Origin of the sequence: Chitinophaga sp. YR627, from assembly GCF_900114995.1 — a bacterium.
Taxonomy (GTDB): domain Bacteria; phylum Bacteroidota; class Bacteroidia; order Chitinophagales; family Chitinophagaceae; genus Chitinophaga.
This window is the reverse complement of record NZ_FOUX01000004.1, coordinates 57672-115342: the sequence shown is the minus strand read 5'-3', so window position 1 is coordinate 115342 and position 57671 is coordinate 57672. Positions and strand designations below refer to the sequence as shown.

General features: G+C 46.3%; 47 protein-coding genes (2 of these 47 cut by a window edge). 27 read left to right on the top strand and 20 right to left on the bottom strand.

Annotated features, from left to right (window positions below; all coding sequences use genetic code 11):
• The 3 genes from lnt to dprA form a co-directional block, all read right to left on the bottom strand.
• A protein-coding gene (gene lnt / locus BMZ72_RS21050) for an apolipoprotein N-acyltransferase (protein WP_089811694.1) crosses the window boundary here: on the bottom strand, nt 1–832 show its 5' portion. The gene continues 785 nt to the left of window position 1, outside the view; 832 of the gene's 1617 nt are visible here — the first part of the coding sequence; it begins with the start codon at nt 830–832; its stop codon lies beyond the left edge, outside the window.
• A 295-nt stretch (nt 833–1127) separates the two neighbouring features.
• Nucleotides 1128–2603, bottom strand: a complete 1476-nt coding sequence (guaB, locus tag BMZ72_RS21045; RefSeq protein WP_089811693.1) for an IMP dehydrogenase — start codon at nt 2601–2603, stop codon at nt 1128–1130.
• Nucleotides 2604–4029: 1426 nt separating this feature from the next.
• Nucleotides 4030–5142 carry a DNA-processing protein DprA gene (dprA, locus tag BMZ72_RS21040; protein WP_255373256.1) on the bottom strand — a complete coding sequence of 371 codons (1113 nt, stop codon included), beginning with the start codon at nt 5140–5142 and terminating at the stop codon, nt 4030–4032.
• Nucleotides 5143–5197: 55 nt separating this feature from the next.
• Between dprA and BMZ72_RS21035 the strand changes: the two genes are divergently transcribed.
• Nucleotides 5198–6016, top strand: a complete 819-nt coding sequence (locus tag BMZ72_RS21035) for a 5'-nucleotidase, lipoprotein e(P4) family (RefSeq protein ID WP_089811692.1) — start codon at nt 5198–5200, stop codon at nt 6014–6016.
• 213 nt (nt 6017–6229) lie between these two features.
• Here BMZ72_RS21035 and BMZ72_RS21030 read toward each other — a convergent pair whose 3' ends face one another.
• Nucleotides 6230–8125 (bottom strand): OmpA family protein, encoded by a 1896-nt coding sequence (locus BMZ72_RS21030; protein WP_089811691.1) that lies wholly within the window; start codon nt 8123–8125, stop codon nt 6230–6232.
• A gap of 78 nt (nt 8126–8203) precedes the next feature.
• Nucleotides 8204–8833, bottom strand: coding sequence for a 7-carboxy-7-deazaguanine synthase QueE (locus tag BMZ72_RS21025; RefSeq protein ID WP_089811690.1), 630 nt, complete (start codon nt 8831–8833; stop codon nt 8204–8206).
• Here BMZ72_RS21025 and BMZ72_RS37025 point away from each other — a divergent pair.
• A complete protein-coding gene (locus BMZ72_RS37025) occupies nt 8832–8966 on the top strand; it encodes a hypothetical protein (RefSeq protein ID WP_255373255.1) in 135 nt (44 codons plus the stop codon). The genes BMZ72_RS21025 and BMZ72_RS37025 overlap by 2 nt on opposite strands.
• Here the strand turns inward: BMZ72_RS37025 and folD are convergent.
• A complete protein-coding gene (gene folD, locus BMZ72_RS21020) occupies nt 8963–9847 on the bottom strand; it encodes a bifunctional methylenetetrahydrofolate dehydrogenase/methenyltetrahydrofolate cyclohydrolase FolD (RefSeq protein WP_012794495.1) in 885 nt (294 codons plus the stop codon). The genes BMZ72_RS37025 and folD overlap by 4 nt on opposite strands.
• A gap of 156 nt (nt 9848–10003) precedes the next feature.
• Nucleotides 10004–11605: a phosphoenolpyruvate carboxykinase (ATP) gene (gene pckA, locus BMZ72_RS21015; protein WP_089811689.1), complete on the bottom strand. Its 1602-nt coding sequence runs from the start codon at nt 11603–11605 to the stop codon at nt 10004–10006.
• A 480-nt stretch (nt 11606–12085) separates the two neighbouring features.
• On the opposite strand from pckA, the gene BMZ72_RS21010 reads away from it, so the two are divergent.
• The 7 genes from BMZ72_RS21010 to BMZ72_RS20980 all read left to right on the top strand — a co-directional run bounded on the left by BMZ72_RS21010 (nt 12086) and on the right by BMZ72_RS20980 (nt 18541).
• The gene (locus BMZ72_RS21010) at nt 12086–13378 is read left to right on the top strand and encodes an aminopeptidase P N-terminal domain-containing protein (protein WP_089811688.1); all 1293 of its coding nucleotides are present in this window, start codon (nt 12086–12088) and stop codon (nt 13376–13378) included.
• Between the two features lie 83 nt (nt 13379–13461).
• Nucleotides 13462–14235: a CDP-alcohol phosphatidyltransferase family protein gene (locus tag BMZ72_RS21005; RefSeq protein ID WP_089811687.1), complete on the top strand. Its 774-nt coding sequence runs from the start codon at nt 13462–13464 to the stop codon at nt 14233–14235.
• A 48-nt stretch (nt 14236–14283) separates the two neighbouring features.
• Nucleotides 14284–14529, top strand: a complete 246-nt coding sequence (purS, locus tag BMZ72_RS21000) for a phosphoribosylformylglycinamidine synthase subunit PurS (protein WP_089811686.1) — start codon at nt 14284–14286, stop codon at nt 14527–14529.
• 107 nt (nt 14530–14636) lie between these two features.
• Nucleotides 14637–15305 (top strand): 16S rRNA (cytidine(1402)-2'-O)-methyltransferase, encoded by a 669-nt coding sequence (gene rsmI, locus BMZ72_RS20995; protein ID WP_012794490.1) that lies wholly within the window; start codon nt 14637–14639, stop codon nt 15303–15305.
• 38 nt (nt 15306–15343) lie between these two features.
• Nucleotides 15344–17230: a M1 family metallopeptidase gene (locus BMZ72_RS20990; protein WP_089811685.1), complete on the top strand. Its 1887-nt coding sequence runs from the start codon at nt 15344–15346 to the stop codon at nt 17228–17230.
• A gap of 157 nt (nt 17231–17387) precedes the next feature.
• Nucleotides 17388–18341: a zeta toxin family protein gene (locus BMZ72_RS20985; RefSeq protein ID WP_177222876.1), complete on the top strand. Its 954-nt coding sequence runs from the start codon at nt 17388–17390 to the stop codon at nt 18339–18341.
• Complete coding sequence (locus BMZ72_RS20980; protein ID WP_089811683.1) at nt 18338–18541, top strand: hypothetical protein; 204 nt, start codon at nt 18338–18340, stop codon at nt 18539–18541. Before BMZ72_RS20985 ends, BMZ72_RS20980 begins: the two co-directional genes overlap by 4 nt.
• A gap of 121 nt (nt 18542–18662) precedes the next feature.
• Here BMZ72_RS20980 and BMZ72_RS20975 read toward each other — a convergent pair whose 3' ends face one another.
• From BMZ72_RS20975 to BMZ72_RS20955, 5 genes are all read right to left on the bottom strand, one after another.
• A complete protein-coding gene (locus tag BMZ72_RS20975) occupies nt 18663–18872 on the bottom strand; it encodes a hypothetical protein (protein ID WP_089812383.1) in 210 nt (69 codons plus the stop codon).
• 38 nt (nt 18873–18910) lie between these two features.
• Nucleotides 18911–19309 carry a hypothetical protein gene (locus BMZ72_RS20970; RefSeq protein ID WP_177222875.1) on the bottom strand — a complete coding sequence of 133 codons (399 nt, stop codon included), beginning with the start codon at nt 19307–19309 and terminating at the stop codon, nt 18911–18913.
• 11 nt (nt 19310–19320) lie between these two features.
• Nucleotides 19321–19878 carry an RNA polymerase sigma factor gene (locus tag BMZ72_RS20965; protein ID WP_089812382.1) on the bottom strand — a complete coding sequence of 186 codons (558 nt, stop codon included), beginning with the start codon at nt 19876–19878 and terminating at the stop codon, nt 19321–19323.
• A 134-nt stretch (nt 19879–20012) separates the two neighbouring features.
• On the bottom strand, nt 20013–20636 hold the full coding sequence (gene rsmG, locus BMZ72_RS20960; RefSeq protein ID WP_089811682.1) for a 16S rRNA (guanine(527)-N(7))-methyltransferase RsmG: 624 nt from the start codon (nt 20634–20636) through the stop codon (nt 20013–20015).
• A gap of 105 nt (nt 20637–20741) precedes the next feature.
• On the bottom strand, nt 20742–21875 hold the full coding sequence (locus tag BMZ72_RS20955) for a glycosyltransferase (RefSeq protein WP_255373254.1): 1134 nt from the start codon (nt 21873–21875) through the stop codon (nt 20742–20744).
• A 194-nt stretch (nt 21876–22069) separates the two neighbouring features.
• Here BMZ72_RS20955 and tgt point away from each other — a divergent pair, with 194 nt between their 5' ends.
• The 12 genes from tgt to BMZ72_RS20895 all read left to right on the top strand — a co-directional run bounded on the left by tgt (nt 22070) and on the right by BMZ72_RS20895 (nt 40295).
• Nucleotides 22070–23200, top strand: coding sequence for a tRNA guanosine(34) transglycosylase Tgt (gene tgt, locus BMZ72_RS20950; protein ID WP_089811680.1), 1131 nt, complete (start codon nt 22070–22072; stop codon nt 23198–23200).
• 22 nt (nt 23201–23222) lie between these two features.
• On the top strand, nt 23223–24302 hold the full coding sequence (locus tag BMZ72_RS20945; RefSeq protein ID WP_089811679.1) for an LptF/LptG family permease: 1080 nt from the start codon (nt 23223–23225) through the stop codon (nt 24300–24302).
• Nucleotides 24303–24497: 195 nt separating this feature from the next.
• Nucleotides 24498–25817, top strand: coding sequence for a citrate (Si)-synthase, eukaryotic (locus BMZ72_RS20940; RefSeq protein ID WP_012794480.1), 1320 nt, complete (start codon nt 24498–24500; stop codon nt 25815–25817).
• A gap of 100 nt (nt 25818–25917) precedes the next feature.
• Nucleotides 25918–28029, top strand: a complete 2112-nt coding sequence (recG, locus tag BMZ72_RS20935) for an ATP-dependent DNA helicase RecG (RefSeq protein WP_089811678.1) — start codon at nt 25918–25920, stop codon at nt 28027–28029.
• 250 nt (nt 28030–28279) lie between these two features.
• Nucleotides 28280–31972: a DUF7948 domain-containing protein gene (locus tag BMZ72_RS20930; RefSeq protein ID WP_089811677.1), complete on the top strand. Its 3693-nt coding sequence runs from the start codon at nt 28280–28282 to the stop codon at nt 31970–31972.
• 4 nt (nt 31973–31976) lie between these two features.
• Nucleotides 31977–33002: a PorP/SprF family type IX secretion system membrane protein gene (locus BMZ72_RS20925; protein ID WP_089811676.1), complete on the top strand. Its 1026-nt coding sequence runs from the start codon at nt 31977–31979 to the stop codon at nt 33000–33002.
• Between the two features lie 189 nt (nt 33003–33191).
• Nucleotides 33192–33773: a hypothetical protein gene (locus tag BMZ72_RS20920; RefSeq protein WP_089811675.1), complete on the top strand. Its 582-nt coding sequence runs from the start codon at nt 33192–33194 to the stop codon at nt 33771–33773.
• A 722-nt stretch (nt 33774–34495) separates the two neighbouring features.
• Nucleotides 34496–35194 carry an LOG family protein gene (locus BMZ72_RS20915; protein WP_089811674.1) on the top strand — a complete coding sequence of 233 codons (699 nt, stop codon included), beginning with the start codon at nt 34496–34498 and terminating at the stop codon, nt 35192–35194.
• A 36-nt stretch (nt 35195–35230) separates the two neighbouring features.
• A complete protein-coding gene (locus tag BMZ72_RS20910; protein WP_089811673.1) occupies nt 35231–35875 on the top strand; it encodes an O-methyltransferase in 645 nt (214 codons plus the stop codon).
• A gap of 84 nt (nt 35876–35959) precedes the next feature.
• Nucleotides 35960–37771, top strand: a complete 1812-nt coding sequence (locus BMZ72_RS20905; RefSeq protein WP_177222874.1) for a glucosaminidase domain-containing protein — start codon at nt 35960–35962, stop codon at nt 37769–37771.
• Nucleotides 37772–37793: 22 nt separating this feature from the next.
• Complete coding sequence (hpt, locus tag BMZ72_RS20900) at nt 37794–38336, top strand: hypoxanthine phosphoribosyltransferase (protein ID WP_089811671.1); 543 nt, start codon at nt 37794–37796, stop codon at nt 38334–38336.
• A gap of 273 nt (nt 38337–38609) precedes the next feature.
• A complete protein-coding gene (locus BMZ72_RS20895; RefSeq protein ID WP_177222873.1) occupies nt 38610–40295 on the top strand; it encodes a vWA domain-containing protein in 1686 nt (561 codons plus the stop codon).
• 4 nt (nt 40296–40299) lie between these two features.
• Here BMZ72_RS20895 and BMZ72_RS20890 read toward each other — a convergent pair whose 3' ends face one another.
• The 3 genes from BMZ72_RS20890 to BMZ72_RS20880 all read right to left on the bottom strand — a co-directional run bounded on the left by BMZ72_RS20890 (nt 40300) and on the right by BMZ72_RS20880 (nt 43154).
• Nucleotides 40300–41247: a class I SAM-dependent methyltransferase gene (locus BMZ72_RS20890; protein ID WP_089811669.1), complete on the bottom strand. Its 948-nt coding sequence runs from the start codon at nt 41245–41247 to the stop codon at nt 40300–40302.
• A 114-nt stretch (nt 41248–41361) separates the two neighbouring features.
• On the bottom strand, nt 41362–42531 hold the full coding sequence (gene dnaJ, locus BMZ72_RS20885; RefSeq protein WP_089811668.1) for a molecular chaperone DnaJ: 1170 nt from the start codon (nt 42529–42531) through the stop codon (nt 41362–41364).
• A gap of 65 nt (nt 42532–42596) precedes the next feature.
• Nucleotides 42597–43154 (bottom strand): nucleotide exchange factor GrpE, encoded by a 558-nt coding sequence (locus BMZ72_RS20880; protein ID WP_089811667.1) that lies wholly within the window; start codon nt 43152–43154, stop codon nt 42597–42599.
• A 167-nt stretch (nt 43155–43321) separates the two neighbouring features.
• Between BMZ72_RS20880 and BMZ72_RS20875 the strand changes: the two genes are divergently transcribed.
• Nucleotides 43322–44494, top strand: coding sequence for a class I SAM-dependent rRNA methyltransferase (locus tag BMZ72_RS20875; RefSeq protein WP_089811666.1), 1173 nt, complete (start codon nt 43322–43324; stop codon nt 44492–44494).
• Between the two features lie 84 nt (nt 44495–44578).
• Here BMZ72_RS20875 and BMZ72_RS20870 read toward each other — a convergent pair whose 3' ends face one another.
• The 4 genes from BMZ72_RS20870 to BMZ72_RS37110 all read right to left on the bottom strand — a co-directional run bounded on the left by BMZ72_RS20870 (nt 44579) and on the right by BMZ72_RS37110 (nt 51542).
• Nucleotides 44579–44929 carry a T9SS type A sorting domain-containing protein gene (locus tag BMZ72_RS20870; RefSeq protein WP_177222872.1) on the bottom strand — a complete coding sequence of 117 codons (351 nt, stop codon included), beginning with the start codon at nt 44927–44929 and terminating at the stop codon, nt 44579–44581.
• Nucleotides 44930–45067: 138 nt separating this feature from the next.
• Nucleotides 45068–45538, bottom strand: coding sequence for a redoxin domain-containing protein (locus BMZ72_RS20865; protein ID WP_012794465.1), 471 nt, complete (start codon nt 45536–45538; stop codon nt 45068–45070).
• Between the two features lie 66 nt (nt 45539–45604).
• The gene (locus BMZ72_RS20860; protein WP_177222871.1) at nt 45605–46642 is read right to left on the bottom strand and encodes a PorP/SprF family type IX secretion system membrane protein; all 1038 of its coding nucleotides are present in this window, start codon (nt 46640–46642) and stop codon (nt 45605–45607) included.
• Between the two features lie 52 nt (nt 46643–46694).
• Nucleotides 46695–51542 (bottom strand): PKD domain-containing protein, encoded by a 4848-nt coding sequence (locus BMZ72_RS37110; RefSeq protein WP_177222870.1) that lies wholly within the window; start codon nt 51540–51542, stop codon nt 46695–46697.
• A gap of 273 nt (nt 51543–51815) precedes the next feature.
• Here BMZ72_RS37110 and BMZ72_RS20850 point away from each other — a divergent pair, with 273 nt between their 5' ends.
• Nucleotides 51816–52457 (top strand): rhodanese-like domain-containing protein, encoded by a 642-nt coding sequence (locus BMZ72_RS20850; RefSeq protein WP_177222869.1) that lies wholly within the window; start codon nt 51816–51818, stop codon nt 52455–52457.
• On the opposite strand, the gene BMZ72_RS20845 is transcribed toward BMZ72_RS20850, so the two are convergent.
• The gene (locus BMZ72_RS20845) at nt 52452–53969 is read right to left on the bottom strand and encodes a carboxypeptidase M32 (RefSeq protein ID WP_089811661.1); all 1518 of its coding nucleotides are present in this window, start codon (nt 53967–53969) and stop codon (nt 52452–52454) included. The genes BMZ72_RS20850 and BMZ72_RS20845 overlap by 6 nt on opposite strands.
• A 44-nt stretch (nt 53970–54013) precedes the next feature.
• Here BMZ72_RS20845 and BMZ72_RS20840 point away from each other — a divergent pair, with 44 nt between their 5' ends.
• From BMZ72_RS20840 to recN, 4 genes are all read left to right on the top strand, one after another.
• Nucleotides 54014–55108, top strand: coding sequence for a Nif3-like dinuclear metal center hexameric protein (locus BMZ72_RS20840; RefSeq protein WP_089811660.1), 1095 nt, complete (start codon nt 54014–54016; stop codon nt 55106–55108).
• An 8-nt stretch (nt 55109–55116) separates the two neighbouring features.
• Nucleotides 55117–55869 (top strand): zinc ribbon domain-containing protein, encoded by a 753-nt coding sequence (locus BMZ72_RS20835; protein WP_012794459.1) that lies wholly within the window; start codon nt 55117–55119, stop codon nt 55867–55869.
• Between the two features lie 147 nt (nt 55870–56016).
• Entirely contained in the window at nt 56017–57504 is a 1488-nt protein-coding gene (locus BMZ72_RS20830) for a tetratricopeptide repeat protein (protein ID WP_089811659.1), read from the top strand.
• An 88-nt stretch (nt 57505–57592) separates the two neighbouring features.
• Nucleotides 57593–57671 carry the beginning of a DNA repair protein RecN gene (gene recN / locus BMZ72_RS20825; RefSeq protein ID WP_089811658.1) on the top strand. 1571 nt of this gene lie beyond the right edge of the window, so 79 of the gene's 1650 nt are visible here — the first part of the coding sequence; it begins with the start codon at nt 57593–57595; its stop codon lies beyond the right edge, outside the window.

The window sequence follows — 57671 nt, the reverse complement described above, 5'->3', positions numbered from 1 at the left end:
GCTTATGTTCCCACACACCGCGTGTGAATAAAGCTGTTTCCGGCCAGACAATATATTTGGTCGTACTATCTGTTTCTTTGGCTGAAAGTGTCAGCAATTTATCCAGTTGTGCCTGTTCGTTTTCTTCTGCGAATTTGTCGTAAGGATCAATATTCGGTTGCACGATCACTACTTTGGCTGTAGGACCGGCAGGTGCCTTAAAACTGTATTGTATCAGAGAACTGAGCAGCAGTGGAATGACGATCAGGGCAGCAGGTTTCCAGGCTGTTTTCCACAGGAATGTTGAAAAAGGTACCGGATACTGTTTGCGCTGCCGCCAGGTTTCATAGATCAGGATGTTTGCAAGCAACACCCATAATGTACCGCCACTGACACCGGTGTATTCATACCATTGCACCCAGGAAGGATGCATGGCGAAAACGTTTCCCAGACTGAGCCATGGCCAGCTGAATTCCCAGTTCAGGTGAACATATTCGAACGTCAACCAGTATACTATCAGGGCAAAATAGCCGGCTGTTCTGCCCAATCTCGTTCTTGAGCGGTGGTATCCCATCAGGGGAACGCTCATTACCAGTGTGTTGATGAGGTTTGCTGCCAGACCACTGGCCGGTACGGTAGTATTGCCTACCCACCAGGTGGTAGCGAGGTTCCAGAAGAACAGCGACAGGAAAATGCATCCGTAAAAGCGGCCACCATGTGGTACGAGATCAGCCAACCGCAGCAGCGGAATAAATGCGATGAATATCAGGAAGGTAAAGGGCGCGGTTGGCCATGCGGCCCATAACAGCAATGCACCGGCAAGGCTTAATAGTATGGGTAACCAGCGTTTCATAGTCGAGTTGTTTTGTGAGCGGACCTCTATGCAGGTGCATGGATGACCATAGTTATTGTTGTCTGATCGCCTGCTTGACAGGTCGGGAAAGAGCGAATATAAAAGTACTCGGGCAAATAAATTATTAAATAATAATAAAGCCTCCTGCTCAAGTCAGGAGGCTTTATCATTATTGTGAACTGCGATGGTCAATCGTCAATTATCTGTCAACTGTATATTATCACACATCAATCACTTCAGCACATTATTTCAGCACATTATTATTGTCCGTTCACCATCAGTTGTCAGCGAAAGATTATTTGCTGTAGTTCGGTGCTTCTTTTGTGATCACCACATCGTGCGGGTGGTTTTCTTTTACGGTAGCAGGAGAGATCTTGATGAACTGTGCCGCCTGCAGCGTCTTGATATCTTTAGAACCGGTAAGTCCCATACCTGCACGCAGACCACCAACGAACTGCTGAATCACTTCAGACAGTAAGCCTTTGTAAGGAACACGGCCAACGATACCTTCCGGTACCAGTTTCTTGATATCATCTTCTTCCTGGAAGTAGCGATCTTTACTACCTTCTACCATCGCTTCCAGAGAACCCATACCACGATAAGACTTAAATTTACGTCCTTCGTAAATGATTGTTTCTCCAGGGCTTTCTTCCACACCAGCGAAGATAGAACCAGCCATGATAGAGGAAGCGCCTGCTGCCAGGGCTTTCACCATATCACCTGTATAACGGATACCACCATCAGCGATCACAGGAACACCCGTTTTCTTCAGTGCTTCAGCAGCCAGCAATACAGCGGACAGCTGAGGGAAACCTGCACCTGTAACAACGCGGGTTGTACAGATAGAACCTGGTCCTACACCTACTTTTACTGCGTCAGCGCCAGCGGCAGCCAGTGCTGCTGCACCTTCGCCTGTCGCTACGTTACCAGCGATCACTTCCAGTTTAGGGAATGTTTTTTTCAGTTTCTTCAGGCTGTTGATAACCGCAATGGAGTGACCATGTGAGCTATCCAGACAAACCACATCTACACCTACATTGATCAGGGCCTGTGCTCTGTCGAGAACATCCGGTGTGATACCCAGTGCCGCACCTACCAGCAGACGGCCATAGGCGTCTTTTACTGCGTTAGGGTAGTTGGATACCTGTAAAATGTCTCTGTAAGTAATGAGTCCTACCAGTTTACCATTTTTGGCAACTACAGGCAGTTTCTCAATTTTATTCTGCTGAAGGATCTTTTCTGCTTTCTTCAGGTCGGTACCTTCAGGGGCAGTGATCAGGTTTTCAGAAGTCATTACTTCGCTAACCAGGCGTTTGTGATTTCTTTCGAAACGCAGGTCGCGGTTAGTGAGGATACCAACCAGTTTGCTGTTGTTCTCATCCACAATGGGAATACCACCGATGCTATTTTCTTTCATCAGGCGGAGTGCTTCTCCTATTGTCGCATTGGCGTGCAGGGTAACCGGATCGAGAATAAGGCCGTTTTCACTGCGCTTTACTTTTCTCACCAGTTCTGCCTGTTTCTCAATGCTCATATTTTTATGCAGAATACCAATGCCACCCTGACGAGCCAGTGAAATGGCCAGGTTAGCTTCAGTAACAGTATCCATGGCCGCGGAGACCATCGGTATGTTAAGGCGTATGTTTTTGGTAAGTTGCGTTGAGATGTTTACGTCTCTGGGAAGCACCTCAGAGTAGGCTGGAACCAGGAGTACGTCATCAAAGGTAAGTCCGTCCTCTACAAATTTCGGTTTTGATTTTCCGGCAGGCATGTTGCAACTATTTGTCAGTTATTAAATAATTGCACGCAAATGTACGGCTATTTAAGGAAATAGAAAAATGTTGCTGCAAAGGAATGTGATTAACGATGTTCTCTTTGAGTGGAAGTGCGGTGAATGGCAGGGTTGGATCGTATTGTTAATTGTTGGTTAACCGTGGTTGGTTTCCTCTTCGTTAAAATCAAGGGTTTCTTCGATTATGCCCTTATTACACCGGTATTAAGCCGTTATCTGTTCGTTCATGAACGAAGCTTTAGCGGCGTAATGTCGGTGTAATAAGGAGATAATACGGAGAATTGTCCGGGGAGTGTGTTTATTGTGTTGATATACAATGGTATAGGTTTTTTTGGCAGTTTTTTTACGAATAGCGGATGTATATCTGAGCGTTATGATGGTTTCCTGTCGTCTTGAAAGCTTTTTCATTTGTTTCTTTTGGGTTGTAGGTTGTGGTGGGTTGTAGACAGGGGGATACGCTGCGGTTTCAGATGGTGTCGCGGACTGGCGCCCGTTAAGGATGTTGATTTTGCTGTTGTTTTTTGGCTGAGGGTTGGGGCCTTGGTTGGGCTGTAGCTTTTTGCATGGGACGGGCTGAGGTCCGCTTTAGCATCTGAAATCCTGCGCTTTATTCCTGTGTTTCTTTTGGGTTGTAGGGTGGTGGTGGGTTGTAGACAGGGGGATACGCTGCGGTTTCAGATGGTGTCGCGGACTGGTGCCCGTTAAGGATGTTGATTTTGTTGTTGTTGTTGGGCTGGGGGTTGGTGCCTTGGTTGGGCTGTAGCTTTTTGCATGGGACGGGCGAAGGTCCGCTTTACCATCTGAAATCCTGCGCTTTATTTCTGTGTTTCTTTTGGGTTGTAGGGTGGTGGTGGGTTGTAGACAGGGGGATACGCTGCGGTTTCAGATGGTGTCGCGGACTGGTGCCCGTTAAGGATGTTGATTTTGCTGTTGTTGTTGGGCTGGGGGTTGGAGCTTTGGTTGGGCTTTAGCTTTTTGCATGGGACGGGCGAAGGTCCGCTTTAGCATCTGAAATCCTGCGCTTTATTCCTGTGTTTCTTTTGGGTTGTAGGGTGGTGGTGAGTTATTGGCAGGGGATACGCTGCGGTTTCAGATGGTGTCGCGGACTGGTGCCCGTTAAGGATGTTGATTTTGCTGTTGTTGTTGGGCTGGGGGTTGGAGCTTTGGTTGGGCTTTAGCTTTTTGCATGGGACGGGCGAAGGTCCGCTTTAGCATCTGAAATCCTGCGCTTTATTCCTGTGTTTCTTTTGGGTTGTAGGGTGGTGGTGAGTTACAGGTTGGGGGATATGCTGTGATTTCAGAGGGCAAAGCTTTTTCATTCCGGAGATATGGTGTTTCTCCAGATATTAAATTAAAGTGAATACAAGGGGAGTTGTTTTTGAATGCTGGTATCAATTGGTCTGTGTCAATTGACCAGCTGGTATTTCTGTCCGGGCAGGCTTTTTAATATATGCCGCATTTCAAGTTTTAGTACCAGTGAATTTACCTGACTGCCGGGAAGATGACTTTCTCTGCGTAGTTCATCAATATGTTTTTCTGTATCGCCGCTGAAGAGCGTAACAATATGTTGTTCTGCATCATCGAGTGTGATGAATAATTCTTTCTGCGGATTGAACTTTACGGCAGATGGGGTATTGTCAGCATACCATCCCATTGTTTGCAGGAAATCAGTGGCGTTTGTGATCAGCATAGCCTTGTTGGTTCTGATCAGTTCATTGCAACCAGCGGAGTGCGGATCATTGGCGCGGCCGGGAATGGCAAAGACATCCCTGTTGTAACTGTTCGCAATATCCGCAGTGATCATCGAGCCTCCCTGCGTACCGCTTTCAATAACGATCGTTGCATCTGCAATGCCAGCTACGATACGGTTCCGCATCGGGAAATGCTGTTTATCTGGCTGTGTATGACTGAGGAATTCAGTGAGCAGTCCACCGTTATCGATCATCTCTAATGCTGTACTTCTATGCTGCTGTGGATAGATACGATCCAATCCATGCGCTAATACACCTATTGTCGGAATTCGCTGTTGTACGGCACGTTTGTGTGCGATGATATCAATACCATAAGCCATACCGCTGACGATTACAACATTGTGTACGGTGAGTGCTTCCACCAGTTCTGCACACATGTTTTTGCCATATTCTCCCGGTGCACGGGTACCGACAATACTGACGATCCTGGCTGCATTCAGATTTGTAGTGCCTTTATAGTAAAGCATTACAGGACTGTCTGCACAGTGACGCAGTCGTTGTGGATAATTTGTACTTGTGTAGAAGAGTGCCTGTATGTCGTTTTTTTCCAGGAACTCAATTTCCTTATCAGCTCTTCTGTAATCACGAAACTGAAAGATCGCATCTGCTCTGACAGTGCCGATATCAGGAATATTGCTGAGTTCTTTTCTGGAAGCGTTCAGTACGTCGCTGGCTGAACCGAAATGTGCCAATAATTTTTTTGCGACAATATCTCCTATTTGCGGAATTTGTGTAAGTGCAATCTGGTGGCGTAATTCCTCCTGCATATTGCTTATTTTTGCGGTTAACATATCTAAGTTAAAACATCTTCTCATTACTCCCATGCAACACAAAAATATTTTACTCACATGTGTATTCTTTGCCGGTATGATCGCCTGCAAGACGACACAGTCGCCTGTTGCTACTACACCTGCTGCACCGGCTACTGTATTACAACCTTATGGTCCTGCGTGGGCCGCTTTGTGGCAACAAAGATCATCAGAGTATAAAGCCCTGTGTTTTCAGGCATATAATATCGCGAGAGTACGGTTGGATGAAAGTCTGTCACAGTCGGTCTCACAGCCGCTGGCTATCGTAACGGATATTGATGAAACCGTGTTGGATAACAGTCCGTATACCGTACACACATCATTGCAAGGACAAGGCTATTCAGAGAAAACATGGGCAGAATGGACCGCAAAAGCAAGCGCTGATACCGTGCCTGGTGCATTGTCTTTTCTGCAATATGCAGCTGCTAAAGGGGTACACGTGTTTTATATCAGTAACCGTGCGGAGACGGAACGTAATGTCACTTTACAGAATCTCCAACGCTGGCACTTTCCCGATGCAGATAATGAACACCTGTTGTTGAAAACTACAGGATCAGGAAAGGAAAGCCGTCGTGCGCAGGTCGCAAAAACACATCAGATCATATTGCTGATGGGAGATAATCTGGGCGACTTTTCAGAGATGTTTGATAAACAACCTGTGGATAAACGCACCGCATTAACGCAACAATCCGCTGCTGATTTTGGTAACAGATTTATTGTATTGCCCAATCCGATGTATGGCGACTGGTTACCTGCGATGTTTGAGTATAATTATAAGCGTAGGGCAGGAGAGATGGATTCTTTGTTGAAGAAGCAGCTGAAAGACTATTAAGACAATTAAGCATTATGGTATCAGGAGTTGGCATGCAGCGGAGATTGATCTGACGTAATTGGGATTATTATTAGTAGCATTTTCACATAAAAAGAACGGCGCTTCAGTGATTTGAAGCGCCGTTCTTTTTATGTGAAAGTCTTAAGATTGATCAGTCAATATTTTCAGTAACAGGAAGTAACAATACAAATTCCTGATTCCTGTTTGTAATGCTTATAAAGTAAGAATTTTCAGCTCGGTTCTCCTGTTTTCCGCTCTTCCAGCAGCTGTCATATTATCCGCCACAGGTTTGGTTTCTCCATAACCTTTAGCTTGTAATCTTGCAGCAGGAATACCTTTATCTACCAGGTATTTCACAACCGCCTGTGCACGACGTTCAGACAGTAACACGTTGTCTTTGGTATTACCGATGTTATCGGTGTGACCGCTGATCTCAATTGTTACAGTCGGATTTTCTCTGAGCAATGCAACAAGTCTGTTCAGCTCCAGTTCAGAACCTGTTTTGAGCGTGAACTGTCTGGTATCGAAGAAGATGTTATGTAGTACAAGTACAGCGCTTGTATCAAGTGGCTGTAAAGCGATCTCTCTGTAGAATGATGAATCAGGAGAAACATTTTTCAGTGAAAAATTATCGGAGTAGAACAGATAGCCTTTGCGGTTTACGCTGAATGCATAATCTTTTCCGGTTGGCAATGGCGCCATGAAGTTACCTACTTTATCGGTGCGGATCGTCGCTGCTACCTGTCCTGTTGCCAGGTCATACGTTTCGATATTGGCGACCAGGCGTTTCTGGGTTTTAGCATCATAAACAAATCCACTTACGTAGAGTGTTTTCAATGGTCGTACTTCCGGATACAGTTCGAAGCTGTAGAGATCCAGTTGTCCACGGCTGTCAGATCTGTCGGAAGCAAAATAGGCTGTTTTACCATCAGCAGCTACGATCAGACTTGCATCTTCGTCAGCCGTATTGATAGGATAACCTAAATTAACAGCCGGTCCCCAGCTACCATCAGGCTGACGGCGGGATACAAAGATGTCCATATCTCCAAAACCCTGATGTCCGTTGGAAGAGAAATAGAGGGTCTGATTGTCAGGATGTATGAAAGGTGTTGCTTCACGTCCGGTTGTATTGATATTGGAATCGAGTCTTTCCGGATAACCCCATCTGCCATTAGGCTGCATTTTACTCATGAAGATATCAGAACCAGCGTCCTGTGTTTCACGGGCAAAGTAAAGTGTCTGTTTATCTGCGGATAGACTTGGCTGTGATTCCCAGGCGCGGGTATTAATAGGAGAACCCAGGTTCATCGGATCTACCCATAAGCCTTCTTCTGTACGGATCGTAAAGTAAATATCACAGCTTCCTCTGCCGCCGGGGAAGTCGCAACCGGTGTATACCAGCATGTTACCATCCAGGGAGACGTTCTGTGCGCCTTCATTATTGGCGGAGTTGACAGGTGCGCCGATACTGTAAGCCGGCATCCAGCCGAGGCTATCATCTCTTTCGGACACATAGAAATCTTCGTTTTTGCTGTTTACACGGCGTGTAAAAACGAGCATACGACCGTCAATGGTGAGCGAAGGAAAATATTCAGGGTCTTTACTGTTGATGCTATCGCCCAGATTCTTTGGTTTGAAGGGAACTGGTTTGGCTGCTGCTTTTGCGGCAAAAGTATAGGTCCTGATCAGCGCTTCAGCCTTCTCACTTCTTGTCTTACCGGTCTGACTATAGATGGTAACAGCGTTCAGGGCATCAGCGAAACGTCCTTCTCCTGCCAGTGCTTTGGAATAAGCCAGCAGGGCAGGTCTGATAGAAGGGCTGTCCAGGCTTTTAAGGGTCTCGAAATTAATGATTGCTTCCTTATACTTTTTCAGCTCTACGTAAGTGATCACCATTTGTCCATAAGCATCTGTAAAACCGGGTTCCTGTCTTACAGCGTCTTTCAGGAGATCAATGGCATCCAGCATACGATATTCCCTTACGGCCATCTGAGCATCGTCAAAACTTTTCTGTGCTTTTTTCTTCGCATTGTCATAGGTTATTACCTGGGCATTCATTTCCAGGCCTAACACTAAGCAACAGCATATCAATAAGAGGACTCTCATCATAACTTAGATTGGCTTGAGCGCCAATATATGAAAAAAAGCACAAATGTAATGTGTTAAAATGATGTATGGATGTGGTTCTTAGGGAACATTGATGTATTTGTGCGTTTGCAGAGAAAGCTGCCACTTTGGATTTTCCTTGATGTAATCGATAATAAGTGGCATGATCTGAGCGGACTTATCCCATTCAGTCTGGAGGTATAGTTTACAATGCGGGCCAGCCAGTGCGGCATACTTTTCTGCCCAGGCAAAATCACTTTTATTGAATATCACGACTTTCAGCTCGTGCGCAACGTAACATATTTCAGGCAGCGGAGCTTTGAATTTTTTGGGAGACAGGGTGATCCAGTCCCAGTGTCCACTGAGTGGAGAGGAGCCGGAGGTTTCCATATGTGTACGGAAGCCTTCTGCATGCAGCGCATCGGTCAATGCATCGAGATTATGCATCAGGGGTTCACCACCGGTGATAACGGCAATACGTCCCGGATGTGCAGCAGCATCGCTCACGAGTTCGCTGATAGCGACAAGCGGGTGACGGGAAGCGTCCCAGCTTTCTTTCACGTCACACCAGTGACAGCCTACATCGCACCCGCCGAGGCGGATGAAATAAGCGGCCTGTCCCTGGTAGTTACCTTCCCCCTGAAGGGTATAGAAACGTTCCATGACAGGAAGCTGAAGAGATGTGGCGGTATCGGCTGTAATAGTTGACATGTTACAAAGTTACGAAAATGCAGAACGCTTAACGCGCTTTGCCGGCGGCAGTATTCTCTTCCCGCCTGTGGCGGACAGTGAACCTATCCTGGCATTGCAAAAGGCGTTAAGCGTTTTACAGGATATTGTTTAATTCATATTTACTTTCTGGCTTGCAGCGTTATACGTGTTTTTCAACAGGGCTGCGATGGTCATCAGACCTACTCCTCCCGGAACCGGTGTGATGAAACTGGTCTTAGGTGCTACTGCATTGAAATCAACGTCGCCTACCAGTCTGAAGCCAGACTTTTTGCTTGCGTCTTCGATGCGATTGATTCCTACGTCGATCACAACAGCGCCTTCTTTCACCATATCAGCTGTTACGAAGTTCGGGCGACCGATCGCTGCAACGATGATATCTGCCTGTAAGCAAAGTTCTTTCAGATTAGCGGTCTGAGAGTGTGTAAGCGTTACGGTACAGTTACCAGGATTCGCGTTACGGCTCAGCAGGACGCTCATAGGCGTACCTACGATGTTGCTGCGTCCGATCACTACTGCATGTTTTCCTTTTGTAGGAATGTTATAGTGTTCGAGCATCAGCATGATGCCATAAGGAGTCGCAGGAATGTAGGTAGGTAATCCGATTACCATTTTACCTACGTTCATCGGGTGGAAACCGTCTACGTCCTTGCTGGGATCAATTGCGTTGATCACCAGTTCTTCGTTGATATGTTTTGGAAGAGGAAGTTGTACGAGGATACCGTCAATATCTGCATTTTCATTGAGTAATGTGATATTGTCCAGTAAGTGTTTTTCAGAAATCTTCTCGTCGAAACGTAAAAGGGTGGAGTGGAAACCAATTTCGGCGCAGGATTTAACCTTTGATGCCACGTAAGTTTCGCTGGCGGGATTATTACCTACCAGGATGGCTGCCAGGTGAGGGACTTTTTTGTCCAACGCTTTCAATTCAGTTACCTTATCTGCCAATTGGGCTTTAACAGCCGCTGAAACAAGTTTACCGTCTAAAATTTGCATGCGCAAAGGTAGGTATTTCCTTTCAAGTTCCGCAAAACAAGTTCCCTGCCATACATAATGAATAGGTCACTTGTTTTGCTACAGGAAAACCTGTACATATCAGAACTTGTAATAGTAGTGGAAATTTTAAAGGCAGGCTAAGGTTGCCCAATATAACTAAATTCTTGGAGAAGCGGATAAAATTTCCGGTGTTGCCTGTGACGCATATTTCTCAAAATTGCGTACAAACTTCACTCCCAGCTCATTAGCCCGCTGATCGTAGGCAGATTTATCTGCCCAGGTATTGCGTGGGTCCAGTATCTCGGAAGGCACGCCCGGACAGGATTCCGGAATAGAGACACCGAATACCGGATGGTCTTTATAAGCCAGTTTATCCAGCTGTCCGTTCAGTGCGGCGCTTACCATGGCCCTGGTGTAGGACAACCTGATACGCTGACCGGTACCATATGATCCACCGGTCCAGCCGGTATTGATCAACCAGACGGTAGCCTTATGCTGGCGTAGTTTTTCACCAAGCAGGGAGGCGTACTGTACAGGATGTAATGGCAGGAAAGGCGCTCCAAAGCAGGTACTGAAGGTAGTGGTTGGTTCTGTAACGCCGGTTTCCGTACCTGCTACTCTGGCTGTGTAACCGGAAATGAACTGGTACATCGCCTGTTCCGGCGTGAGCCGGGAGATAGGCGGTAATACGCCGTAAGCATCACATGTCAGGAAGAAGATATTATCCGGTACGCCACCTACGGAAGGTATAACTGCATTGTCGATATAATGGAGGGGATAGGATACCCTTGTGTTTTCCGTGATACACTTATCGGCGTAGTTGACGTCGCTGGTACCCGGATGGCACATGATATTCTCCAGTAAAGCGCCTTCGCGGATCGCATGGAAGATCTGCGGTTCCTTTTCTTCGCTGAGGTCTATACACTTCGCATAGCAGCCTCCTTCAAAATTGAAGACGTTATCAGCCGACCAGCCGTGTTCATCATCCCCGATCAGTCTTCTGTCCGGATCAGCGCTGAGCGTAGTTTTACCAGTACCGCTCAATCCGAAGAAAATAGCGGTATCGCCTTTGGCGCCCAGGTTGGCAGAACAGTGCATACTTAGTACGCCATGTTCGTGTGGCAGAATGTAATTGAGGATGGTGAAAATACCTTTCTTGATCTCACCGGTGTAAGCGGTGCCGCCGATAAGGATCAATTTACGGGAGAAGTTAACTACCGCAAAATTAGACTGGCGGGTGCCGTCAGTGGCCGGATCTGCAAGACATCCCGGTGCCTGAATGATGGTCCAGTCTGCGTGAATGTCTTCCAGTTCTTCTTCTGAAGGGCGCAGGAACATGTTGTAGGCAAACAGGTTAGCCCAGGGCGATTCTGTAATGACACGGATATTGACACGATAGGAGGGATCTGCACAGGCATAACCTTCCCGCATCCAGACGTCTTTACCCGCAAAATAACGGGTGATCCGGTCATACAGTTTGTCAAAGTTTTCCGGGCTGAATGGAATGTTGAAGTCATTCCAGTTGACAGTGGACGCTGTGAGCGCGTCTTTTACAATAAATTTGTCTTTTGGAGACCTTCCGGTAAATTGTCCGGTGTTCACTGCAAGGGCGCCGTTGCTGAGGATAGCGCCCTGTCCGAGAGCCACAGTTTGCGAAATAAGTTCTGTTGGCTCTAACTGATAGAAAATATGACTCGTCTGCCGTATACCCAGCTCTAATAGGTCGGCAACAGGATTCCTTACACTGCTGACTTGCATGGTAAGATTGTTTTGGTGTAGTAAGCAAATCTAGTGCTTTTTTGATATTATCAAATTAAAGCCCGCAGTTTTGAATAAATTTAGAAAATGTAACTGCTAAATGGTTGTTTGTTTGATAGATTTCTAAAATGGATCTGTCTGTTTTGCAGGAATGAGTAAAAAATTAAGTGCGTGTCATACGCTTATTCCCGGTAAAGCCCCTGCATATTTCATTATATTACAGTCCGGTAGATGTTATGCTATATTTGTTATTATTAATCGTTCTTTTTCCGTGAGAAAATCTGGCCGGCTTTATCAGGTACCAGGTAAAATGACTGGCAACAAGTCGCCGGACGAAGAGTGGACGAACTAGCGACGAGTCTGCGACGGCCAGGCCACATCCAAACATTAACAGTTTGACTACATAATAGACAAGGGGGCGTTTTGTGAAATTTCAGTAGGTTTGACGCGCATTTTTGAACGCCACCGTAAAAAAAGAATATGAAAAATTTACCATTAGACTCTCAGATCTTCATTAAGAATCGCCAGCGCTTTATTGCTGCCATGCAGCCGGATTCCATTGCCATCATCAATTCCAATGACGAATTGCCGACGAATGGGGACGCGTTGTATAAATTCCAGCAGAATGCTGATCTGTATTGGTTGACCGGTGTTGAGCAGGAGGATACGATGGTCATTTTATATCCTGATAATCCTGATCCTAAGTTCCGGGAAGTACTGGTATTGGTACGTCCGAATGAACTGAAGGAAAAGTGGGATGGTCACAGACTGCGTAAAGATGAGGCGTTGGCTGTTTCCGGTATTTCTACCGTTGTATGGCTGGATAGTCTGGATGCCATGCTGCAACCCTGGATCCATGATGTTACCAACATCTATCTGAATACCAACGAAAATAACCGAAAATCAAGTCTGGTGCCTGTAAGGGATTACCGTTATGCAGAAGAAATGCGTAGCCGTTATCCTTTGCATAATTACCTGCGTGCAGCCGTTATATTCAAGCAACTGCGTGCGGTAAAGACGCCAGAAGAAGTGAAAGTGCTGCAACAAGCGATCGATATTACTGAAAAGACGTTCCGCCGTTTATTGGAGTTTATCCGTCCCGGCGTATGGGAACATGAGATCCATGCTGAGATCCTTCATGAGTTCCTGCGTAACAGGGCTGATGGAGAGGCATACGGATCTATTATCGCCAGTGGCGACCGTGCACGCATTCTCCATTATATATTCAACAATCAGGAGTGTAAAGACGGAGAGCTGATCCTGATGGACTTCGGCGCTGCTTATGGTGGTTACAATGCTGATCTTACCCGTACCGTACCGGTAAATGGTAAGTTCACCGCCCGTCAGCGTGAGGTATATGATGCCTGTCTGCACCTGCATAACTATGCTAAAACCATCCTCCGTCCGGGTATTACCATTGCGAAATACCATGAAATGGTAGGAGTGGAAGCCGGTAAGCAGTTTGTGAAGATCGGTCTGCTGAAAGAAGAAGACATTAAGAATCAGGACCCTGAAGTACCAGCGTACCGTAAATATCTGTATCATGGTATTTCACACCATCTGGGCGTAGGTGTACATGACCTCGGACCGTCCTTCCACCAGCCGATCCCTGAGAATTCAGTGATGACCATAGAACCAGGTATCTATATTGAGGAAGAGAAAATGGGGATCCGTATAGAGAACAATGTATGGTTGACAGCAGGTGGTAATGTGGACCTGATGAAGAATATTCCTATTACTGCTGACGAGATAGAGTCGTTGATGAAGAAATAGTATATATATTTACTAAATATTTAATGCTAAAATGTGCGATCGTCTATGGAGAAACCCTTCATAGACGATCGGCTTGAATACAGATGAAGCAACTTCCTAATATCCTGACGCTCGGCAACCTGTTTTGTGGTGCTCTTGCCGTTATTTACATTCTGCATTCTCCTGAATACAGAGCGGAATTTAACGGGGGAGAGTATTTGGTTACCAACCCTGCACCTATGTACTGGGCATCTGCCATGGTGGTACTGGCGGCCTTATTTGACTTTACCGACGGCCTGGCAGCCAGATGGCTCAAACTGCAATCGCCGTTTGGCCGTGAGCTGGACTCACTGGCTGATATGGTGAGTTTCGGGCTGGTACCTGGTATGATGCTGTTCCGCCTGTTGAGAAGCGCATACATGAGTATGCCTGACGTATTTGATGTGTCTTATGTGAATCTGGCGCCGGCTTTACTGGTACCTTGTTTTGCAGCTTACAGACTGGCAAAATTCAACCTGGATACCCGTCAGTCAGAGAACTTTATCGGTATACCGACACCGGCTGTAGGATTACTGGTAGCCTCTTTCCCGATGATCATCATGTACAATCCGTTCAATCTGGCGCACTGGTTACAGAACATCTGGGTGCTTTATACCATTATTGCCCTGCTGTGTTACCTCATGGTAGCAGAGATTCCAATGCTCAGCCTGAAGTTCAAGAGTTTGCAGATCAAGCCTAACTGGGCCCGGTTCTTACTGGTGGCACTGTCACTGATCGCTATTCCTTTCCTGCAGTTTGCGACTGTTCCGTTTGTTTTTGTATGTTATGTTTTGCTGTCACTGGTGGCAAAACCTGCGACCGGAAGCGCCGCTAAGTAGTGGTTTTTTGGGATTTATGTCTTAGGTTTGCGTCAAATTTTTCAAAACATGACGTTTACTGCACATATAAATGTGATGCCGCTGAAAGAATTACTGGACCCTCAGGGCAAAGCCGTAATGAGTGGTTTAAAGAACCTTGGCATCGGTAATGTACATGACGTGAGAATTGGCAAACACATCACCCTTCAGATAGAAGCTGCTACTAAAGAAGAAGCACAACAACTGGCGGAAAATGCCTGTCAGAAACTGTTGGCTAACCAGGTGATGGAATCTTTTGAAGTTAGCATCCACTAATAAAACAGCAATTACGAATTACGAATGTCGAATTACGAATGAGCTTATAGCATCTATCATCATCGCTGCATTTCATTCGTAATTCGTAATTTGTAATTCGTAGTTGTATGAAGTTATATCTCGTTCCTTCTCCCATAGGCAATCTGGCCGATATTACTTACCGTGCGGTAAAAGTGCTGGAAGACGCTGCACTGATACTGGCGGAAGATACCCGTACCTCCGGGTTCTTATTGAAGCATTATAATATCAATAAGCCGATCACTCCCTACCATCAGCATAACGAACATAAGGTACTCCAGCACCTCCTGCAACAGTTACAGGGTGGCAAGACCATGGCCCTGATCACAGATGCAGGCACGCCCGGCGTATCTGATCCCGGCTTCCTGCTGGTACGTGAATGTATCCGTACGGGCATACCGGTGGAATGTCTGCCGGGAGCCACTGCGTTTGTACCCGCACTTGTCAACAGTGGCATTCCTATGAACCGTTTCTCCTTTGAAGGATTCCCTCCACTAAAAAAAGGGCGGCATACTTTGTTCACACAGCTGGCTACGGATGAGCGTACACTGGTATTTTATGAATCGCCTATGCGTTTGGTAAGAACCCTGGCCGATCTGATCACTTATTTTGGTCCGGAGCGCCAGTGTTGCGTGAGTCGCGAGTTGACAAAGATGTTTGAAGAAAATAAAAGAGGTACTTTACAGGAAGTACATGATTACTTCGCCGAAAAAGGTGTGAAAGGAGAAATCGTGCTGATCGTAGAAGGAAAATCGTAAACCGTTAAACAACTCAATTAACATAAACAGAATTCAGGATGACGCAAACGACAGTAACAAAATGTCTGCTGGCTTGCCTGCTTATTGCGGGTTGGCAAGGTGCGAAAGCCCAGTCAGACCGCTGGCAGCAGAGAGTAAAATATACAATGGACATCAATATGGATGTTGCGGCTAACCGCTTCAGTGGCAAGCAGAAACTGCAATACACCAACAACTCTCCTGATACGCTTTACAAGGTATTCTATCACCTGTACTGGAATGCATTTCAGCCAGGTAGTATGATGGATGTACGTAGCCGCGAACTGGGACAAACGGTGCTGTACAGAGATAAGAACGGTAATGAAAGACGTGACTGGGATGGACGTGTTACCGATCGTATTTCTAAACTGCAACCTGACCAGATCGGTTATCAGAAAATACTTTCCCTGAAAAGAGATGGTGCTGCACAGCCCTATAACGTGATCGGAACCATCCTGGAAGTGCCATTGGCCAAGCCGATCCTGCCACATGCGACTGCTACATTCGATATGGAATTTGAGGCGCAGGTGCCTGTACAGATCCGCCGTAGTGGTCGTAACAACTCTGAAGGAGTAGATTATTCCATGGCACAGTGGTATCCTAAAATGTGTGAATACGACTACGAAGGATGGCATCCTACACCATACATTGCACGTGAATTCTACGGCATCTGGGGTGATTATGATGTGAAGATCGCTATCGATAAGAAGTATGTCGTTGCCGCTACCGGTTATTTACAGAACCCTAACCAGATCGGCTATGGTTATGAAATGGCGGGCAGTAAAGTATTGCGTCCAGCTGGTAATAAACTGACCTGGCACTTCTCTGCACAGAACGTACATGATTTCGTATGGGCTGCTGATCCTGATTACAAGCATATCACACAGCAGGTGGATGGTTTCACTGCTCACTTCTTCTACATAGAGAATGAGACAACAAAAGAAACCTGGCCGACCTTCGCTAAAATGATTCCAACGGCTTATAAATACATCAAAGAACATTACGGTCCCTATCCATATAAAAGCTATTCCTTTATACAAGGTGGTGACGGCGGCATGGAATATCCAATGGCTACGCTCATCATGGGTAATGGTAAACTGGAAGGACTGTATGGGCTGGCTGCACATGAATGGATGCACACCTGGTATCAGGGTATGCTGGGCACGAACGAAAGCCTGTATCCATGGATGGATGAAGGTTTTACCACCTTCGCAGAAAACAATGTGGTATATCATACACTCGATTCAACAAAATCACCTTCCGCACAGACAAGTGCCTACAACGGTTACTTCGCCCTCGTAAGAAGTGGTTATGAAGAACCGATGAGTACACACTCAGATCACTATAATACCAACTATGGTTACAGTCTGACTGCTTACTCAAAGGGAGCTGTATTCCTCGAGCAACTGGGTTATATCATCGGTGCGGAAGCACGTGATAAAGGTCTGTTGAAATACTATTGGGAATGGCGTTTTAAACATCCGAATGTGAATGATTTCATTCGCATCATGGAAAAAGAAAGTGGTCTTCAGCTGGATTGGTACAAACAGTACTTTGTGTATAGCACAAAACACATTGATTACAGCATCGACAGCGTGTTTGAAAACAATGGTAAAACAGTTATAAGACTACGTCGTGTGGATAACATGCCGATGCCAATTGATCTACTGATCACAGGTAAAGATGGTAAACAGGTAATGCACTATGTTCCAATGTCGCTGATGTTTGGTGCGAAACCAAATGAAGATGCAGCAGTACAACGCGTAGTGCATGACTACTGGCCATGGACAAACAGAACATACGATGTGGAAATTGATATGCCGATGAGTGAGATCAAAAAGGCGGAGATCGATCCGAGTGAACGTATGGCTGATCTGAACAGAAGTAATAACGAGTTTGAGCAATAGTGATTGGGGATGATAAAATTGAAACGCTGCTTCGCAATGTGAAGCAGCGTTTTTTTATATAAGAAAAATGAATGTATTAACCTGACGTTAACCTAATGTGGATAAGGATTCGCGTAATATTGTTAGATAAAACATGTTAACCATACCAATATTGCCTATGAGCCGGAACTACGCCAGAACATTACAGGACCAGGACCAGGTAGAACATTTTTTGACAAAGGTTCTTGAGTTAGATTATTCTCAGTTAAGCAGTGATATCGCTTATAAAATAATTCAGGGAGAAAAAGGAGTAGATGATTCAGATACTCAATCACAAACGCTTGTCAATACAAAATTCAGGGACAGAAATTACAAAGAGGAAAACAAAAGGTGGGCTTTGCGGAAGCAAATAATTCAGGAATTACTGACGTTGACAAGACCAGAGAACGATGACTTAATTAGTCTCGGGAATGGAGGCGCACTTCCTCACAGTGGAGTAAAAAGGGACAGTCAGGCATATATTCTGATTGGATTGCCCGCTTCCGGAAAATCATCTATTGCTGTTTCTATTTCGGAAAAATTTGGAGCCCTTATTATAGATCCTGATTTTGCCAAACGTAAACTGCCAGAATTTTCTAACTATGCGTGGGGCGCGACAATTGTTCATGATGAGTCGAGCGAGATAGTAAACGGTTTTGCAAATAATCCGAAGAAAATATTATCCGTTTATGAAACGGCCATTCAAATGAAATATAATGTAGTTGTTCCCAAAATAGGATCAGATAAATATTCAGTCCTTAAAACTTGTAATACTTATAAATTAGCTGGATATGAAGTGCACCTGACGCTGGTATCACTTTTCAGAAAAGATGCTACAATAAGGGCGCTGCATAGATTTAATGAAACCGGACGATATGTCCCACTAAGTCTGATATTTGATGGATATAGTAATGATCCTTGTCTCAACTACTACATGCTAAGGAATATGAAACAAAATGTTATATCCAGTTTTGGAGCCGTTTCTTCAGATGTACCCAGGAACCAACCTTATAAACTGATTGATTTTAAGGGAAATAATCCTGCAAGATTGTATCAGCAACAACCAAACAATTTTAAATTAGCAATATCATGAGTTTCCGTAAATCAAATCGCAATGCATCGAAATCACGCAGGAATCAGTCTCCGGCGCAAAGAAAGAAGGCATTTATTGCCAGAAATCTGCATGTAAGAAAACATGACGAAGTAATGGCTTATCTGTATAACTATGAAACGTTAGAAGCTGAAAGAATGCTGAAAATAACCAAAAGACTGTTGGCAGAAAAACAAGCATAAATGTATGTGAAAGATCAAGCCGAAGAGGCACTCATAAAAAGACAAAGGCGGCTCTTTGCAGTGCCGCCTTTATCATGGAAACAAATGAACAATAGTCTATCTATCAAAAAAAACGAGCTTGTTATTCTAACACATCACAATCAAAGCCTTTCCCCTTCACAAAACTGATCACTTCATCTTCCCCGGCTTTCATTTCCGTGATACGTAATACCTTATCACAATCTTCAAGATCTACGTGACATTGACCTACTTCAAACCGGCCACGGATCGCTTCCAGAATAGTTTGCCGGTCTTCCTTCGTCGCGATATTGGTTTTGAATATACCTATCATGTCAAACGGTATTAGGTGGTTTATGGCTATGCTATGCATTACAGATTGGTTTCGGTTTTAGACTCCTGTTTTTCATCATCAAAAGGGCTCTGTCCCCAACGAGGACCTACGGTGCAACGACGGAGCTTTTCACGCAGTTTCTCTCTTTCTTCTTCTGACATGTGCTGCATTTTCTCCATCATACGTGCGCGCCATTTTTGTTTGGCTCTTGCACCCCATGGCGCTCCGCCGCTACCATGCCAGCCGAAGATCAGTTTACCCAGCAGACAAAGGCCCAGTGCCTGCCAGAAGGTGATGACAGGACCATGGAACAGTTCCGGAATGAGCCAGTTCCACAGATATTGTACAGAAAAACCGACTGCACAACAGAAGACGAAGGCCATCAGGATAAACTTGAATACATGTGCAATCTTGGATACATTGGGTGCACGTCTCATATATAATGTTTTTAATCTTGTAAAAGGTCTTTATACAGTTCCGCCAGCCGTTCCCGGAGGAAAAGCACTGCATATCTTTTTCTGGATAATAAGGTGTTGACGGACACACCAGTTTCAGCAGACATCTCCTTAAAGGACTTGCCTTCAATTTCATGTTGCAGGAACACAAAACGTTGCTCTTCCGGTAATTCATCGACAGCTTCCATAATAGACTCAGCTATTACTTTACGGGTCATGGGCGCATCACTCAGCGCACCCGGGTCAGCTATCACTTCTGAAAGGAATAAGGTTTCTTCTCCATCATATTCGCGGGTATGCTCGCTGAAGGTAGACTCACGTTTTTTACGGAACCAGTCGGTAATCTTATTCCGGGTAACTGTAAAAAGCCAGGCAGTGATAGAATCTATCTGACTACCCACACGTGAATACTCTGTAAACTGGTAAAATACATCCTGCAGGATATCTTCTGCATCAGCTACATTATTGACCCGTTTCCGGATAAAATGAAGCAAGCGTTTGCGCTCCTGTCGCACCGTTTCCTGGATGCGCTCGTTTTGTTCTGCAGCCATAGCCAGAGGCGTTTTTTTAAGGAGCAATTCTTTCATCTTAATAAGGGAGACGAAAAAACAGTATCGATATTTTACAGTTTACTAAGTTTTTGTAAGATTTTTGGCGCTATTTTAGTATGTAGGTTGATTATCAGTTATTTATTTACAACAACAATATGCTTTTCCTGGAAAAATTCCTCCGGGAACAGTTTATAGATGTTGGTAAGCTGGGGACGAACACCACTTTCTGCGATTTCTTCGGTCAGGTCACCGCCTTTCAGGCAGATCAATCCGGGTTGCTGCTCATGGGCAGGCGCTTTTTTCAGTACCGGCTTGGCCCAGCGCCATAAATCCTTCAGGGGGGCAACTGCACGGGATACCACCAGGTCAAACTTACGGTCTTTGATATCTTCCACACGGGAGTGCTTAAAGGTCACGTTTTTCAGTCCCAGGGCTTCAGATACGCCTTCTACCACTTTGATCTTCTTTCCGATAGAATCTACCAGGTGGAATTGTACTTCCGGGAAGAAGATCGCCAGCGGAATGCCGGGGAAGCCTCCACCTGTACCCAGGTCCAGTATCTGCATACCATTCGGAAAGTCAGCCACAGCGGCAATGCTCAGCGAATGCAACACATGTTTCTCATACAGTGCATCAATATCCTTACGGGATATCACATTGATCTTCTCGTTCCATTCCTGGTAAAGCCCGCTCAATGCCTGTAATTGCTGTAACTGTGTATCCGTAAAGTCTGAAAAGTATTTAAGTACGATCTCCATGATATTATATGCGCTGTAAATTGGTGCAAATGTAAAGAGCTTGCTGCAATAAAAAACGGCTGTCCTTGTTGAGACAGCCGTTCATATAAAAATTTTATAGACTCCTTACCATCTGTTCTTGGACTTGAACATCAGGGCTGGCGTCAGGAACAGGTAATAAACGAACATGAAAAAGTCCATAAACCAACTGAATTTAAAGAGGTCTCCCTCATCCAGCTTACGCATAGCCATAAAGGAGATGACAGACTGTAATAACAGTTTTCCTCCGAAAACGCTCAGTGTATAGATCCGCAGTGGTTCATAGAACAGACAGCCAATGAACAACGGATAGAACAGGAAATGTGTCAGTGAAAATAAGCCCAGCAGTACTTTGTGACCAAAGCGGTAGTGCTTGCCGGTGGACATATGTCTTGTCTTCTGCTGAAACCATTTTCTCCAGGTCGTCTTTGGCTCAGAGTAGGTAAATGCCTGCTTATCGATCACCACACTCACATTGTGGCGGGTGGCCGCTGCATTTACAAACAGGTCATCGTCGCCGGAAGCAATATGATGGTGGGCGGTAAAGCCTTTATGACGGTTGAACAGTTCACGTTTGTATGCCAGGTTACGGCCTACACCCATATATGTAATGCCGCTGAGGGCAAAAGAGAGATATTGTAAAGCGCTGAAGTATGTCTCGTAACGGATCACTTTGTTCAGCAGACCAGGTTTTTTCTCATACGGACTGTAGCCCAGTACGATCTCTTTCCCGTCGGTAAATCCCTGGCTCATGAGTGACAGCCAATACGTACTGGACGGCTTGCAGTCAGCATCAGTCAGCAGTATGTTATCGTGTTTGGCGGTGCGGATGCCCATAGAGAGCGGGAATTTTTTGCCGGGAATAAACTTGGCGGCCTGTTTGATCTCGATATGGCGATAATGAGGATAACCGGGTTCGATAGAGCGAAGGTAATATTTGGTGTCATCTTCGGAATTGTCATTTACGACAATCACTTCGTAGGCTGGCTTCTTTTTGCCGTGGTAGCGCTGTTGTAACACAGCCGGCAGGTTTTTCTGAAGATTCAGCTCTTCGTCTTTGGCGCAGATGATAACGGAGCACTCCGCGTCCGGATCGACTTCACTTTCGAAGGTACGGCGATAAAAAGCTACGCGGGAAAAGAAGATCAGGTAATACAATATTTGTATGGCTGCCACGGTAGCAAAAGCGTAAAAGGCTATCAAGCCCAAGTTATACAACATAGCATAGCAAATATATACGTTTTTGATTATCTGTATAGTCCTGTGGAAAAAAAGATTTTTAGGGCCCGGCAGGGGCTTTTTCCGGATGACCGTCAGATTGCATGACAGCCCCCGATGCGGCGTTCTGCATAATTCCCCTTATTTTTGCCCCCTGAAAAACGGCCGGAACAGCCTCAAGCTTTCAGTATACCAAGATGATTTTTGAACTTACTACAACAGATAGCAACAGTAAAGCCCGGGCAGGGTTGATTACCACTGACCATGGGAAAATTGAAACGCCTATTTTCATGCCGGTTGGCACGGTAGGTAGTGTAAAAGCAGTGACGCAGGAGCAGTTGCGCGATGATGTAAAAGCGCAGATCATTCTGGGTAATACGTATCACCTGTATCTTCGTCCGGGTATGGAGGTGTTGTCACAGGCCGGCGGACTGCACAAGTTCAATGGCTGGGAGAGACCTATGCTGACGGATAGTGGTGGTTATCAGGTGTTTTCCCTGGCAGCTAACCGGAAAATAAAGGAAGAAGGATGCCTTTTCCAGTCCCATATCGATGGCTCCCGCCATCTTTTCACACCGGAAAATGTAATGGACATCCAGCGTACCATTGGCGCCGATATCATTATGGCGTTTGATGAATGCCCGCCATACCCTTCTGAGTACCGCTACGCCAAAAAATCCATGGAACTGACCCATCGCTGGCTGGACCGCTGTATCAAACGCCTTACAGAAACACAGCCTGTGTATGGTCATGAACAGACATTGTTCCCGATCGTGCAGGGTAGTACCTATAAAGACCTCCGTACCATTTCAGCAACCGAAATCGCCGCCCGTGAATGTGCCGGAAACGCGATTGGTGGTCTGAGCGTAGGTGAGCCGGAGCAGGATATGTACGAAATGTGCGGACTGGTATGCGATATTCTGCCAAAGGAAAAGCCCCGTTACCTGATGGGCGTGGGTACCCCCTGGAATATCCTGGAAAACATCGCCCTGGGTGTGGATATGTTTGACTGTGTAATGCCGACCCGTAACGGACGTAATGGTATGTTATTCACCTGGAACGGGGTGATCAATATAAAAAATAAGAAATGGGCGACTGATTTCACGCCAATCGATGAAAACAGCCCCTGCTTCGCCAGTAACCGCTACACCAAGGCTTATCTGAGGCATTTATTTGCCGCAGGCGAGATCCTGGGGATGCAGCTGGCAAGTATCCATAATATTGCTTTTTATCTGGAACTGGTACAGGAAGCCAGGAAACAGATCCTTGCCGGAAACTATGCCTCCTGGAAAAATAGTATGGTGCCACAGTTGAAACAAAGACTTTAGATTTATATTATCTTGCCGTTATATGACAAAGATAGACTGGTATATCCTACGTAAGTTCATAGGTACCTTCATTTACTCCCTCATGATCCTGCTCGTCATTTCCGTGGTGATAGACGTGACGGAGAAGATCGATGACTTCATGAGCAACAACCTGTCTTTTTACACGATTGTGGTAGATTACTACTTCGGTTTTATCCCGCATATCGCTGCATTGTTGTTTCCCCTGTTCATTTTCATTTCCGTGATCTTTTTCACTTCCAAAATGGCCTATCGCACTGAGATCGTTGCCATTCTGTGTAGTGGGGTAAGTTTCCGTCGTTTCCTGCGCCCTTACTGGGTAGGCGCCTTCCTCTTTGGGGGACTGCTGTGGCTGGGGAACCGCTGGACTGTACCTCTCGCCAATAAGATCAGGACCAAATTTGAAGCAGAATATGTGCATAAGAAGAAGGCACAGCTCAACATGTATGACAAAACCATCCGTGTGGACAGCTTTACTTATGTGACCTTCGGTTCTTATGACCCCAACTACAAAAGCGGTAGTAACTTCCTCTATGAAGATGTACGTGCCCAGAATATCAAATTCAAGATGAAGGCTGACAGGATCAGCTGGGACTCTACCACCGGAAAATGGAAACTGGACTATGTGACCATGCGTTCCATCAATGGTCTGAAAGAGCGCTGGTGGTCAAAAACGGATACGACTATCAAGATCCCGCTGAATCCGAAGGAGATGTATGAAGAGAAAAATATTCAGGAAGCGATGACAACTCCCGAACTGGATACCTATATTGCCAGGGAGGAGCTGAAGGGAGCAGAGGGTTTAAATACATTCTACGTTGAAAAGTACAGACGTACCGCTTCCTCCGGAGCAGTGGTGATCCTGACCCTGATCGGCGGGATTATTGCTTCCAAAAAAGTAAGAGGAGGTAGTGGTCTGCACCTGGCTGTCGGAATCGTGATTAGCGCCAGCTATATTATCTTCCTGCAGTTTTCCACGGTATTTTCCATCAAGGCAGACCTGAATCCCTTGCTGGCAGTATGGATTCCGAACTTCCTCTTCGGCGGATTAGCCTTCTGGCTATACCTGAGAGCGCCGAAATAGAAAATTTCACATTTCTTTAATTTATTGCGTAATCATTAATATTCACTTATTTGTATATTGGTAATCAGTTGTTTGAAAGTTATGAAGTTTATTGCTACCTGTAAAACTATGATTGTAAGCAGCTAAGTTTTCAACAAATCATTACTTTTGAGACTTGATCCGATTTTTGTTACATTACCTAATCAACAGTTTAAAATGGGGTATATAAAAGAAAAATTCAAGGTAAAGGCCGATGAGCTCAATGCGGAAGTAAAGGACCTCGTGAAGAACCATGGCGATATGAAGATAGAGGATGTTACACTGGCACAGGTTTACCAGGGGATGCGCGGCATCACTGGTCTGGTGACAGAAACATCATTACTGGACGCAAATGAAGGGATCCGTTTCCGCGGATATTCAATCCCTGAACTGCGTGAGAAAATGCCAAAAGTAAAAGGTGGCGCTGAGCCCTTACCGGAAGGATTATTTTACCTGATGTTGATAGGAGAGCTGCCTGAGGAGGCAGATGTGCAACACCTGTCTAACCAGTGGGCACGTCGCTCCCATGTACCTAACCATGTATTTGCCGCTATCGATGCACTGCCGGTGAGCGCTCACCCGATGACAATGTTCACCGTAGGTGTAATGGCATTACAGACAGAATCTACTTTCGCAAAAGCTTACGCGGAAGGGATGAACAAAAAAGACTACTGGAGCTATATGTATGACGATTCAATGGACCTCATTGCACGTCTGCCACGTATAGCCGCTTATATCTATCGCCGCAAATACAAAAATAACGTTCACATTCAGCCAAACGGTCTGCTGGACTGGGCTGGTAACTTCGCTCACATGCTGGGTTATGAAGACGAAGGGTTCAAAGAACTGATGCGTCTTTATATGACTATCCATGCTGACCACGAAGGTGGTAACGTAAGTGCGCACACTACCCACCTGGTAGGTTCTGCACTGAGCGATGCTTATCTGTCTTTCGCAGCTGGTATGAATGGTCTGGCTGGTCCGTTACACGGTCTGGCTAACCAGGAAGTGATCAAGTGGATCCTGGAAATGCGCGAAGAACTGGGTGGTGGTTCTCCTACCAAACAGCAGATCGAAGATTACGTTCGTAAGACCCTGTCTGAAGGTAAAGTAGTACCAGGTTACGGTCACGCCGTATTGCGTAAAACAGACCCTCGTTTCACCGCTCAGATGGAGTTTGCGAAGAAACACCTCGCTGACGATGAACTGGTGAAAATCGTATGGCTGGTGTACGAAACAGTACCACCGATCCTGGAAAGCCTGGGTAAAGTGAAAAACCCATGGCCTAACGTAGATGCACATTCCGGTGCATTGCTCGTTCACTACGGTCTGGTAGAATATGAATTCTATACCGTATTATTCGGTGTATCACGAGCCCTGGGTGTACTGGCTTCCCTGTGTTGGGACCGTGCCCTCGGATTCTCTCTGGAAAGACCGAAATCTGTTACAACCGAATGGATGAAACAGTTCGTTGCCGGTAAAGTAGAAGCTGAATAAGCGACATTTACCAATAAATTGCTGAAAGGTAAATAGCATATGCTATTTACCTTTTATTTTTGTAGCCTGCTTAAGAGAAACAGTTTGTGGATCGTAGACAATGGACTTTAGGAACGCCATATTATCCAACCCGATAGAATACCTGAAAGGAGTCGGACCGCAGCGTGGCGAATTGCTGCGCAAAGAGGTCGGTATACATACTTTCAGAGACCTGTTGTATTATTTCCCATTCAGATATGTGGACCGCACCAACGTGGAAAAGATCATCACGCTGCATATGCAGATGGATTATGTCCAGATCCGCGGAAAGATCACCCGGATGGAAGTGATTGGTGATAAACGGGCAAAAAGACTGGTGGCTACCCTGCGGGATGAAACCGGGGAGATTTCCCTGGTCTGGTTTCAGGGATGGCAATGGGTGGAGAAATCCCTGCAAATGAATGTGGCTTACCTCGTATTCGGCAAGATCGCCGTTTTCAATGGTTACCTGCAGATGTCTCATCCGGAAATGGATCTGGTCACAGAAGAAACGGCAACAGGAAAACAATTTCTGGAACCGGTATATTCTACCACAGAGAAGCTGAAAGCCCGCGGACTGACAGCAAAAGCGATTGGTAAGCTGACAAAAAACCTGCTCGAACAATTGTCCCCGGGAGAAATCCCTGAAAATATTCCCAGCTCTATCCTGCACCAATACAGGCTGATGGACAGGGCAAAAGCACATTTTAAGATTCATCTGCCAGCCAATGAAGAGGATGCCAATCTGGCCCGCCGGAGGCTGAAATTTGAAGAGTTGTTTATTGCGCAGATCAGGATTTGCCGCCTGAAGATCAGACGGCAGCAGTCCTCCCGTGGTTTTGTATTTAACACCGTGGGGGATGCTTTTACTACTTTCTACAACGAACACTTACCATTTACGTTGACAGGCGCCCAGAAAAGGGTGCTGAAGGAAATTCGTCAGGATACCGCTACCGGTCGCCAGATGAACCGGCTGATTCAGGGGGATGTAGGTAGCGGGAAGACCATGGTGGCCCTGCTGACCATGCTGCTGGCCGTAGATAATGGCTTCCAGGCATGTCTGATGGCGCCTACGGAAATTCTGTCACAACAGCACTATAAAAGTATCTCCGAACTGCTGGCGCAAATGCCGGTCAAAGTAGCCCTGTTAACCGGTAATGTCAAAGGGAAAGCCCGTAAACAGATCCTGAAGGCAGTTGAAGAGGGGGAAATTCACATCCTGATCGGCACACATGCCCTGCTGGAACCACAGGTAGTGTTCAAAAATCTGGGAATGGCCATCGTAGATGAGCAACATCGTTTTGGTGTGGCACAGCGCGCCCGGCTGTGGCAGAAAAACACCATGCCCCCCCACATTCTTGTCATGACAGCTACTCCTATTCCCCGTACACTGGCGATGACCGTGTATGGAGACCTGGACGTCTCTGTCATCGATGAACTGCCACCCGGCCGTAAACCGATCACCACCGTACACCGGACGGAATTTCAACGGCCGCAGGTAATGGATTTTATAAAAGAAGAAATACGCAAAGGACGACAGGCCTATATCGTGTATCCGTTGATTGAAGATTCTGAGACGCTTGATTATGAGAACCTGATGAAAGGGTATGAAGAAGTGAAAGCCTTTTTCCCTGAACCTCAGTACTATATCAGCATGGTACACGGCAGACAGCCCGTGGATATGAAGGAAACCAACATGCAGCGGTTCGTAAAGGGAGATACACAGATCATGGTCGCGACCACCGTGATCGAGGTGGGCGTAAATGTGCCCAATGCCTCGGTGATGGTGATCGAAAGTACCGAACGCTTCGGACTGTCACAGCTGCACCAGCTACGCGGACGTGTGGGCAGGGGGGCGGAGCAGTCATTCTGTATCCTGATGACCGGCAATAAGGTCGGCGCTGACTCCAAAGAGCGGATACAGGTGATGGTGCAGACCAACGATGGTTTTGTGATATCCGAAAAAGATATGGAACTGAGAGGTCCCGGAGATATCGAAGGTACCCGCCAGAGCGGTCTGATTGACCTGAAACTGGCCGATATAGTGGAAGATCGCCCCATTCTGGAAGCTGCCCGCGCCAGCGCAGAGAAATTATTACAGGAAGACCCGGATCTGTCACTGCCTGAGAATCAATCCTTACAGCAGTTTCTTGCCGCACAGCAAGGAAAATCTCAGTGGAGTAAAATTTCCTGAGCCACTTTTACGTTTATTATTCAAATGCGCCCCGGTTAATTAGTATATAGACTTCTTTTAAACTCCGGCACGTTTCCGCCATCTATATTAATGCCGGTGTTTTTGGGGATGATACTACAAAGATGAACTGCAAACTGCATTGCAAAGTGAATTGGCGCTGTTATTGCGGTAACAAATGTACCGTCGTCTGCGTTATTACGTATTATAATAGTGATAAAGAACTAGGAATAAACATTTTAAATCTACTCCGTTGAATTTTACTTTCCCTATAGGCTGCTTAGCTTTCCTTTTTTCGCTTTTTACAGGCGTGACGGCTAGTGCACAGGCGCAGGTACAGGAATTTTACGATAATAAACCGCTTCAGTTCACAGAAAATAAAGGACAGTGGAATGGTGATTTCCTTTATAAAACTGATATGGGCGGAGGCGCTGCCTTCCTGAAGCGCACTGGTTTTACGTTCCTGTTGCAGGACAAGCAACAGCGTTACGCACTCGCTGAAAAAATGCATGGACATTCCCATGGTGGTGGTGATACCACCTGGCACCATGATCCAAGTCCGCGGAATGACAATGCCCGTACTACCGCTGCTGCCAGCAGCACTGAGAACCCTGGTAGTGAAAATGTTGATGTGCCGGTTCCCACAGTACGTGGACATGCTTATGAAGTGACATTTCTGAACGCAGGTAATCCGGAAATTTCTGCTGAAAAAGCTTCAGAAACTTATTACAACTACTTTGTCGGTAATGATCCTTCAAAATGGCAGTCCAATATCAGGTCTTATCAGCTGGTGAATTACAAAGGCCTGTATCCTGGTATCGATATGCAGGTTTATTCAGAAGCATCTGTACTGAAGTATGATCTGATCGTGCAGCCAGGTGCTGATCCTTCACTGATACAGTTACAATATACCGGTGCAGACAAACTGGAGATCAAAAAGGAACAACTGATCATCACGACTTCAGTAGGTACTGTTACAGAACAAATGCCCTTTGCCTATCAGTATATTGATAATCAGCGTGTATCCGTAAAAGTATCTTATGTGCTGAATGGCCAGAAACTGCGCTTCAAAGTATCCGGTAAATATGATGCGAATTATCCCCTGATCATCGATCCTTCTTATATTTTTTCTACTGTATCCGGTTCTACTGCTGACAACTGGGGTTTCACCGCTACCTATGATGGCGCGGGTAACTTCTATGGCGGTGGTATCGTGTTCAATGTAGGTTATCCGGTTACGCCGGGCGCTGTGCAGAGCACTTATGCCAACGGCGGATTTGATATCGGTATCAGCAAATTTTCCTCTAACGGCCGTAACCTGATCTATGCTACCTATATCGGTGGTGGTGGTAAAGAACAGCCTCACAGTCTGTTCGTGGATCCGGCAGGTAACCTGGTGATTTCCGGCAGGACGAATTCAGGTAACTATCCCGGACCTAACCGTGGCCAACCGACATTAGTAGGTACACGTGGCGGATGGGATATTGCTGTAACAAAACTGAATGCGACGGGTACCGGTATTATCGGTTCCATGATCATCGCCAGTCCGGGAGATGACGGTATGAATATGCGTGAAGACAGAACACTGGGTGCTTCCGTATTATTGCGTAACTATGGCGATGATGCCCGTAGTGAAGTGGTGATAGATAATGCTGGTAATATTTATGTAGCCAGCTGTACCCGCTCTGACAAATTCCCGGTTACAGCTGGTGTTTTCCAGCCTAACTTTGGTGGTGTGCAGGATGGTGTATTGCTGAAAATAGATCCAAACTGTGCTAACCTGTTATGGGCAAGTTATATCGGAGGCAGCAGGGAAGATGCCGCTTATGTACTCGCCCTGAACGGAACAAATACGATCTATGTGGCAGGTGGTACCGCCAGCAACAACTTCCCGATCAGAGGTAATCCTTTATATGGAACCTACCGTGGTGGTATCTGCGATGGTTTCATTGCACATGTGAGTGCAGATGGAGGCACCTTGTTACAGAGTACTTATCTTGGTGCAAACACTGTCGCAGCAGATCAGGTATATGGTATTCAGCTCGATTCCCGCGGTTTTGTATACGTAATGGGTACGACAGAGGGTACATGGCCGATCGTGCAACCAACAGGTACTGCAACATTCTATAATAACGATTCAAGACAATTCATAGCGAAGCTGCAACCTAACCTATCCGCTTTCGTATACTCTACGACGTTTGGTAAGGCTGCTTCTACACCAAGTATTTCTCCGGTGGCATTTCTGGTAGACCGTTGTGAAAACGTGTACGTGTCCGGATGGGGCGGTGGTATCGATGTACAGCTGCATTATCCGAACTCAAACACAGGTGGTCTGCCTTTAAAGAATCCATTACAACGTACAACTGATACACAGGATTTTTACTTCTTCGTATTGCAGCGTGATGCGACAGACATTCTGTTTGGTAGCTATTTCGGCGGTAATGGTACCTACGAACACGTAGATGGTGGTACCAGCCGTTTTGACCGCAATGGTGTGATCTATCAGGGTATCTGCGCATGGTGTCCTACTTCCGAGTCAGGATTCAGACCGCGTTATCCGACTACACCAGGTGCTTATGCCACCAGTGCACCACCTAACTGTAACCTTGGGGCACTTAAAATCGCTTTTAATCTGGATGGTGTAAAAGCAGGGATCAAAACACTGGAAAGAAGAACAAACTATTGTGTACCGGCTACGATCGAATTCATTGATACAACTGGTACACCGGCACAGACATGGACATGGAATTTTGGTGATGGTTCTGCTCCGGTGGTAGGTACGGCTGATACAACCCGTCATACTTATCAGAACCCAGGTAACTACAGGGTAACACTGGTTAAATGTGATCCTGCCAGCTGTAACGGATGTGATACTGCTTTCCTGGATCTGCGTATCCGTACAGACAGAGCCAGCTTTGATATGGAGGCTATACGACAGCCGCCATGTGAATCATTGAGCTATCAGTTCACATTTACAGCGCCTAATCCGCCAAGACCATTTACTTCCACTTCGTTTGACCTGAACTTCGGTGACGGTACGCCGACAGTAAAAGTAGGTCCGAATGACTTCCCATATCTGCACCGGTATCAGGCAGAAGGTGTGTATAACGCCACCCTGACACTGGTAGATACCAACTATTGTAATGCACCTGAAATAGATACAGTGCCATTGCGTGTGGCTGCAAATGTCAGAGCTTCTTTTATTGCACCTGACAGCACCTGCGTACCGGCTACTATCGAATTCCAGAATACAACGAGTGGTGGTGAAACATTCAGCTGGACTTTTGGTGATGGAGGCACTTCTACAGATGTAAATCCGGTGCACACATATAATAACCCGGGTGTTTATACAGTAACTATGCAGGCGGTAGATAACAATACCTGTAACAGGACAGATGACACCTCCATGGTGATCACTGTATTTGCGCCGCCGACAGCAGACTTTACTTATTCACCAACAACACCAACGGAGAATACGCCAACTACTTTCAGTAACCAGTCTTCTCCTGATGCCGTTAAGTTCCTCTGGGAATTTGGAGATGGAGATGGTTCAACAGCAGTAAATCCTGTATACCAATACAACAGGACCGGTGTATATGATGTTTATCTGATATCCACAAACAGCGCGGGTTGTTCGGATACAGCCCACAAGCAGGTGAGTGCTATCGTAATACCGTTGTTTGATATTCCTTCAGCATTCTCGCCAAACAGAGATGGCGTGAATGATGTATTCCTGGTAAGAGGATTTGGTATCTCCAGGTTCAATATGAAGATTTATAACCGCTGGGGACAGATGGTATTTGAAACAAATGACGCTTTAATAGGATGGGACGGAACATTTAAGGGATCGCTTCAACCTATGGACGCCTATGCATTTGTGATCAACGTAGAGTTTAGTGATGGTACTTCAGCTACCAAGAATGGAAGCGTAACCTTGTTAAGATGATGATATGAAGCATATTTTAAAACATATCGCCGGTTGTCTGATGTTGTTAGCCGCAGCATTGGAGGGTAATGCACAGGATCTGCACTTTTCGCAGTACTTCAACTCTCCGCTTACGACCAACCCTGCAAATACAGGATTCATTCCGGACGGTAACTACCGTCTTGGTGTGAACTACCGTAACCAGTGGTCCAGCATACCGGTGCCTTATAAAACAATGTCGGCCTTTGGCGACTTTCAGTTATTCCGCGACAGACTGGAATACGGCTGGTTAGGTGTGGGAGGTGTGATATTGAGAGATGTAGCCGGTAGCGGAAACCTGACTTCTACCAAAGTATACGGTTCCATTGCCTATCACCAGTTACTCGGACAGAGCAGTTTATTATCCCTTGGTTTCAACGTAGGATCAGCCAGTAAAAGAGTGGATGTCTCCAAACTGACATTCGGGGATCAGTGGAATGGTAAGTTCTTTGACGCTCAGGTACCTACCGCAGAACCTTTCAGTCAGACCAGCATCGGCTACTTTGATATGCAGGTGGGTATGAACTATGCCTATTTCCCGACTGATAATATTTACATCAATGCCGGATTTTCTGCGCAACACGTAAATACACCGAGGGAATCCTTTTATGAGGGTAACAACCAGATTCCCCGTCGTTATATAGGGTTCCTGAACGCCAGCATAAAAATGAGTGATATGGTGATCCTGAATCCTTCTGCTTATTACGGCAGACAGGCAGGTGCAACAGAAACAGTAGTTGGTGGTAACCTGGCTTATAATCTTTCCGGTGACGGAGAAAGTCAGTTGTACGGCGGCGCTTACTATCGTATGAAGGATGCGGCCGTATTTTTGGTAGGATATGAGTTGAAAAGCGTAAAGATCATGTTCAGTTACGATGCAACCACGTCCTCCCTGGCCCAGTTTAATGGCCGTAGGGGAGCTTATGAGATAGGTATCGTATACACCGGACTTTATCCCAACCGTAGTTTCTCCGGAGGCCGGAGATCGGTTATTTGTCCTTCGTTCAGATAAACTGCTCCAGGACCTGTTTTACAGGAAATAATTTTGCAGAGAACCCGGAAGGCCCTAAAGCTGTTAATGAGAAAGAGACACGATGAGGTATGGTTACTCCTGGCTGATCAGCAGCAGTTCGGTCCGGACAATATACAGAACAGGAAGATTTTTTGATTGATGATAAAACCACTTAAAAGGAGCAGTACTATGAAACGTTTACTGTTATGTATTTTACTGTTATCAGCCGCTCAACTGACGCAGGCGCAGTATTATAAAACAGACACCGCAAGGAAGAAGGATTTCGACGCATCCCGTTTGATTATCGGAGGTTCTCTGGGCCTGTCATTCGGTGATTATACAAATATTAACGTATCGCCGCTGGTAGGCTACCGCATTTCACAGCTGTTTGCTGCAGGTCTGGCGATTAACGCACAATACGGTTCTGAGCGTTTCCGTGATTACTATGGTAATACCGGACAGCGCAATCAATACAGCATATTTGGTGGCGGTTTATGGGGCCGTGTATATCCGCTGGATTTTATCTTTGTGCATATACAGCCGGAGTATAACTATGTAAGTCTGAAAAGCACTTATTATGACACCGATCCAAAAACGGTGGTGAAAGATAGTTATGGTGTGCCTAGCCTGCTCATGGGAGGTGGTTATTCACAACCTTTAGGCGGCCGCGCTGCTTTTAGTATAATGGCTTTGTATGACGTCTTACAGGATAGCAGATCGCCCTATCAGAATGGACTGATCCTGCGTGTTGGAGCGTCATTAGGACTGTAGGAACGATCGGTAGCAGAATGCTGTCAGCATATTATTGAATAATTATTAATGTCTTATAAAAGGGAGGTGCTTTCTTCATGGAAGCACCTCCCTTTTTATTTAGCCATTATTTTAGCCGGGTAATATGACGACCGGACGCAGGTCAGCAGTAATTCCTAATTCGTAATTATCTTGTTAGGAATTCCCAAAGATTATCTGTATTTTAAGTTAAAATTGGCCCTCTCTCCAATCAAGGGGCCAGTGAGAGAAACTAAACCACGTTATATGAAAACACTGTACTGTGTACATGACTGCTATTGCAGGCAACAATTATTACATCACTAAACTTGGAAGGGAACAAAAGCATTGAACGTTATGCGTTATGGCCAGCTATGGATAAAAATTATGTGGTATGTCAAACAACGGCAACTACATGTTCATAACGTGTTAAATGTTAAGCGGGTTTCTTTCAAGTTACCTGCTTCTTTTTAAACTAACCATTGAATACCCGTTTGCTGCAAGGTTTTGGCCATTGCCAATATTGCTATTCCTTTAATCTGCCCTTTTTCCTGTCATAAATCCCGGTAAGCCGACTGTAGAAATACGTGTAGCCAGACTACGGATCAGCACAGAAATTGACTGTATAATCGCTTATTATGACAATAACTTATCGGGGAAGCTGGCGTGTTACCAGTGAGTTTTTCAGTATTTTAGCCCAATTATTGAACAAACAACTCTCAGTAATGAACGATCGTTTAATGCATTTGAAGGAGAGAGACTGGACAGAAACAAAAGCACATTCCAGCTGGCAGATATTCAAGATCATGGCGGAATTCGTGGATGGCTTTGAGTCTCTCGCAAAAATTGGCCCCTGCATCTCTATATTCGGATCCGCACGTACAAAGGCAGGTAGCAGATATTATGAACTGGCCCACGATATTGCCAAACGTCTCGCTGAAGAAGGTTTTGGTATTATTACCGGTGGTGGCCCCGGCGTTATGGAAGCTGCGAATAAAGGCGCCCAGGAAGCGAAAGGGAAATCTGTAGGTGTAAATATTACACTACCGCATGAGCAATACCCCAATCCTTACATCGACCATGATAAGAACATGCACTTCGACTACTTTTTTGTCCGCAAGGTCATGTTCACCAAATATTCCCAGGGATTTATCATGATGCCGGGTGGTTTCGGTACTATGGATGAATTCTTTGAAGTGGCCACCCTTATCCAGACCAAAAAGATGACCGATACACCCATGGTGCTGGTCGGACGTGAGTACTGGAGTGGGCTGCTGGATTGGATCAAGAGTACGATGATGGAAAAGGAAAGTAACATCTATCCTGAAGACCTCGGACTGCTGAAACTCTTTGATACTGCGGATGAAGTAGTGGAATACTTCCGTGTATTCTATACTACCAATAAGCTGCGTCCAAACTTCTAAGGATTTATTGACATATTTTTGCAAAAATTATACAACATGGATATAATTCCTGCTGCTGTAGAAACGTTTGCAGAAAGATATACAAGTCCTGAAACAGATCTGCTCAGGCGTCTGAACCGGGAAACGTACCTGAAGGTAGATCAGCCACATATGTTGAGCGGTCACCTTCAGGGACAGTTCCTGAGCCTGGTCAGCCATATGTTGCAGCCGCAGCGTATCCTGGAGCTGGGTACATATACCGGTTATTCGGCTATCTGCCTGGCACAGGGACTGAAAGAAGGAGGTATCCTGCACACCATCGACATCAACGAGGAAAGAGAGGATATGTGCCTCCGCTATTTTGAAGAAGCAGGATTGTCTGAGAAGATCAGGATGCATATTGGAAAGGCCGCTGATATTATAAACGGATTGGATGAAGTATTCGACCTGGTATTCATAGATGCTGATAAAGCAGGTTACGAGCGCTACTATGACCAGGTATGGGACAAGATACGTCCCGGGGGATTTATACTCGCTGATAATGTGCTCTTTCACGGAGAAACACTTGCAGAACCATCAAAACAAAGTAATAATGCCAAAGCAATGATCAGTTTCTGCGAAAAAGTAGCGGCTGACGGAAGGGCGGAACAGTTATTGCTCACGCTGAGAGATGGTCTGCTGATCATAAGGAAAATAGGCTGACCTCACAGACTAACCACACCCATTAAATTCACCATAATGCAACTAAGGAGAACCGTTTTAGTGTGCAGCTTTTTGTTGGGCTGCATGTCATTGCTGAAGGCACAAACCCAGACGACGCAACAGTATATTGCGAAGTTCAAGGATATTGCCATCGATGAAATGCAGCGCAGCGGCGTACCTGCGTCTATCAAGCTGGCACAGGGGATCCTGGAAACACAGTCAGGTAACGGCTGGCTGGTACAGAACTCCAATAACCACTTCGGTATCAAATGTAAAAATAACTGGACAGGCGAAAGCGTAAGATATGATGATGATGCCCGCCAGGAATGTTTTCGTAAATACGGCTCTGCAGCCGATTCCTATAAAGACCATTCAGACTTTCTGAGAAATAATCCCCGTTATGCGTTCCTCTTCCAGTTCCAGGAAGAAGACTATAAATCATGGGCATATGGTCTTAAACAGGCCGGATATGCTACCAGTACAACCTATCCTCAGCAGCTCATCAAACTCATTGAAGATTACAATCTGCAGCAATATACCCTGGACGGGGAAGGGGTGACCAAAGCTGGCACCAGCGGCGCCAAAACAGGAGAGGAAATGGTAGGCTACAAACCTGTTAAACCATCAACGCCTGTTGCCTCCACGACGAAACCTTCGGGTGTTTCAGCGGCTAATTCGCCTAAAGGCATCTTCCAGATCAATGACCGCAAGGTGATCGTAGTACCAGCGGGTGCTTCATTGATACAGGTGGCCAATGACCGGGATATTAAACTCAGAAATCTGGTGCATTACAATGACCTGGAGAATGATAATCCGCTGAAAAAAGACAGTTACATCTTCTTACAGAAGAAGGCTAAATCCGGTAAAAACGACTATCATACCGTTGCTCCCGGAGAAACAATGTATGATATCGCACAGACAGAAGGTATACAGCTTCGCTGGTTACGCCGTCGTAACAGGATGAAGGAAGGACAGGAACCCGAAGCTGGCGAAAGACTGGCATTACAGGGTTACGCCAATAAAGCGCCTAAACTGGGTAAAAACCCGCCGCCAGAAGACCCGACTATAGGCGATCTGGATCCGGGTAAGATCATGGACGATGTAAAAGCGGAGATCGAAAGAGAGCGTCAGGAAGAAATGGCTATGCAGAAAGCAGATGAAGAACGCCGCCAGCAACAGGCTGCTGCACAGGGTGGTTTACCGGCCGGAATGATGGATGATCTCAAAAAGATCGGAGATGTGAAGGCCAACGGTACAGCCGCTCAGGGTACGCCAGCTGCTTCAAAGCCAGCAGCTACCACACAACCATCTGCACCAGCGCAAACAACACCTGCAAACACGCAACCGACACGGCCCGCCACAACACAGCCATCTGCGCCAGCCCAAAACAAGCCGGCTCAGACAGCACCAACGGGTACGCAGCCAACACAAACGCCCGCGGCATCTCAGCCTGTTTACTCATCAAGACCAGAGAATACAACACCTTCCAATACGGAGCCCGCTCCACCTCTACAGACGGCACCGGCTACAACACCTGCCAGTACAACGCCTGCACAAACAACACCGGCACAACCGGTAAATCCTTCCCGTCCGGCTAATACACCACCGGCAGAAGAGCCAGCAAGTCCTGTGGGCACAACACCGGCAGCGCCTGCGCAACCGGTTAGCTCACAGCCTGCTCCGGCCAACACACCGGCACAACCGGCTACGACGCCGTCGGAGACAAAAGGACCGATCAGGGAAGGCAACTCGCTGTATCATGAAGTGCAGACAAAAGAAACACTCTACGCTATCGCCAAACGTTATGGTGTAACGGTAGAACAGCTGCAACAGTGGAATCACCTTGAATCATTTGATATCAAAATAGGACAACGGCTTTTAGTCGGCAAAATCTAAAACAATCGTAAATCGGAATCGCATGTCAGTTATCCAGGTACATGATAAACAGTTTGAACCTTACATCAGCGCTGAACAGTTACAACAGCGTATTAAGGAATTAGCTACAGCGCTAAACAATGACCTGAAAGGTGAAAAACCTTTGTTCATTGCCATTCTTAATGGCTCTTTCATGTTTGCCGCTGATATGTTCAAATATCTCACCATTGATGCGGAAATATCTTTTATTAAACTGGCTTCCTACAAAGGCATGAAGTCAACGGGTAATGTGGTGCAGGCGATCGGTCTTGATGAAGACCTGTATGGCCGTACCGTCGTGATCCTGGAAGATATCGTGGATACGGGCAAAACACTCAGCCAGTTCCTGCCGCAGCTGGAGCACCAGCAGCCGAAGAAACTGATGGTTGCAGCTTTGCTGACAAAACCGGAAGCGATGGTGCACCCTATTAAGATCGATTATCTCGGGTTCTCTGTACCGAATAAATTTCTGCTGGGTTATGGACTGGATTATGATGGATTAGGAAGGAATCTGCCAGAGATCTACAAACTGGTGGAGACCAATTAAGCATCTGCAAATGAAGCATTGGCATGCAGCGGATATCGTTGTAAATATCGCGTGGATAGCCAATTTAAATAAGTGAACCGGAAGAGGTATTTCAGGTACTGAAATACCTCTTCCGGTTTCCCGTTTACCTCCTTTATTCTCCGGTTTTTAGCGCTTAATTGCTTATATTTATATTCAACTGATGCAAAACTGATGCAAAGGCTCCTTATGCTGCTTGCCAGCTTAATTATCCTTGTACCTGGGAGCGCTCAGAAGATATGGATTTCAGGGGCCGTGGAAGATAGCATTTCTCATAATCCCCTTGCAGGAGTGATCGTCACTGTCGTCAATGATACCGCCAGGGTTATTACCAATCAGTACGGGCTTTTTCGGATTGCGGTGCCCTCTCAGGACGCAACATTATTATTCCAACACAGCAAATACTTTCCCAAACAATTATCTGCGGGAGCTTACAGTCGTATGCTTGTGCAATTGAATGCCCTGGAAGAGTCAGCAGAAGATGCGGTTAAAAAGGCCAAGGCCATTGCGCGTGAGCGTTCATCCAACGGCTCCAATCCTAATTATGGCAATGCCCTCATGGGTACCCGGGCTTTCTTTGATGAGACATATGGTACGCTGTATGAAAACAAATTCATTGCAGCGGAGACCCAAATACCTTCCCTGTTTGCAGTGGATGTGGACAGGGCTGCCTACAGTAATATCCGGCGTTTTGTGAAACTGAAGGAGCGTATTCCTGCGAATGCGGTGCGTATAGAGGAAATGGTCAACTATTTCCATTATAACTACCCATTACCTCCTGCCGGACAAACCCTCGCTATTTACAGTAATTATGCTACCTGTCCGTGGGCAGCAGATCATCGTTTGCTGCAGATCGCAGTACGGGGGAAATCGGTCAACCTGGATAGTCTGCCGCCCAGCAATCTTGTCTTTCTGATCGATGTTTCCGGCTCTATGGCCATGCCGAATAAACTACCACTCTTACAGGCCGCTTTCCGTATTCTGGTAAATAATCTGCGTAGCAATGACCATGTTGCTATCGTAGCCTATGCAGGTGTACCTGGTGTGATCCTTCCCAGTACGCCGGGCAGTGCAAAGAGCAAGATCCTGAATGCGATCGACTACCTCAGCGCTGGTGGGGCTACTGCTGGTGAAGCAGCTATTAAACTGGCTTACCAGATCGCAGAAGAGAACTTTATTAAAGACGGTAATAACCGGGTGATCCTGGCAACGGATGGTGATTTTAATGTCGGTCAAACCAGTGATCACGATATGGAACAACTGATCCTGGGTAAAAAGGAGACCGGTGTATTGCTCACCTGTCTCGGATTTGGAATGAAGAACTATAAAGATTCCAAATTAGAGACCTTGTCCAGTAAGGGGAATGGCAATTTCGCCTATATAGATAACCTGGAAGAAGCCAGTAAGATCTTCGCACGTGAGTTCGGGAGTACGTTGTTTACCGTCGCCAGGGATGTGCAGGCGGATGTGGTGTTCAATCCGCATACGGTCAGGTCCTATCGTCTGATAGGGTATGAGAATAAGGTGATTAAAGATGATGATTCTGCCAGTCAGATAGGAGGGGGGATTATAGGCGCCGGACACTGTGCCGTGGCTATTTATGAAATTGTGCCGCAAACAGGACTTAGCCCTGCCGATAGTTTGCTGGCGGCTGTACACCTTACTTACAGGGAAAACACAGATACTACCATTAAAAGACTATTCTATAATGTACCGGACAATCTGACCACCTTTCAGCAGTCCTCCGATGATTTCCGGTTTGCAAGTGCCGTGGCCCTGATGGGCATGCTGCTGAGAAAGTCGGGTTATAAAGGCAGCGGTTCCTGCAATATGGTAATGGATATCGCCAAACGTTCTTTGGGTGATGACCCCGGAGGATACCGCCGGGAGTTCATCACGCTATTGAAAGACCTGAAAAAATCAAAAAATTTAGAGCAATAAGCCCTTAACGGACGATCCTGTAACACTTTCTGATCAGCTTCTGCTGAAAGTCGAAAGGGATGGTCTGAGAAGTAATGTCTTTGATCTCAGTAGCCAGTATCCGGTCTGTTTCCAGTACAAAGCGTCGGTAGTTGTTACTGAAATAAATGACACCACCCGGTTTGGTAGCTGCCAGTACCTTGTTCAGGATGCTGACATGATCCCGCTGGATATCCAGGAACTCCTTCATACGCTTACTGTTCGAGAAAGTAGGCGGGTCCAGTACAACGAGGTCAAATTCTTCTGCAGGAAGTGTATCCAGGTATTGCAGTACGTCAGCGTGTACAAACTGATGTTTGCTGACATCAAAGTCATTCAGTTTCATATTTTCTTCTGCCCAGGCCAGATAGGTCTTGGACAGATCCACAGACGTTACCTGTGCTGCATCTCCAGCCGCTGCATAGACAGAAAATGAACCGGTATAACAGAAGAGGTTCAGTACCTTTTTATCTGCTGACTGCTCTCTTACCATACCACGGGTGATACGGTGATCCAGGAACAGACCAGTATCCAGGTAATCGGAGAGATTGACCTTGAATTTGAGTCCGGCTTCATGCACGACCATTTCATGGCTTTCGAAGGACAGTTTTTCATACTGTTCCTGTCTGCTGGCCTTTCGCTGGCGTTGCTTGACGAATACTTTCTCCAGAGGGACTTCCAGTATTTTAGCGATCACTTCCAGACAAAGGTCCAGCCATTGTTCATGTGCTTCTTCTTCCATGCCGTGCTGGCGATGGTATTCCGCCACATAGATATGGTCCTCATACAGCTCAATACTGAAAGGGAATTCTGGAATATCGTCATCATATACCCGGAAGCAGGTGATATTCTGCCGGCGTGCGGTTTTGCGAAGGTGTTTGTAGACCTTTACCAGCCGGTTCTCTAGCATCTGTAATTTGGAAGGATCGAACATGTAACCTGTAAAAAGTAAAAGTGCAAAGGTAAGCTTAGCAGGGGGAAATGATAAAGAAAAAAGCTGCCTGCCTTTCGGCAGACAGCTTTCTATAAAGTGTAAAGTACAAAGTACTTAGCTGAAAATATCTCTTACCTTTTCGAAGAAGCCTTTTTCAGACTTTTCCGGGTTTGGTTTGAAGTTGTCGGATGACTGTACCTTTTCCAGGAATGCTTTTTCTTCACCGTTTACCTGCTGAGGGGTCCATACGTTTACATGGATCAGCTGATCACCTTTCTCGTAAGAGTTTACGGAAGGGAAACCTTTGCCTTTCAGACGGAAGATCTTTCCGCTCTGGGTACCGGCAGGTATCTTGATCTTCGCTTTACCATCGATGGTCGGTACTTCCAGGGAAGTGCCGAATACGGCATCAGGGAAGGAGATGTACAGATCGTAGGCAACGTTCAGTCCGTCGCGCTGCAGCTCCGGATGTGGCTCCTCTTCGATGAGTATGAGCAGGTCACCGGGAGCGCCGCCTCTTTCGCCGGCATTACCCTTACCGCTCAGGCTCAGCTGCATACCTTCCTGTACGCCTGCAGGGATGTCGATGTTCACCATTTCCTCACCATAAACGCGTCCTTCACCTTTACAGTGACCACATTTGCTGGTGATGGTCTGACCTTCACCGTGACAGGTCGGACAGGTAGTTACTGTCTGCATCTGTCCCAGGAATGTCTGGGTTACTTTCCTTACCTGACCGGAACCACCACAGGTACCACAGGTCTGGAAAGCGTTTTTATCTTTTGCTCCGAGGCCGCTACAATGGCTGCACGGAACATATTTTTTAACCTTGATCTTTTTGTTGGCGCCTTTAGCGATCTCTTCGTATGTCAGTTTGATCTTCACACGCAGGTTAGAGCCACGGGTACCTCTGCCACGTCTTCCGCCAGCACCACCACCGCCACGGTTACCACCGAAGAAGCTACCAAAAATGTCGTCTCCAAAAATATCCCCGAAGTTGGAGAAGATATCATCCATATTCATACCAGCGCCACCGCCGCCAAAGCCACCGCGGTTACCCATTCCTGCATGACCAAAACGGTCATACTGTGCCCGTTTGTCGGTATCGCTTAATACTTCATAGGCTTCGGCTGCTTCCTTAAATTTTTCTTCCGCCTCTTTGTTATCGGGGTTCCTGTCAGGATGGTACTGCATGGCTACCTTACGGTACGCCTTTTTGATTTCATCCTGGGAAGCGGACTTGGCAACACCCAGTATTTCGTAGTAATCTCTTTTGGTAGACATATATCACACTAAAGCCGGCAAATTGCCGGCATGGTTAATGAAAAGCATTTCTGTCAGATCGTCACCTATTTTCCCACTATTACCTTGGCGTGACGTATCAATTTGTCATTCAGGTAATATCCTTTCTGCATATCATCGATCACCTTTCCTTTCAGATCCTCAGAAGGTGCGGGAATCTCAGTGATGGCATCGTGGAGATCGGGATTAAATTCGGTGTGCAAACTCTCCATAGGTTTAAGGCCCTTAGCTTGCAGGGTCGACTTTAATTTATTGAAAACCAGTGCAACGCCATCTTTTACGGCATTGACATCAGCGGCGCTTTCTATTTGTTTTGAAGCACGTTCACTATCATCCAGCACATCCAGTAAAGAGATGATCACCTCTTTATTGGCAGTCTGCATCAGCTCGATACGTTCTTTAGCAGTACGTTTCTTGAAATTGTCAAATTCTGCAACCAGACGAAGGTATTTATCCCTCATTTCATTCAGCTCCTGCTGTTTTTTATCCAGTTCGCTTTCATCCGCCAAGGCATCGTTAAGGTTTGTGGTGCCGCCCAGGTTCTCTTCAGCGTTAATATCCGGCATGCCTTTACCATTTTCGGTGTCCTGTCCGTTTGTCTGCATATCGTTTTTGTTTTCTGTTATGAAGTAATATTGTCTGCAAAGGTACACCAGACAATTAACTTGCCAAGCCGGAAAAGGAGACAAATTGACACAAGAACGCCCACATCAGTAATTCCCGCATGCGTAATTCTGAATTGTCCTACCTTTGCAGCCTGGAAAAAATTGTAATGACCAAAGTTTTTTTAAAGAAAAAGATACAAAACCGTGTGCTGCAGGGCCACCCTTGGGTGTTTGGAAATGAAGTCGGACAGATCGAAGGGCCTGTAACAGCCGGTGATACGGTAGATGTATTTACCCATCAGGGGTTCTTTGTTGGTAGAGGATACATCAATCCCCAGTCACAGATCCTGGTACGCCTGCTGACCCGTGACAAAGACGAGCAGATCGACGCGGAATTCTTCTACCGCCGTTTGCTGAAAGCATGGAAATATCGTCAGCAGCTGGGATATGTGGAAAACTGCCGTCTCGTATTCGGAGAGGCTGATGAAATGCCAGCCCTGGTAATTGACAAATTCAACGACCACTTCGTATTGCAGACACTGGCATTGGGTATGGACCGCTGGAAAGGCGCCATTGTGGACGCCCTGAACAGGATCTTCTCTCCCAAAGGCATCTATGAGCGTAACGATGTTCCGGTACGTGAACTGGAAGGCCTGGAACAGCAGAAAGGGTTCCTGAGTGCTCCATTTGATACCAATGTGATTATCAATGAGAATGGCCTGAAATTCCATGTAGATATCGAAAATGGCCAGAAAACAGGCTATTTCCTGGATCAGCAGGATAACCGCCGTGCCATCCAGCATATCGTGAAAGATGCAGATGTACTGGAAGCGTTCTGCTACACCGGTACCTTCTCCTGTCACGCCGGTCACTATGGCGCTAAAAGCGTACTCGGACTGGATATCTCTGAACATGCCGTAAATACTGCCCGCAGAAACGCTGAGCTGAACAACCTGCAGGATATCTGTAAGTTCCAGGCCGTAAACGCATTTGATGTGCTGAAACAGTGGACCCGTGAAGAGAAGAAGTTTGATACCGTGATCCTGGACCCGCCAGCCTTTACCAAAAGCCGCGAAAATATCCAGAAAGCGATCACTGGTTATAAAGAGATCAACCTGCGTGGTATGAAGCTGCTGAAACCGGGAGGCTTCCTGGTGACCGCATCCTGTACCAACCTGGTGCCGCCATCCCTCTTCCTGGAGATCATCGACATGGCAGCCAGGGATGCTAAAAAGAAACTGCGTCAGGTAACCTTCCAGACACAGGCGCAGGATCACCCGATCTTGTGGAATATTGAAAATACCACCTACCTGAAATTCCTGATCGTGGAAGTACAGTAATGGTGTATGACGATACACGAAAAAGGGCCCGTTTTTTAAACGAGCCCTTTTTTATATTCCTTAAAGGAGAATTATTTAGTCATATTACTTGACGACATTGAACTTTCCCGATTCCACCAGGTTACCCTGTTTATCCCTCAATTGGAAAATATATAGACCACTGTAATATTTATCCAGTTCAACTGTAGTACGTGCGTTCAGGTTTTTTATCTGATCGATCCTCTTTCCGAGAAAATTGAATACAATAATCTCGTATCCTTGCTCGTTATTGTTCTGTAATTCGAAATTGATCCTGCTGCTAGCCGGATTGGGATACGCCTTCACGAGTTTATTGCCCCCATCAGAAAATGGAGTGGTTTTGGCGCTTTGTGCTTTACCTACGAGGGATAATAGGCAAAAGAAGCAAGAAAATAAGAGTGTAGAGGTTTTCCACATACTCGCAAAGATAAAGATTTTTTCAAATATCACCTGATTTATTCCACAATATCGTCTTGTGTAAAAATAACAAATGGCAAGCCAAATAAGAAGGCTTGCCATTATTTTTTGAAAAAATTTAACGCTTCCGGTTATTTTTTATTGCAGACCGTTCAGCGTGTTTTTAACTGCTTCAAAATCAGGCAGGTCACCTGCTGACTCTAACACCTGCGCATATCTGACAACACCTTCCTTGTCTACCACAAACGCTGATCTTTTAGAAACACCCTTCAGATCCAGGACGAAATTCTCATAAAATGCACCGTATGCCTGAGAAATGTCTTTATTGAAGTCGGACAGCAACGGGAAGTTCAGGTTCTGCTCAGCCTTGAATTTACCCAGGGTGAAAGGAGAATCCACAGAAATACCTACAACGGCTGTATTCAGGTCGTTATAAGTACCGATGTTATCTCTTATACTGCAGAGTTCTGCTGTACATACGCTTGTAAATGCCAATGGGAAGAACAGAATTACCAGGTTCTGACCTTTGAAGTCTTCCAGGGATACTTTCTGTTTTTCGGTATTCAGCAGTGAAAAAGAGGGTGCTTTTGCGCCAACTGTTACGTTCATCTGTTATTCTTTATAAAGGTTATGAGTTTATCAAGTCGGTGTAAAGATAGCAATTGGTACATAAGTTTAGAACCTTGGACAGTGTACAGCATCCATTGTACTGTTACGGCTGTTCAGGAATCCTTTGAATACCAGTGATACTTCAAAGCCGCCAAATCCGTTGGTAGCCGGTTTCAGACTGGAAATATTAACATCATAAGTGAACCCCACCTCATATTTTTCCATATCCAGGCGGAAAGAAGGAATGATCGCATCCTTGTAACGCATATAGGCGCCTACGTAAAATGCACGGGTACTTTCCAGCCCCTCATCATACAGACTATAGCCCAGTAATGCACCTCCCAGGTACTCAGCATACGTCCCCATATGGATCTCATTATACTGTGCGATCAGTTTCAACCGCTCCTGTAAAGGGACCGTAATACCGGCATTGACCGTGAACTTTGGGTCCAGCGCTACCGTCCCGTCTTTATAAAAGGACAGCTTTGGCCGGTTAAAGTGGAAAATACCTGCTCCGATATAATAATTAATGTCTTCGTTCTCGCCAAGACTACTGCTAAAGCTCAGACCCGCACCGGCATCCAGATAGGAATATCCTCTCAGTGCCAGCCGGCCTTCCTCTCCGGTAGGCGCCGTCGGATCAAACTGTCCGCCGGTATACTGGTTGTTAAATGTCACTTTTGACTGATCAAACTGCCGCTGTACAATACCGCCCGTAAAACCTACAGACAGGAACATGTTCCTGTCCTGGCTCAGGGATTTGTGGTAATTGATGGCCGGCAATACCTGCACGGATTGCAGGCGGGCAGTACCCGCCCTGTCATAGGTGAACTGAAGCCCCCCCGTGACAAAGTCCTCGCTATTGCCTACAGGAAATTTCAGTTCCGCACTTAAAGCGCCTGTCTGATAAGGAATCGTGACACTGTTCCACTGATTCCGGTATACGGCCTGGACACGGTAATCCCCATGGAATAAACCGATCAGGGCCGGATTGCGTAAAATTGGAGTTTCATAGAACTGGGACAGGTGTATATCCTGCGCGACCAGTGTTTGTGTGCTGCATAGGCACAGTGCCACTAACAATTTTCTACAATTCATTCTCATGCTGGCAAGTTTTATAATCATATGGATTCGGGTGGGAGATGCTGACAGGTGATTACCTGATCAGCATCACATTTCCTTTTAACATAAATTCTTCATTGGAATCACATACCAGTTCTGCTACATACACAAAGACATCCGGATTTGCCGGTTGACCGTTCATGCGACCGTCCCAGCCATAAGTTGGATCCTCTATGTTAAAGTTGGTCCTTTCGAATACCAGTTGTCCCCAACGGTTATATATCTTAAATGATTTCGCCACTTTGATACCCTTACCTCTGATGTAGAACAGATCATTCTGACCATCATTGTTAGGGGAGAAGGTGTTAGGCAGGAATACCACACCAGAAGAACATACCAGGTTCACCGTTACATCATCCGAACTCGTACAACCAAAAGCGTTGCTTACCGTGATCATGTAAGTGGTATTCTCTCTTGGTGATGCCATCGGTGTCAGACAGTCTGCACAACTCAGGGATGTCGCCGGTGTCCACTCAATTTTGGTAATATCCGTGCTACCGGTAACAGGCAACTGTATCGTCGTACCCACCGGCACAGAAAGGTCATCTCCCGCATTGATAATAGGCGCAGAATGCACTGTCACCGTCGCCGTAGCTGTATCCGTAAAGCAATTGTCATTACCATACCCGATGATCTGATAGCGGATGGTTGATTCCGGTGTTACCATCGGATTATCCACATCAGTTTTGTCCAGGCCTGTTTCCGGTGACCACTGATAACGTACTGCCCCGCTGGCATGTAACTGTACAGACTTGCCTTCGCAGATATCTGCATTGCTGGCCTGTATAGTAAATGGTTGCGATACGCTGATCTTCACACTGCCTTTTGCCGCACAACCGGTCGCGTTTACCACCGTGACGCGGTAAGTAGTATCGATATCAGGTGTTACCACGGGGGTAGCACTCTTCGGATCTGAAATGTTATAGTTGGTCCACGTGATATCTGCTCCTGGCTCTGTAAATACCCGCAGGTTTACAGACTCTCCACGACAGATAGATGATTCCGCGGGTGTTGTTGTAAGGGTTGGATAAGGCGCCACAGTAATATCCCTGGTCACGGTAGCGCTACAGGTACCTTTCGCGCTGGTGATCGTCAGCTGTACCGGATAAATACCTGGCTGGTCATAGGTTACCGAATCTGGTACCTGTCCCGGATAATCCTGTCCATTGGTCGTCCAGTTCCAGGTCGTTCCCGGCAGATTTCTGATCTCACGTCCTGACAACTGAATAGGCGTACCCACACATACAGGTGGCACTGTGTCGATTTCCGGATACGGACTTGGTTCGATAATGATCGTTTTCGTTATTGCGTCCACACATCCATAGTGACTGGTCACTGTCATTCTCACGAAATAAGTTCCCGGTGCGTCATATAAGAAACTTGGATTAGGTCCTGTACCCACATCGTCTGTACGACCCGGAATACCAAAGTCCCACAGATAAGTGGCCGGTACTCCTTCCTCGATAGATACTCCTTTTGTTGAATCGGAGAACTGCACGATACCGCCGTCACAGGCATTCGAAAGATCCGCTCCAAAATCGGCTTTGATCTGATCTACTATCACTTTCGGACTACCAATAGCAGGCACGGTACATCCCCTTTGGTCTTCCAGCAATACCGCAGGGAAATAAACGCCTGGCTGTGTATAAGTGTAAGCGGGGGAAGCAGGAGTGGTCGTAGTCACAGTATAACCATCTCCAAAGTCCCAGATGAATTTCTGTGCAGTTGGAGATACAGCCGTCATGGAAGTGGTCAACGGTACACAACCACTTTCCCGTGAGATAGCGAAGCTACCGTCCGGACCGGAGATAGAAATATTCTTAGGACCTGCTGTAGGACTCGCACATCCACCCACAGAGTAAACCGTCAGGGTTACCGGGAAAGTACCAGGCCTGATATAGTTGTGTAAAGCGTTGTCTTCATCTGAACTGCTGCCATCTCCGAATGACCAGGATACTTTTACGTAGTCAGAAGAGTGGTTGGTGAACTGCACTTTTACCGGCGGACAAATATCACCTGCCACAGCAGGTACTTCAAAGTCAGCTACCGGATTAGGTACTCTCAGGAAGTCTTTTGTTTCAATATGGCCGGTACAACCTGTAGTACTGGTAATATCCAGTGTTACAGTATAAGTACCAGGGATTGTATAGGTATGTGTTGGATTTTTGTCTGTACTAACACCGCCGTCGCCGAATTGCCATGCGTAGGTCAGTGGTTCCGTGATAGACTCGTTATTGAATCTGAATGGTGTATTCAGACAGGCAATACTATCAGGAGCACTGAATTTTGCGGAGATATTGTCGATGGTGATCACATGCGTAACAGAATCTATACAACCTGTATTGTCAGTTACGATGAGGGTAACAGGATAGTTGTTGATAACACCATAACTATGTGGCACAGCTACCGGTTGGGTGGTAAATGTCTGTCTTGGTGTACCATCACCAAAGTTAAATGTCCAGGAGGTGATGGTGTTACCGGCCCGGGTGGTAGATGCATCGGTGAAGGTAATGGCAGTGTCTCTGCATCGGCGTGCAGAAGCGGAGAATGCTGCTACAGAACCATTCACATCGATCGTGAGAGAATCTGACACGTGTGTACAACCATAAATATCTACAGTGGTCAGGGCTGCTTTATAGGTACCTGGCTGATTGTAGGTATAAGCTGGCGTCGGTGAACCTGCGTTTGTACCGCCATCGCCGAATGTCCATTGGTAAGAAGTTGTAAGACCTGGTATCACCGAGGTGGTGGCAAAATTTACAGTAGTACCACGACAGATCACATGCTGATCAACAGTAATAACCGGTTTGTCGTTCAGTAACCTTACAGTTGTGGAATAGGTGGATGTACAGCTGCCGTTATCCACTGTCAGCACAACAGTATAAGTGCCTTCATTCGCCCATGTATGGGTCGGATTAGGCGTATTGTCTGTAGTCCCGTCTCCAAAATCCCATGAATAACTTCTTGGTGTAGGAGTGGTACCCCAGGCGGTAGCATCTGTAAATACCCTTGTCAGCGGTCTGCTACAATCCACATCCGCAATGGTAAAGAAGGCGGCAGGAGGATATACTTCTACAAAGGCCAGTTTGGTAATAGTACGTGTACAACCATTGTTATCCACCGTCAGGATCACATCGTGCGTACCGATAGTGCTGAATACATAAGAAGGATTCTGTACAGAAGAACCACCGTTGGCGGCGCCGTTTTCTACGAATGTCCATTGCCATGTCATACCAGGCACCTGTGGCCTGGACAGGTCGGTAAAGTTGAAAACGGTCGGCTGACAACCATTGGGTTTATCAACAGAAAAATCAGGTATTACCGGTGTACCTACTCTGATCGGGTAAGTGGCGGTTTGTGTACAACCACCTCTGGTGGTAATATTCAGCCTTACGACATAGTTACCCTGCGTAGTGTAGGTATGTGTGCCGACTGAATTGGTAGAGGTGCCGCCATCACCGAAATCCCAGTTGTAAGACACGATCGGATCTGCTACGTCAATGTTAGCAGTCAGACTGGCATCAAAAGGTACACAACCACGGTTGAGACCAGTGATGGTCAGTACAGGTTTTCTGATGGTGATGGAGTTGATGGCTGAATCGAGACAGCCGGCAGTATTGCTGGCCACTACTTTTACCGGGTAGACGCCTTCCGTGGTAAAGTTGTGCAGTGGGTTCTGAATGGTAGCCGTGCCACCATCTCCGAATGTCCATGCCCAGCCATTTGCATTTGTGCTGGTTGTGGTAAACTGGATATTCACCGGCACCGCACACGCAGAGGTGGGGTTCATCGTGAAATTGACAGTAGGAGGTGTGGAAACAGTAAAGCTTCTGGTAACCAGTGCGTCGCAACCATCTTGTGTTACGGCATGCATGGTCACGGTGTAGTTACCAGGAGTAGCAAATGATCTTACCGCATTTACCGCGTTTATTACTGTACCATCAGAGAACGTCCATGTTGCGGATACTGGTGCTGGTAAAGTAGTATTCCTGAAAGTGATGTTAGTGCCGGTACAGGTTTTTTCCAGGATATTGAAATCCGCCTGCATGGTGGCAATCTTTATATAATCGGGCATGTTGATGGTCTGCGTACAGCCATCAGCAGTAGATGCCGTCAGTTTTACGGAGAAATTGCCGGTGGTGGTGTAGTCATGCGTCGGGTGCATGTCAGTGCTGGTGCTACCATCTCCGAAATCCCACAGGTAGTTCACGGCTGGTACTGGTCCGGCGGTGTTCATGGTTGTGGTATTGGTGAAGTTGACAGTTACCGGCGTACGGCAGCCACCTTGTGTGTTGGTGGTAAATGAAACCTGTGGAGTAGGTTTAATATCGAGAATCTGTTCAGCACTGGAGGTACAACCAAAGCTGTTGGTAACGATGGAAGTAGCGATCATACCGCCGCCTTTGTTGTAGGTGTGACTGGCAGTAGCCCCATTGGCGCCGGTACCGTCTCCGAAGTCCCAGTTAATACCGGTAATCGTACCATCTCCCGCAGTTGACTGGTCGCGGAAGTTAATAGTCAGTGGCGTACATCCGGTAGTAGGGGTGGTGGTAAAGACAACATTCGGTCTGCGATAGACGTTTACAACATGTTGGGTGCTGCTTACTTGTCCGTTTGGAAAGGTGACAGTCAGTACGACGTTGAAAACACCAGGTCTGTTGAATGTTCGGCTGGGATTCCATAATGTCGATCTTGCTCCCCCGTCTCCGAAGTCCCATGACGCGGTACCGACGGGTGTAGACTGATTCACAAACTGAACGAAGGCAGCGCCGCAACCACTCCAGTTGTCGGCAGTAAAAGCTACGGTATTTTGTGCCTGTGTCTTAGCTCCGCATAGCAGGAGAAGCACAACCAGGTATGCTGTGGCATGGAGGAAGCGCATAAATTGGCTTAGGTAATGGTGTCTCATTTTCCGGATATGGCCAGGCCATGACGACCAGGCTCAGGTTGAAAAAAAGGAAAAAGTATAAAAAAATAATTATGTATTAATATTGGTTGTCCGTAGCTCAAACGAAGTCTTTGCACAAATGGTCGGGGGGCTGTCCCTGCATATCACAAAATTTATTCCAGCTTGTGCTGAAAATGAAAGACTTACGAAAATAAAAGCTCAACAATATAAAACAAAAGTATGATTTATAAGTATTATATATACCTAGTGTTCGGAAGCTTACTGTTTTCCATTTCAAACAGTGTGAAAGCGCAGCAGGTAAATGCAACAGTTTTTAAAGACTCCATCCAAAATGGGCATGTACAGATTTTTGATGTACGTACTGCCGGTGAGTACAATACAGGACACCTGTCCAACGCTTTGCAGGCGGATTATACAAAGAAGGAGGAGTTTACGGACAGGGTGAAGTACCTGGACAAGGACCAGACTGTTTACATCTATTGTCTGAGTGGGGGTCGTAGTGCAAAAGCTGCCAGCTGGATGCGTGACAATGGGTTTAAAAAGGTAATAGAGCTGGAAGGCGGTATTAATGCCTGGAAACAGGCAGGTCAGCCGGTAGAGGGTGCGACTGAAGTAAAACAGATGGCGGTGGATGCATTCCGTTCAGACATTGCCAAAGGAGAGGTACTGGTGGATGTAGGGGCAGAATGGTGTCCTCCCTGCCGTAAGATGGCTCCTGTGCTGGAATCGTATCTGTCTGAACACAAAACAGTACGTCTGCTGAAAGTGGATGGTGGCCGTGACCAGGAAGTGATGCAGTCTATAAAAGCGACTTCCCTGCCTACTTTCATTTTGTATAAAGACGGCAGGGAAGTGTGGCGCAAACAGGGTGTCTACGAGAAGTTATAGTCCGTAGATATCTCCGAATTTCTGCGTCGCATAGTCCAGAAAATATTTGAAGTTCAGTGGTTGTCCGGTTATTTTCTCACATAGTTCATTGGAGGTAAAGCTACGGCCGTGGCGGTGTACCTGTTGGCGTAACCATGTCAGCAATTCGCTGTATTCTCCTTTGGCAATCTGTCCGCTCAGGTCAGGTAACTGCTCCTGTGCGGCGGCAAAGAACTGTGCCGCATAGAAGCTACCCAGGGAGTAGGTGGGGAAATAACCGAAGCTGCCATGAGACCAGTGTATATCCTGTAATACGCCCTGCGTGTCATTGGGTACTGTTACATGCAGGAATTCTTTATAATAGTTATTCCAGACCTCCCGGAGTTCGGATGTTTTATAAGTCCCGTCCAGTAATCCCTTCTCAATTTCATATCTCACCATTACATGAAAATGATAGGTCAGTTCGTCTGCTTCCGTGCGGATCAGCGAAGGCTGTACCAGGTTGATGGCTTTGTAAAAGTCTCTCAGACTCACTTTACCCAGGTTATCCGGGAATACCTGCTGTAACTGTGGATAATGATGTTCCCAGAAGGCGATGCTACGACCTACATTATTCTCCCATAATCTTGATTGTGATTCATGGATACCCAGGCTGGTTGCTTCGCCGGATGGAAGTCCGTAGGCTTCCGGGTCCAGTCCCTGTTCGTATAATGCGTGACCACCTTCATGAATACAGCTCCAGGTCATGTTCCCAAAATCGTTCTCATCGATGCGGGTGGTGACCCTTACATCCTGCGGATTAAAGCTGGTCGTGAAAGGGTGTTCTGATATATCCTGGCGGCCGGCATTCATGTCATATCCCATGGCTTTCAGCAGCTGAATGCCGAATTCCCACTGGCGGTTGCGTTCATATTTAAGATACAGGAAGTCTTTTTGTACCTGTGGTTTTTGTTCAATATTACGCAGCAGGGGCGTCAGGGCTGTTTTCACATCATGGAAGATGGTATCCAGCATGGTGGTGTTGGCGCCTTTTTCATATTCGTTCAGGAGGGCGTTGTAAGGATGACCTTCATAACCCAGTATATCGGCTTCCTGTCTTTTCAGATCCACCATTTTCGCCAGTACCGGTTCGAATACGGCATAGTTGCCTTCTTTTCTGGCATTGATCCATGCGTGATAGCATTCGTTGGTGGTTTTTGATAATTCCGCCACGAAGCTGGCCGGATATTTTGCGTTTTTACGATAGTCCTCCAGAGAGAGGGTAATGTTTTTGGCAGCGACAGTATCCAGGGTTTGTCTGTCATTGTCCAGCGATTCCAGCAGTGTTCCCAGGTCAGCAGATGTAAAGAGCTCATGCGCGATGGTGCTGAGCGTTGTCATCTGTTGTCCGCGGAACGCAGCCCCTTTCTCCGGGAGATAGGTTTCCTGGTCCCAGCTGAGTACGGCGATCGCATTCCGGATGTCAGCGATCTGCTGCATCTTTCCCTTGTAGGTTTCGTATCGTTTTGCTGCAGAAGAGGTAGTCTGTGCCATGCTGTTGATTTTGTGCAAAAGTAGGGGTAAATTACCGCTCAATTATGAAGATCAGGGATATTACCAATGCCATAGCGGCATTTGCACCATTACAATACCAGGAAAGCTACGACAATGCGGGATTACTGTTTGGCAATGCTGACTGGGAAGTGACAGGCGTATTACTCACGCTGGATACTACGGAAGCGGTTATCGACGAAGCTATCGAAAAGAAATGTAACCTCGTGGTGGCGCATCATCCGATCGTATTCGGCGGACTGAAAAAGATCAATGGGAACAATTATGTAGAGCGGGTGGCTATCAAGGCTATCAAGAACGATATTGCCATTTATGCAGCCCACACCAACCTGGATAATGTACGGAACGGTGTTTGCAATATGATGGCACAGCGATTGGACTTACAGCAATGCAGTGTGCTGTCCCCTAAGCGGGAGCTGCTGCGGAAGCTGTACACCTTTGTGCCCCAGGCAGCTGCGGAAAAGGTAAGAGCTGCCCTTTTTGCTGCCGGAGCCGGACATATTGGCGCTTATGATGAATGCAGTTATAATATGGAAGGGACCGGCACTTTTAAAGCAGGAGCGGGTACAAATCCGTATGTAGGCGAGATCGGGCAGCGTCATATGGAGCCGGAAACAAAGGTGGAGGTGATTTTTCCCGTATATTTGGAGAATGCGGTGGTGAAAGCTCTGCTGGGGAGTCATCCATATGAAGAGGTGGCTTATGATATTGTGAAGCTGGAGAATGCGTATGCGGAAGTGGGTTCGGGACTGATCGGAGAGCTGAAAGCGCCCATGGAGGAAGAAGCTTTCCTGCGCTGGGTAAAGCAGCAGTTCGATACAGGTTGTGTGAGATATACGCCCCTGAGAGGCCGTCCGGTAAAGAAAGTGGCATTGTGCGGAGGTGCGGGTAGTTTCCTGTTAAAAAGGGCTATTTCAGCAGGGGCGGACGCCTATATTTCTGCTGATTTCAAATATCACGAGTTTTTTGATGCTGAAAATCAAATTGTTATAGCGGATGTGGGACATTTCGAGAGTGAGCAGTTTACGGTTGAATTATTTTATCATATATTGACTGAAAAATTCCCTAATTTTGCGCCTCTTAAATCTACAATTCGTACAAATCCGGTAAATTACTTATAAAAACATACATGGCTACTGTAAAAGAATACTCCGTAGAAGAAAAATTGGCGTCTGTGCTTAGGCTACAGAAGATGGACTCCAGACTGGATGAAATCCAGGTGTTGAAGGGAGAGTTGCCGATGGAAGTAAAGGATCTTGAAGATGAGATAGAGGGTCTGAACACCCGTCTGGCTCACGTAGAGGATGAAATCCGTGGTATCCAGGACTTTATTGCCAATAAGAAGACGGCAATCAAGGACTCAGAGGCCCTGATGAAGAAGTACGAGAAGCAGCAGGATAACGTTAAGAATAATCGTGAGTTCGAAGCCATCACAAAAGAGATCGAAATGCAGTCTCTGGAGATCAAACTGGCAGAGAAGCATATTAAAGACGCGAACGAAGAGGTAAAGGATAAGAGCCGTGTGCTGGAAGGTGCAAAGAAACAGATCGCTGATAAAGAATCTAACCTGAAGCACAAGAAAGGTGAACTGGAAAAGATCATCGGTGAAACTGAGAAAGAAGAGAAAGCTTTCCGTAAACAGAGCGATGAAGCGCGTACGAAAGTAGAAGCGCGTCTGCTGGGTGCTTATGAAAAGATCCGTACCAACTACCGTAACGGTCTGGCTGTAGTAACAATCTCCCGTGACTCCTGTGGTGGTTGCTTCAACGCGATCCCTCCTCAACGTCAGGCGGAAATCCGTCAGCGTAAAAAGATCATCGTGTGTGAACATTGCGGTCGTATCCTGGTTGATAATGATCTGGATGCAACAGTGACTATCTGATAGCGCTTTGTAAACTAACTTATTTTAATAGTGTAAAAGTCCCGGCTCCTATGCCGGGACTTTTACATTCCGGCAGGCAGAAATTGAAAATTTGGTTTGGAATTTGGTAGATAGGCCCGGAGTTATTAATCAGATATATTTTTGTCCATGCGCATATTATTCCTGCTGGGGTTATTGTTGAATATTACTATTTCTGTATCAGGGCGTCAGAAGGTCTATGACTTTAACACCCGTTGTCAGCAGGCTTACGATGCGATCATGCAATTGCGCCTCGATGCCGGATCAGCTCTGCTGGCAGAAGAAAAGAAAGCTAATCCCGATAACCTCCTTCCTTATTTCCTGGAAAATTATGCCGACTTTTTTACCCTCTTCTTTAATGAAGATCCGGCGGAGTATGCCCGGAAGAAATCATTAAAAGCTGAACGTGTGGCCCTGATGGAAGAAGGGCCCACTAATTCGCCTTATTATCTTTATACCCAGGCAGCCATCCGTTTCCAGTGGGGAATGGTGAGACTGAAATTCAACGAGCGCTGGGACGCAGTATGGGAAATCAGGAAAGCCTATCAGTTATTGAAAGAGAACCAGAAGAAGTTTCCGCAGTTTTTACCTAATAATATGTTGCTGGGTTCTATGCAGACCGTATTCGGGACCATTCCCGAAGGATATCGCTGGCTTTCCAATACCCTGGGTATGAAAGGTACGATCAGAGACGGTATGCAGATGGTGCAGCAGGTGATCGACAGTAATACGGAAGTAGCCCGCCTGTTCAGGGAAGAGGCCTGTTATTATTATTGTTACCTGAAGCTGTTTGTGGAAAACAAACCGGAAGATGTCTGGACATTTCTCCAGAAACACCAGCTGGATACAAAAAATAACTACCTTTTCGCCCTGATGGTGGCAAATATTGCCATGAACAATCAGAAGGCGTCACTGGGTATCAAGGTATTGACAGAAAGGAATGATAATGCGCAGTATGAAGAGATCCCCTATGTATATTATGTACTGGGCCAACTGAAACTGTGCCGGCAGGATGACGATGCGAATGTCTATCTGCAAAAATTCATTGACCGGTTCAAAGGGAAATTCTACCTTAAAGAAGGATTACAGCGTCTGAGCTGGTATTATTATTTAAGAGGGAATATGGATGCGGCCAATAAATACCGCAACCTGATCCTGACGAGGGGTAATACTGAGACTGATGCTGATAAACAGGCGTTAAAAGACGCAAAGAGTGGGAGATGGCCTAATCAGCTTTTACTCAAAGCCCGTTTACTGAGTGATGGCGGGTTCTTCCCGGAAGCGTTGAAACTGTTACAGACGAAAAAAGCGGCCGATTTTCCGGTGATGGAAGAAAAGCTGGAATATGCTTACCGTCTGGGCCGTATCTACGATGAAATGGGACAGGACGATAATGCGATCACGATGTACGAGGCGACGGTGAAGGCAGGCGCCAACAGAACGGAACATTTTGCCGCCAGGGCTTCCCTGCAAATGGGATATATTTATGAAAAGCGCAATGACAGGAACAAGGCGCGGCAATGTTACCAGGCCTGTCTGGACATGAAAGGGCACGACTATAAAAACTCACTCGATCAAAGGGCCAAAGCCGGGATACAACGATTGACCGGCGGTTGAGGCCGTCACTACGCAGATACACTTCGTAGTACAAGTATTAATTTGCGGAATAATCCAATGCGATATATTCGTATTTCCAATACTCCTTATGCTACAGAAATTAACTATCAAGAACTACGCGATCATTGATCACCTGGAAGTAGATTTCTCCGGCAACCTGAATGTTA

Bases quoted from the DNA above. Each gene is read 5' to 3' on its own strand.
- BMZ72_RS20985 (WP_177222876.1), top strand. From the start codon at position 17,388: ATGAGCCGGAACTACGCCAGAACATTACAGGACCAGGACCAGGTAGAA.
- BMZ72_RS21005 (WP_089811687.1), top strand. From the start codon at position 13,462: ATGAAGCAACTTCCTAATATCCTGACGCTCGGCAACCTGTTTTGTGGT.
- purS (WP_089811686.1), top strand. From the start codon at position 14,284: ATGACGTTTACTGCACATATAAATGTGATGCCGCTGAAAGAATTACTG.
- BMZ72_RS20945 (WP_089811679.1), top strand. From the start codon at position 23,223: ATGACAAAGATAGACTGGTATATCCTACGTAAGTTCATAGGTACCTTC.
- BMZ72_RS20965 (WP_089812382.1), bottom strand. From the start codon at position 19,878: ATGGCTGCAGAACAAAACGAGCGCATCCAGGAAACGGTGCGACAGGAG.
- recG (WP_089811678.1), top strand. From the start codon at position 25,918: ATGGACTTTAGGAACGCCATATTATCCAACCCGATAGAATACCTGAAA.
- BMZ72_RS37110 (WP_177222870.1), bottom strand. From the start codon at position 51,542: ATGCGCTTCCTCCATGCCACAGCATACCTGGTTGTGCTTCTCCTGCTA.
- BMZ72_RS20845 (WP_089811661.1), bottom strand. From the start codon at position 53,969: ATGGCACAGACTACCTCTTCTGCAGCAAAACGATACGAAACCTACAAG.
- BMZ72_RS21025 (WP_089811690.1), bottom strand. From the start codon at position 8,833: ATGTCAACTATTACAGCCGATACCGCCACATCTCTTCAGCTTCCTGTC.
- BMZ72_RS20920 (WP_089811675.1), top strand. From the start codon at position 33,192: ATGAAACGTTTACTGTTATGTATTTTACTGTTATCAGCCGCTCAACTG.
- BMZ72_RS20915 (WP_089811674.1), top strand. From the start codon at position 34,496: ATGAACGATCGTTTAATGCATTTGAAGGAGAGAGACTGGACAGAAACA.
- BMZ72_RS20970 (WP_177222875.1), bottom strand. From the start codon at position 19,309: ATGAGACGTGCACCCAATGTATCCAAGATTGCACATGTATTCAAGTTT.
- BMZ72_RS20830 (WP_089811659.1), top strand. From the start codon at position 56,017: ATGCGCATATTATTCCTGCTGGGGTTATTGTTGAATATTACTATTTCT.
- dprA (WP_255373256.1), bottom strand. From the start codon at position 5,142: ATGCAGGAGGAATTACGCCACCAGATTGCACTTACACAAATTCCGCAA.
- hpt (WP_089811671.1), top strand. From the start codon at position 37,794: ATGTCAGTTATCCAGGTACATGATAAACAGTTTGAACCTTACATCAGC.
- pckA (WP_089811689.1), bottom strand. From the start codon at position 11,605: ATGCAAGTCAGCAGTGTAAGGAATCCTGTTGCCGACCTATTAGAGCTG.
- BMZ72_RS21010 (WP_089811688.1), top strand. From the start codon at position 12,086: ATGAAAAATTTACCATTAGACTCTCAGATCTTCATTAAGAATCGCCAG.
- BMZ72_RS20890 (WP_089811669.1), bottom strand. From the start codon at position 41,247: ATGTTCGATCCTTCCAAATTACAGATGCTAGAGAACCGGCTGGTAAAG.
- BMZ72_RS37025 (WP_255373255.1), top strand. From the start codon at position 8,832: ATGTTACAAAGTTACGAAAATGCAGAACGCTTAACGCGCTTTGCCGGC.
- BMZ72_RS20870 (WP_177222872.1), bottom strand. From the start codon at position 44,929: ATGTGGAAAACCTCTACACTCTTATTTTCTTGCTTCTTTTGCCTATTA.
- BMZ72_RS20860 (WP_177222871.1), bottom strand. From the start codon at position 46,642: ATGAGAATGAATTGTAGAAAATTGTTAGTGGCACTGTGCCTATGCAGC.
- guaB (WP_089811693.1), bottom strand. From the start codon at position 2,603: ATGCCTGCCGGAAAATCAAAACCGAAATTTGTAGAGGACGGACTTACC.
- rsmI (WP_012794490.1), top strand. From the start codon at position 14,637: ATGAAGTTATATCTCGTTCCTTCTCCCATAGGCAATCTGGCCGATATT.
- BMZ72_RS21035 (WP_089811692.1), top strand. From the start codon at position 5,198: ATGCAACACAAAAATATTTTACTCACATGTGTATTCTTTGCCGGTATG.
- rsmG (WP_089811682.1), bottom strand. From the start codon at position 20,636: ATGGAGATCGTACTTAAATACTTTTCAGACTTTACGGATACACAGTTA.
- BMZ72_RS20940 (WP_012794480.1), top strand. From the start codon at position 24,498: ATGGGGTATATAAAAGAAAAATTCAAGGTAAAGGCCGATGAGCTCAAT.
- dnaJ (WP_089811668.1), bottom strand. From the start codon at position 42,531: ATGTCTACCAAAAGAGATTACTACGAAATACTGGGTGTTGCCAAGTCC.
- BMZ72_RS20905 (WP_177222874.1), top strand. From the start codon at position 35,960: ATGTCATTGCTGAAGGCACAAACCCAGACGACGCAACAGTATATTGCG.
- BMZ72_RS20975 (WP_089812383.1), bottom strand. From the start codon at position 18,872: ATGATAGGTATATTCAAAACCAATATCGCGACGAAGGAAGACCGGCAA.
- BMZ72_RS20865 (WP_012794465.1), bottom strand. From the start codon at position 45,538: ATGAACGTAACAGTTGGCGCAAAAGCACCCTCTTTTTCACTGCTGAAT.
- BMZ72_RS20980 (WP_089811683.1), top strand. From the start codon at position 18,338: ATGAGTTTCCGTAAATCAAATCGCAATGCATCGAAATCACGCAGGAAT.
- BMZ72_RS20955 (WP_255373254.1), bottom strand. From the start codon at position 21,875: ATGTTGTATAACTTGGGCTTGATAGCCTTTTACGCTTTTGCTACCGTG.
- BMZ72_RS20990 (WP_089811685.1), top strand. From the start codon at position 15,344: ATGACGCAAACGACAGTAACAAAATGTCTGCTGGCTTGCCTGCTTATT.
- BMZ72_RS20875 (WP_089811666.1), top strand. From the start codon at position 43,322: ATGACCAAAGTTTTTTTAAAGAAAAAGATACAAAACCGTGTGCTGCAG.
- folD (WP_012794495.1), bottom strand. From the start codon at position 9,847: ATGCAAATTTTAGACGGTAAACTTGTTTCAGCGGCTGTTAAAGCCCAA.
- BMZ72_RS20910 (WP_089811673.1), top strand. From the start codon at position 35,231: ATGGATATAATTCCTGCTGCTGTAGAAACGTTTGCAGAAAGATATACA.
- BMZ72_RS20835 (WP_012794459.1), top strand. From the start codon at position 55,117: ATGGCTACTGTAAAAGAATACTCCGTAGAAGAAAAATTGGCGTCTGTG.
- BMZ72_RS20840 (WP_089811660.1), top strand. From the start codon at position 54,014: ATGAAGATCAGGGATATTACCAATGCCATAGCGGCATTTGCACCATTA.
- BMZ72_RS21030 (WP_089811691.1), bottom strand. From the start codon at position 8,125: ATGATGAGAGTCCTCTTATTGATATGCTGTTGCTTAGTGTTAGGCCTG.
- BMZ72_RS20880 (WP_089811667.1), bottom strand. From the start codon at position 43,154: ATGCAGACAAACGGACAGGACACCGAAAATGGTAAAGGCATGCCGGAT.
- BMZ72_RS20925 (WP_089811676.1), top strand. From the start codon at position 31,977: ATGAAGCATATTTTAAAACATATCGCCGGTTGTCTGATGTTGTTAGCC.
- tgt (WP_089811680.1), top strand. From the start codon at position 22,070: ATGATTTTTGAACTTACTACAACAGATAGCAACAGTAAAGCCCGGGCA.